Consider the following 57,671-nt stretch of genomic DNA (forward strand, 5'->3'; position numbering starts at 1 on the left):
CCTTGCGGTGGGTGCAGGTAGAACTGACCGTCGGAATGGACTGGTATACCCGCTGTATCACCGGGATTCGGCTGACTCCGGTGTCGACGAAATCGGTGGACGCCGCTGCGGTCCTATACCAGACCTATCGACCACGACCGGCTGGCAAGGACTGGCCTCCGCATGCCGTATGGCCCGAGCATGGTGTGCCGAGATCAGTTTTGATTGATGTGGAGGCGGTTGACGGACCGTTCCTCGGCGCAGCGGGCCCAGCGATCGTGCCGGAGACCATCGTGATCGATCACGGCAAGATCTACGTCTGCGTGCACATGACGAGTGTCTGTCAGCGACTGGGGATTTCGATCCAGCCGGCGCGTTTACGGACCGGCCGAGACAAAGGACCGGTGGAGAGATTCTTCCGCACGATTCGCGAAGACCTGCTGCAAATCCTGCCGGGATACAAGGGGCCAGATATTCATTCGCGCGGCCTCGACCCGGAATCTGAAGCGTTCTTCTACCTCGACGAGTTGGAAGCGATCATCCGAGACTGGGTGGCCATCGAGTATCACCACCGGCCGCACGACAGCCTGATCGATCCGCGGGTGCCGGGGTTGCGCATGTCACCGGCACAGATGTTTGAGCACGGCCTGGCCCGTGCCGGATACATCGAAGCGCCCCGGGATCGCGACCTGGCATACGAATTTCTCAAGACCGAATGGCGCACGATTCAGCATTATGGAGTCGAGTTGGACAAGCGCATCTACAATGGGCCAGCGCTGAACCCTTACCGCAACATGACCAGCCACTACACGGGAAAAGCCAAGGGCCGCTGGCCGATTCACTACGACCCCGACGACATCACACGCGCCTACTTCCGGGATCCGCAGACCCGCACGTGGCATGCGTTGGTGTGGGAGCATGCCCCATCAATCGACATGCCATTCAGTGAAGACGCCTTAGATTTCGCCCGCAAACTCGCCGCCGACAAATACACCTACCCCAACGACAAACTCGCTGTCGCTGACCTCTTTGAACGCTGGAACCTGGGGCTGGGAACCACGCTGGCCGAACGTCGAATGGCACTGCGCCTCTCCCGCGCGGCTCGGCTGATCGACGAACCTCCGCCTGGCGGCGGCGTCGCCGCGTTGCCCGCCGTCGCACAGGTTTTGGCGATCAGTGCGCCTGCGGCCGCGCCATGCACGGATGAGGTCAATCAGGACGCCGATCCCGAACTGGGCGATGACGACACCGACGACGACTTCGACGTCCCCGATGACAATTTCTACGCCGAGGCACTGGAGGACGCATGACCACGAAGACAGCGGCACGCCGTGACGCTGACGCCGCCCTGGACAATCTCACGGTCGCGCGTAAGGAGGGATGGCAACGATTCGTCAACACCGCCGCGAGGATCACGCCAGAAGCGTTGACCCGGAGCCAACTTGAACGACTCGGCGAGGCGGCATTCGAGGACTACAACCGGCAGCGCCGCGAGTGGCACGCCAACCTCGGCCCCATCAAGACTCCCCAATTGGCCGGACTGCAGGAAGACTTGTGGGACATCGTCGATAGCAACGTCCAAGACGGCGACAAAGCCAAAGGAGCAGTGGCCCTCGATGGCCCGGCAGGTCTCGGGAAGACCACTTTGGTGCTCGATTTCGCCAAGAAGTTCCATCGTCGCGAAATCGCGGAACACGGACTGCAAACCGAGGAAGGCCACGAACGGTGGCCGGTCTGCCGGGTCGGGCTGACCGGTAACACCGGCATGGTCGACTTCAACCGGGCGCTACTAGCGTTTTTCGCCCATCCGGGAAACGGTAAGGGCAAGGCCGCCGAGTTCGCTCATCGAGCCCTCGACTGTGTCCTCAGTTGCCAGACCAAGTTGTTGATCGTGGACGACCTGCACTTTCTGCAGTGGCGCAACACTGCGGGCGTGGCTATCAGTAACCACTTCAAGTACATCGCCAACGAATTTCCCGTCACGATGATCTTCATCGGCGTAGGATTGTCCGCGCGCGGTATTTTCTCCGAGGGTGCCTCGTACGAGGACGCCGTGATTGCTCAAACAGGACGCCGCACCACCAAACTCGACATCCGGGCCTTCGACATCGAAAGCGACGAGGGACGGCGCGAATGGCGCCAACTGCTTCTCGCGCTGGAGCAGCGGATCGTCCTCGCCGACAAGTACCCGGGGATGCTCGCCGACCAGCTGTCGGACTACCTCTTTGCCCGCAGCACCGGGCACATCGGATCGCTGATGACGTTGATCAACCGCGGCTGCCAACGCGCCGTCCGCACCGGTACCGAAGCCCTGACAGTCGAATTGCTGAACCGGATCAAGATCGATGAAGCCTCCGAACAGGCCCGCCCCGAGAAAGAGCTGGCGTTCGAGTCGGGCCGACTGACCACCAGCATCCGCAAAGCCGGCTAACCACACGTGCGCGCCCTCCCGATCCGCGTCCCGCCGATCTACGGCGAATCCCTCGAATCATGGTTGGAAGCATGGGCATACCGAAACCACACCTGTTTCGGCGACCTGCTGCGCGCCGTTGGCCTGCGCAACCCAGGCGCGCAGCAGCGCAGCAGCACCTGGAACATTCAGCTGGCCCCCCGCGACGCCGCGGCGGTCAGTACGGCGACCGGTATCGACCGATCGATGCTGGCAGCCATGACCCTCGACCACTACGCCGACCGGGCACTACGGATCAACACCGATACCGGCGCGATCAGCCGGGCATTTCCGTGGAGCCGCGCACAAGGATCACGCTTCTGCCCCGAATGTCTCGCCGACAGCGGAGGACGCTGGCAGCTGTCCTGGCGTCTCGGCTGGACATTCGCCTGCACCACCCACCACTGTCTGCTCGCCGATGCGTGCCCGCACTGCGGCGCGGTCCCGCGCCGGCGCCCCCACGTCGACGAACTCACTCCGCAACCCGGGTGTTGCGCTCATCCTGCGGTGAACAGCACCGGCCGTGGGTCTGCCCGATGTGGCGGGGCACTGGCCACCGCGACCGTCACGATGTTCGGACCCGATCACCCCGTCCTGCATGCCCAGCGGGCCATCAATACCATTATCGACTCCGCGCCAACGTCTTTCGGCATCTACCGCAACAGGCCGGTATCAAGGATCGCCGTACTGGCCGATATCCGGGCCATCGCCGGCCGCGCACTGGCGTACGCCACTTCAGCCGATCTCCAGAGGGCAATACCTGACGATCTGATTGCCGCACAACACGACATCCACGATCATGCGGCTCAACGGTCCGGGCCTGCACGTCCGGAAATCAAGCCCGGACTGGCGGCACCGGCACGGGCAGCCACCGCGGCACTCGGTGCGGTGTACGCGCTGCACGTGCTCGAACAGCCCGATACCGCCGCCGCGGGAAACGTATTGCGTCCGATCGTCACCTCGGCCAGAGACCGCGGTATTGCAGTGAGCGCCACCAACATTGGCTGGGGCAAAGGCATCTCACCGGTACTGGCCGGATCCCAACTCGCGGCGCTCGGGCCGCTCCTGAGCCCCACCGATCAGCTGCGCTACCGCATCGGCACACCCGTACCCTTCCGCCCGGCAGCAGGCGTGGACTGCGCCGCCGCGCTGGCCTCGCGGCTCCCGTCGATGCTGTGGCCGGGCTGGTCGCTACGGTTCGTCATTCCGACATGCCAGCACCGCCAGCTGCGCCATGCGCTATCGGTCGCCGTGCTCCTAGTCTCCGGCAGGCGCAATCTCCACAACGCCGCCGAACTGGTCCACAGCACCATCGACGCCCGCGCGGTCAGCCGAGTCTTGCAACAGCTCCGAAAACATCACAGCTGGACCGCTATTCGCGCAGGCATCATCGCCATGTACGACCACCTTAAAGACAGCCCGCCGCCGATCGACTACCAGCGCCGCCGCCGACTCGACTTCCGAAACCTGTTGCCCGACGCCACCTGGGAACAGGTTTGCTGTGATTCAGCAACACCGGGAGCACCGCCGCCACAGGCGGTTGCCGCCCGAGCATTCCTCTACGAACAACTCACCGGATCATCGGCGGCGACTATTTCTGACGAGCGCGCGAGAAGCACATCGCGCAATGACTCAGACGAGCTGGTGCAATATATGACTCCTGAATTAGCTTGTGCGCTCGATGAATACGCGCAAGCGTTTCTCGCCGACAAGGGCATCGCAGGCGAACCCGCTACCTGGCAACCGCCGATCGACCTGCTTGAAACCTTGCCCCTCCCCGGTATCGATCCCGGGACCATCGACCTCGCGGCACTACACGACGCCATGAGCATCCCCGGGACCACACCGAGGGCGGCCGCGCGCGTGCTCGGCACCACCACGGACATCGTGCGCTACTTGTTGGCCACGCGCCCGCCACTGCGAGCCGCCGCCCCGCCATCAACCTCGCGGGCCAGACACAACGACCGCTACGGACAAGCCAAAGCGGCCCTGCCGCGCGAGACATTCGTCGACCTTTACAACCACCAACGGATGCCGCTACGCGACATCGCCGCCAGCATCGGGGCCAGCCGCCAGATGGCGACGCGACTAGCCCACGACTACGACATCGCCGTGCGCGAACCGCACCGACCGACCCACACAATCGTCGAAAAGGATTGGCTGCATGAGCAATACATCATCAGGCGACGGGTCCTGCCGGACATTGCCAAGGAAGCCGGCATGAGCACCAGCACGATGGCGCGCTGGGCCACCCGTCACGGTATACCGCTGCGTGGACGCGGCGGACCGAGCCACCGAGCCGCTCTCGCAACCCAGAGTTCGTAGCAGTCGACCACCTGGCACGGGGGAAGTATTCGATGGTCGCGCCGCCGGCGTTGCGCACCCTCCCCATCCGCATCGCCCCTGCGCAGGGGGAGGCGCTCGATTCATGGTTGGAAGCCGCCGCTCACCGCATACAGGTGCCGTTCGGGGATCTGCTCGGTTCTATCGGCCTGCTCAACCGTACGGGCGCACGCCAAGGCTGGCCCGTGGACGTGCCCGCGGACACGCTGGCACGGATCGGACAGGTGATGTCGGTACCCGCGGACGTGTTGGCGGCCATGACGTTCGCCCGATACCGCGGCACCGTTCTGGACACGCCCGCACGGGCATGGCAGACCGGCATGTGGGGCCGGCGCCGCGGATCACGGTACTGCCCGGACTGTCTCGCCGACAGCGGCGGCCGCTGGCAGCTGCACTGGCGGCTCGGTTGGTTCTTCGCCTGCACCCGCCATCGCTGCCTGCTCGCCGACACCTGCCCGGACTGCGACCGAATCCAGCGCGGCCGCGTCCATCCGCACTTCTCGACACCACATCCCGGCCGGTGCGCCGGTGCCCGCCGCGGACCGGCTACGAGCGGACGTTTGCCTCGCTGCGGCGCACGACTGGCGCAGGCCCCGGTCACCCGACTTGCCCACGGCCACAGCCTCTTACGGCTACAACACATGATCGAGACGGTCATCGAGTCGTCGGCCGTGCCGTCGCCGCTGTACACCGACGTGCCCGATCCCGCCGGCAGTTACCTCTCCGATCTCAAAGCACTTGCCAACCGGGTGTTGTCCTGTGCGGTCGACAAGGATCTCGGCCCAGGGCTCCCATCCGACGTGATCGACACGTTCGAACTGGCCTGGGACACCACGGGTCGCTGCGTATCCCATGACATCGGACCCACCGACAGGCTCACTGCCGGCACATCCGCAGCACACGCCGCCGTCACGCTGTCGGCCGCACTTCGCATCCTTGACCACGACGACTTCCGCCAGGCCGGTGCAGCGATGCGATGGTTGATCGACGTCTCCCGCGACAACGGAGTGAAAGTGTCCGCGGTCACCGGCGCGAAATGGGGCGGGAAGCCCAGCCCAGCGGCCCAAGCGATCCAGTTAGCCGCACTCGGACCGGCCATGAAACCGACCGATCAGCTGCGCTACCGCGTCTTCGCCGCGCGACCACGCCTACCGGCAACGACAGGCAAGGGGATCGACGGGGCCGCCGCCCACCTGCCCTCCATGCTGTGGCCCGCGTTCACGCTGCCGTTCGCCTCGGACAACGCCGGCCAACTATCCCTGCGGCCCGCGCTGGCGGCGGCGGTGCTGCTGGTCGGCGCGCGCCTGTCGTCGGAAGGCGCCGCGATGTGGCTCGGATCGCTGACGACCTACACCGACGTCTCCCGAATAGTGAGTCTGCTGCAGGAGATTGGAATGTGGACGGCAGCCGGCACCGTGCTGACACGAATATCGGACTACATCGCAGACAACGGGGCACCGATCGACTACGACAGGCGACGACGCCTCGACTACAGCGACCTGCTGCCGGAGGCGACTTGGCACCACCTGTGTGTGCAGACCGATGAAGACCCCGGACAGGGGCCTAAGCACACGCTGGTGCGCCACGCAATGTTCGAAGAGCTCAGCGGACTCCCCTGCAGCAAGGCACCTTTCGCGGGCGAAAAACCCGCTGGGCGGCTGCAGATCGACCGGTTTCCCGCCGATCTCCACCCGCAACTGACCGCGCGTCTGGAAGAGCACGCCCACATGTTTCTCGCCGATCGTGGCGTTAACGGTGAGCCGCTGACATGGCAACCGCCATTGTCGTTGCTCGATGATCTGCAATTACCGAACGGCCGGATCGACCGCTCCACCGCCGCAGCACTGCGCTGGGCGCTGTACAACCCGCCAGAGCAGTCGGGCACGCCGAACGGCGGCTTCGGAACCACGCTGCACGCCATCTATGTGGCCGCCCGTGCCCGACACCCCGATCATCGGTGGGGACCATCCGATCAGGCCGGCACCACAATCCGTGGGCGCCGCAGTGCAGAACCTACCCACCACGACATCGCCAAAGCCGCCCTCACCCCCGAGGAACTCTACGACCTACACATCAACCAAAACCTGGGCCTCCAACACATAGCCGACAGCGTCGGGGTCGGCATCCACGCCATCTATCGATTAGCACACGAATACGCTGTGCCGCTGGGCACCGCCCGCCGGGCCCGGCAATCCGAGGACGACGCGCGCTGGCTCCATGAGCAGTACGTAGCCGGGAAAAGATCGATATCAGACATCGCTCGCGACCACGGCATCAAGAAACACACCCTGACCAAGGTCGCGGAACGGCACAGCATCCCGATGCGTGGCCGCGGAGCCCTCAGCCACCAAAAACACCTCGACGCACTCCGGGCCGCGCAGAGCGCACCCGAAGTTCTCCGTCCAGTCCTGGAAAGTTTCGGCGGCGCCGCCCGTCTACGACGCTTCGCCTTCGTTGCCAGCTACCCAACGATCACCGCCGCCGCCGAAGCCCTCGGCAGGAGCCCCAGTGCAATCACGAGCCAGATGCACCGACTCGACCGACAGCTGGGCGGCCGGCTACTAACCCGCGGCCAATATAACAAACCAATGACATTGACAGACTTAGGTTTACGGGTACTAGCCTCGATTTTTCGTGGTGATTGTTGTGGGCTCGGTCTGATGCCGAGTTGTGCTGTTGGGTAGTGGTTTTCGTGTGGTGGCGTGGTTGATCTGTCCCGTGTCGCCGGGTGGGCGGGCTTTCCCAGGGCCAGTAGGTCTTTCGTCGTCGGCGGGTCAGGTAGGCCGGCGGGTCAGCCGAAGGCGGTGCGGATGCGGTGCCAGGCGGCCGCGATCGCTGTGGCCCATCGCCAGGTGACGTCGATGCGTAGCTGGGTTTGGCGGGCGCTGCGGGTGATGCGGGCGGCCACGTGCAGGACCCGGTAGCGGAACGTCTGAACTTCGCAGCGGCCCAATTGAGGGTGGTCGGTGAATCCGATGAGCCGGGTCCAGGTGACCAGGTCGGTTGCGGCCAGGACGATTTCGAGCCAGGCGGCGTTGGCCCAAAAGGACTGGCAGGGCAGGTTGCGCAGGCCGGTGGCTTTGAGTTCGCGGATCCGGTCCTCGATGCGGGCGTGCTGGCGGTGCCGCAACTCCAGCCCGGCGACCTGCCCGGCGATGACACCAGCTCCGGTGTCGGTGATGAACGCGGTGACCCGCATGCCGTCGGCGTCGGTGAACCGCAGCTGGGCGCCGGGGTGGGGGCGTTCTTTGCGCAGGATGAGGCGGGTGCCGGTCGGCCAGGACGCGAGGTTGACCAGGTCGGTGGCCTCAGCGACCCAGGCGCCGTCGCGGATACCACCGTCGGTGTCGATCGCCGGATACCAGCAATCACCCAGGGTGAGGGTGTCGACTGCGTCTTGCACCCGCACATCGACCGGGTAGCCGAAGGAGAACCCCACCCCCGCGGCGCGGCACGCATCGGCGAATCTGTGGGTGGCTCCGGCGGTATCGGAGCGCACCAACACCTTCGGTGCCTGCCGATGATCGGGATGGTCGGGGTCGGGCCGCCACCGCGGCGGCAGGGACGCCAAGGCCTGGTGCAGGACGATGACGTGGTCGGAGGCGGTGTTGGAGCCGGCGTTACCGGCTCGCAGCAGCCCGGCCAGGGCTTCCCCGCCGGCAATCTCCGGGCGGTCCAGAAACGCCAGCAACGGATGCAGCCCGAACGTCTTCTTCCAGGTCGGGGCAGCCCCGGCTTTGTTGTCGGAATGGTCGATGACCAGGGTGGCGTCGATGTCGATATGCAGCCAGCCCTCGGTGGTGGGGGCGGCGCCAGCAGCCCAGGCCGCCGCCCGCGCCGCGGCCCGGGCAGCACGCACCCCAGGTAGGTGGGCGGCGTCGATCCGCTGATCGATCAGCCGCCACATCGTGGTCGTCGAGGCTTTCGCCCCGAGCACGTGTTCACGGTCACCGCACAGTTGACCGACTGCGTCGATGCAGTCCGCGCCGTCGGCGACTGCAGCCGCCAGATCAGCGAACACCTCTCCGGGCGCGTACACCCACGGGCCGCGGTAGGTGTCGGCCAACGCGGCGGTGACCTGCGCCGATAGGCCGGTCCGGTCGGCGAGCTCGCGCAGCATGCCCATCCCGGCATGCGACACGACCCCGTGACCGTCAGCTGACACTTTCACCCGTCGTGTAACCGCGATATTCTTCACCCGCGAAGTGCCTTCCCGCTGGAACGATTGAAACCTTAGACAAGTCCAATTATTCCTTGCAGGACAGGCACTTTCGCTTATCTACACCCCGAAACTCACAACTTTTCGTGAAAAATCCGGGCTAGAAGGTCTAAGGGATTTCGAAGGCAGTGCCGTTTCGCCGGATTGAGATTCCCGCGAAACCCGGTATCGGCCCATTGAGCGTGGCACGGTGGGTGATAAATCGCAGCATCCCGTCAGGTCGCGCGGAGGCATATCGTCCGCAACCGCCGGCGCCGGTCCGCGCGCGTTCTCGTAGCGCACACCTGGACGGGCCAGTCCAGCATCACATCAGCCACGAATGGCTCTACGCGCAATACATCCTCGAGAACCGGACGCCGGACGACCTCGCCGCGGAACTTGGTGCCCGCCCATCGAGCGTCGCGCGGTGGGCGAAAAGCTACGGCATCCCCATCAGATCACGCGGTGGGCCAAGCCGTAAGTCGGCACTCGCGACGAAAGGCGCCTGATGGCCTCGCGCGGTTGCGGGTAACGATGGGAGCTACGGCGTAGCGTCGCCACCAGGCGGCTCGAACACGCGTGGATAGGCTGGCCAAATGAACGACGAGGCCGCGCACTACGAGCCCTACGACCTCGCGGAACTGCTACGTGACAGCGACTTGTCCGCCGAGGATCGTCGGGTCGTGTTCGACGTTATCGTCAGTGGCGTGATCGAAGGCGACATCCCCAGCCGTGAATCCGTGCTGCGGCTTATCGAGTTGGCCGCCGGACGAATCACCGGCGCTCATTACAGGCAACAAGTCATGGGTGGTCGAGCTAAGTGATGCACGTTGGCGTCGTCGGCCCGAGATGATATGCGGTTTAGATAGACCGCAAGCGTCGACGGCCTAGTGAAGCCACCGCGCAGCGGTCTGACGCGCTAACTTCTCAACCGCTTTGACCCGCCCCGCCTTTAACGCCTCGTACGGACGTCGTCCACGCAGGTCCTCACTCGGCGTGGACAACCACAGCGCGACCTGCCATCGATCTTCGGTGCCTTCGACCATGATCTGCAACACCGTTCCTAAACCGGGAATGAGCTGCCCGTCGTCGTGGAACTGGAAGGCTGGAAAAACCTGCATGCCCTCGGATGTTCGGCACGCCAACAGCTCGTTACGTGCGACGTACTGCTCGATTGCCTTTTCTGAAAGGTTCAGGCGCCGGGCGACCCCGCTAATGTCGTGGACCGGGCCGATCACGGCAGGATACGGATCGTCGGCCCCGCTGGACACGAATTCATCTATGGCGTAACGCAATTCGTGGCCACCAACGGTGACGACCAACTCCGCCTCGGGGCCCGCGGCGCGGATATAGCGAGCAAGTGTCGACAGCAGAAGATCGTGCTGGCGTTCCAGTTTGGACACTGCCGATTGTCTCTTGCCGAGCCGGGTAGCCATATCTTCCTGGGTGAGCTGCGCGGCCTTCCGGATGCTCGCCAGGCGCCCGGCGTACGCCCGGTCCATCTCGCGCATAGCATTGCGAATCTCCGTGATGCGCTCAGCGTAGGCAGGATCAGCGACCCTGCGTAGCAGGCGCTGGCCACCCTTGTCCTCAATCTCCATGGACAGTCACTCCTGCCTGAATTGCCACGTCTGCGCGCGATGCCGCACCGAGGCAATGACCGTCTCTGGGAACTCGCTCGTGAAACCAGCGACGACACGGAAATATTACTTCAAACGACTAGTCCGCAAAAGCGTTATTACACACGGGGCGCCTGCGACGACCCCGACGAAGTCGTGTGATTGTCGCGGCGCTCGAAGATCGCCTTGAGAACCGGCACGTCACGTTCATCCCAGGTGCTTGACATCACTCAGCCACGTGCGTCGCGGACGATCTTGCGAACTTCGGACTCATTCGGGGTGATTCCCATGCTGGACATTTGGTCGAGGACGCTCTGAACGGCGGTTTCTTCGTCGCCATCGAGGGGCACCTGCAAGCCGGCAGCGAACTTTTCCTCTAGCTCTTGCTGGAGCTGCTGCATGCCGGCTTCGTTGATTTCGAAGTTGAAATCCACCACAAGAGCGTCCTTGTCGTTTGATTGTGAGAATCCTGTAGGCCAAATGCTAGACGGCGGTAGACGATCGTGAGCTCAGTCTTCGTGGGAGTTCGGAGTAACCCGGGCTGGTTGTCACGTGTCAATAGGAACCATTCGCGTATTGATGTGAACTACATACACGGGTTGACATCGGGTTGATGGCATGCGACAGTTTTACTATGCCAATCAAGGACACGGGCCGCCGCTCCCTGCAGAACGGTGCAGTTGGCCAGCGCCGCATGGTGCTGGTGGATATCGAAAACGTCGTTGGCGGGTCCGCCGAGGTAGGCGAACACATTGGATGGGCAAAGGCGACCGTGGGGCGCCTAGTTTCGGCACGCCCCGGCGACCATGTCGTGGTTGGCTGCGGTCCTTCCGGGCTCCTTGAGCTGGGCTGCACGTGGACCCACGTGCGATACGTCGTACGTTCGGGACCCGACGGCGCAGACTTGGCCCTCCTCGAGGTACTCGAGGAGAACATCGCCCGGAGATTCACGGAGCTCGTCCTTGTGTCCGGCGACGGAATCTTCGCCGATGCCATAGGCGGCTTAGCCGCACGAGGCATTCGCACCACGGTCGTTGCCCACCGAGACGGTCTATCGCGGGTGTTGGAGCTCGCCGCCCACACGGTGAATTTCCTACCGGATCGTCCAACACCGCGTCCCGGCTCAGCTGTGACACACAAGGAAGTCGCCTGATGAACGATTCGCCCAACGCGCTGCTCACGCCTAGCCAGATCGCCGACTTGGCTGGCGTGTCACGAAGTGCAGTCACCAATTGGCGGAAGCGACCAAGCAGTATCCCGTTCCCGGAGCCGGTTCCAGGCTCCGACGCCAAGCCGCTTTACGACCGGTCACAAGTCATTGCGTGGCTGGCGGCCACGAAGCCGGAAATTCAGATTCGGCAAGACCACGGACAAGCTGCACTCACCCATGCGTTGAACGCCATGCGAGTCAGTGTTCCCGCTTCCGAGGCGACCGAACTCGCTCTCGCATTGTGCTGCGCACGCAAGTTGTCCGCCGAGGGTGATGATTCGAATTGGCAGCGGATTCGAGCTTCTGACCCGCTCCAAATCGTGGAAGCATTCCGCGAGGTAGCTGATCAAGCAAGTGCTCAGGATGTGCGCTGGCGTGACATATCTGCCGTGGCCGACAAAATTGGCCACTGGGCACGCGCCAGGAGCGCGATTGATGCGATCAGCGCAGTCGTGAGGGTCGTCGACGCTATCGATCCCGAGTATCTGGCCGAAGCAGCCGACGAAGTACTCAGGCGCAGCGCCGCCGAACGTGGTCGCGCGGCCGGCTATGGGCTTGGAGAACACGGGCTCGTGGGGTCGCGAATCTCCGAACTCTTGTCGAACCTCGCGTCGCCCGCCAAGGGTCTCGTCTATGACCCCGCGTGCGGCATCGGCGAGGCACTCATCCAGACCTGGACAAAGAGCGCCGGCAAAGTGCAGACCGTCGGTCATGAAATCAATGAGCAGGCTTTGAGCATTGCCCGGATGCGTAGTTCACTCCACGGAATCGATACGAAGTACGCGCTTCAAGACGTGCTGGACGGCGACCCGGACCCAGGCCTTCGCGCTGATGTTGTTATCGCCGAACCGCCCTTCGGGTTGGACTGGTCGCGGTCGCAAAACATTGCCGATCCGCGTTGGGCCTTCGGCGTACCGCCGACGAACAACTCCGAATTGGCATGGATCCAACATGCAATTGCCCATCTGAAGCCGGGTGGATGCGCCTATGTCGTAACGTCGGTCAGCTCGCTGTTTGCGCGGCACCGCAGCGCCGCGATTCGGGCTGAGCTGTTGCGGTCGGGGTGGATAGAAGCGGTAGTTCTATTGCCACCAAAAATGCTGCCTCACACCGGCATTCAACTGGCATTGTGGGTGTTGCGCCAGGCGGATCACCCGTCCGGCACAGTTCCTGTTTTGTTGGTTGATGGGTCAGACGCAGTGACTCCAGAAACCCGCGTAGCGTCTTGGTTAACTCTCGGCGAGGGTTGCCCCGTCGATGACGCGCCGCCCTATGCGCCAGTACAGACGATGGACCTACTCGCCGACGACGCTCAGCTCGATCCCCGTCGCTGGGTGCAAACGCCCGGTTCAGACCCGGAAGATGTAGCGGCCCGTTTCAGGAATTCACACGAAGCATTGGGAGAGGCTCTCGCCGTATTGTTGGATCATGCGGTAGTGCCGGTAACTCATGGACCGAACGCGACACCACGCGTACTGACCGTGAAAGAACTCGTCCAGCTCGGCGTGGCATCGATCCAGAACGGGCGGGCAAAGCTCGACGATCTCGACAACGAAGATGGCACTCTGCTGGTGAAGCCCAGCGATGTGCGCGACGGATTACCGTTCCTGGCGGCGGCGGCCGTCGAGCGTATCGCCCCAATGGACGAACCTGACGACCGAACCCGTGCAGGTGACGTACTAGTTACGACTTTGAACACCGTGCGGGCTGCAGTCGACGAGCTAGGCGGACGAATCCTTGGGAATGGTGTGCATCGGCTCCGCGTCGATCAAAAGCAGTGCAGCCCAAGTTTCGTGGCGCACTGCCTCGGCGGCTCCTGGAACGAACGTTTCAACAAGGGCTCGACTATTCAGCGAGTTGACCTGCGTGACTTAGAGATTCCGATGCTCCCGCTTTGGGAGCAGGAGCAGCTTGCTAACGCAGTGCGTGAGGTCGAGCAGTTAGCTCGGCACGCCCAGGCGGTAGCCGAGGCGGCAACATCCGCCGCCGCGGCCATTCTTGACGCGGTGCGCTACGACGCTCCGATTGGCGGAGACAAGTGATCCGGCCCAACGCCCGAATTAGGGTGTCAGACTCGTGCGACCCGTACGTTGAGCACAGTTTCAGGAGGACAGTCCGTTGAGCAAGCTGGGCAACTTTGTGTGGGGCATCGCAGACCAGCTCCGCGGCGTGTACAAGCCGCACCAGTACGGCGGTGTGATCCTGCCGTTCACGATCCTGCGGCGCCTGGACTGCATCCTCGAACCAACCCGCGCCGACGTGCGGGTACTGGCTGAGAAGTACTCCGGCGGCGCCCTGGACGTGCAGGTGAAGCGTAAAACCGGCCTCGCGTTCTACAACACCAGCGCCTTCGACTTCAAGCTGCTGCTGGAGGATCCGGAGGGCCTGCGGGCGAATCTGATGGACTACATCACCGGGTTCTCCGCGAACATCGACGTGTTCGAGCGGTTCAAGTTCGAGAACGAGCTCGCCACCCTGGACGAGAAGAACCGGCTGTACCTGGTGGCGTCGCAGTTCGCCGAGGTCGACCTGCACCCCGACGTGGTGTCCAACGCCGAGATGGGTGACCTGTTCGAGCACCTGATCTACAAGTTCGCGGAGGCCTCCAACGAGGAGGCCGGCGAGCATTACACCCCGCGTGACGCGATCCGGCTGATGGTGGACCTGCTGTTCGCCGAGGACAACGTCGGACTCCTCGAACCCGGGACGGTGCGGACGATCTACGACCCCACGGCAGGGACCGGCGGCATGCTGTCCGTCGCGGAGGAACGACTGCTGGAACGGAACCCGGACGCACGGCTGCGGCTGTACGGGCAGGAGATCAACGACCAGTCGTATGCGATCTGCAAGTCCGACATGATCGCCAAGGGCCAGGACGCCGGGAACATCAAGCTTGGCGACACCTTGGCCGATGACCTGTTCTTCGACCGGACCTTCGACTTCTGCATGTCCAACCCGCCGTACGGCGTGGACTGGAAGGCCTCCCAGGAGTCGGTGAAGAAAGAGTCGCTCGCGCCGAATTCCCGGTTCTCGCATGGGCTTCCGGCGATCGGCGACGGCCAGATGCTGTTCCTGTCCCACCTAGCCAGCAAGATGCGGCCCGCGCATGACGGGGGCGGCCGCGCCGGCATCGTCCTCAACGGCTCGCCGCTGTTCAGCGGCGCCGCGGAGTCGGGTCCGTCGCAGATTCGGCAGTGGCTCCTCGAATCCGACCTGGTCGAGGCGATCGTCGCGCTGCCGACGAACATGTTCTTCAACACCGGCATCGCCACGTACATCTGGATCCTGGACAACACGAAGCGCCCAGAACGCCTCGGCAAGGTGCAGCTGATCGACGCCACCTCGTTCTGGACGAAGATGCGCAAGAGCCTGGGCGCGAAGAACCGGGAGGTCGACGCCGCGGCCCGGGACCGGATCCTGGCGCTGTACGACGCGTTCGACGAGGCCGACCCGGACTACTCGAAGGTGTTCATCGCCAACGATTTTGCGTACTGGACCGTTACCGTGGAGCGGCCGCTGCTGACCGAGACGGGGAAGGTGTCGAAGGACCGGAAGGGCAACCCGAAGCCGGATACGAAGAAGCGCGACACCGAGAACGTTCCTTTCACGTATGGCGGGAACACCGACGGCGACCTCGGCCGCGATGCGACGATCATGCAGTACTTCGAGGCCGAGGTCCTGCCGCACGTCCCCGACGCGTGGATCGAGGAGACGAAAACCAAGGTCGGCTACGAGATCCCGTTCACCCGGCACTTCTACAAGTACATCCCGCCCCGGCCCCTCGCCGAGATCGACGCCGACTTGGAGAAGCAGGTCGCGAAGATCATGAACCTGCTGCGGGAAGTCGAGGGATGAAGCGGTATGCCGCGTATGTGCCAACTTCAGAGCCATCGATGCCGTTGGTTCCGAAGCACTGGCAGGTGCTACGCGTTAAGAACGTGGGCAAGGCGCTAATTGGCCTTACGTACGATCCCGGCGATGTTGTCGATGACTCCGACGGAGCCACATTGGTTCTCCGTGCCGGAAATATCCACGAAGGGCGTCTTCATCTGAACGACAACGTTTACGTGGCGAAAGATGTACCGGACGACCTGCGTCTGCGATCCGGCGACATAGTGATATGTGCACGGAACGGAAGCGCGCGCCTCGTTGGAAAGAACGCAGTGGCAACCCCTGAGGTGGTGGGACAAACTTGGGGCGCCTTCATGGCCGTCCTGCGGTCCGAGCGCAACGACTACCTTCGCTGGGTCCTGAACTCGCAGATATTCGCCGCTCAGACGGGCTTGTTCTCGACTGCAACCATCAACCAGCTCACATCCGGAACACTCCTTAATCTGAGATTTGCTATGCCGCCCCTTGACGAGCAGTGCGCCATCGCCGACTTCCTAGACCGGGAGACGGACCGGATCGACACGCTCATTGAGGAGCAGCAGCAGCTCATCGACCTGCTGCGTGAGCGGCGTCAGTCGGTGATTACCCGCGGCGCGATTGAAGGTATCGACCAGGCGCCCCTCGTCGACAGCGGCAATGTCTACCTTGGCGCTGTCCCAGGACACTGGACAGTTGGGCGTTTTAGCCGCGACGTCGCTATTAACGGAGGTCAGGTCGATCCCCGTGAAGATCCGTGGACTGACATGGTTCTCGTCGCGCCGAACCACGTCAAGGGTGGTACGGGACAGATTGTGGAGCGACAAACCGCTCGCGAGCAGGGGGCGGACAGTGGAAAGTACGTCGCAACGGCGGGACAGGTGCTGTATTCCAAGATTCGCCCGGCACTCAATAAGGTGGCCGTCGCAGACGAGGACTGCTTGACGAGCGCGGATATGTATGCGATGTCTAGTCGTAAGGGCGACGAACACCGGTACCTGCTGTATTACATGCTTGCTCGTCCCTTCCATACGTTCGCGACTCTGATGTCCCAGCGGGTGAAGATGCCCAAGATCAACCGGGAGGAGCTCGGCGAAGCGCCGTGGCTTCGCCCGCCCCTCGACGAGCAGCGCCGCATAGTCGCTTACCTGGATGAACAATCCGCCAAGATCGACACCCTGATCGCTGAGACCGAGAGGTTCATCGAGCTATCCCGTGAGCGCCGCGCCGCTCTGATCACCGCCGCGGTTACCGGGCAGATCGACGTGCGAGCGGAGGTGGCCTGAAACATGGCCCAGCACAACGAGATCGAGTTCGAGAAAGAGATCGCCGAGTACCTCGGCGGCCACGGCTGGCTGTACTCGCCGAACGACACTGGCTACGACAAGGAACGGGCGCTGTTCCCCGAGGACATCCTCGGATGGCTCGCCGACACCCAGCCCGACCAGCTGGAGAAGGTAGTCAAGTCCGGCTCCAAGGACATCGACAAGCAGCAGGCGCAGCTGCTCGACCGGATCGTCAAGGTGCTCGACCTGCCGCTGGAGAACGGCGGAGGCACCCTGAACCTGCTCCGGAAGGGGTTCTCGCACCTCGCGGCGAAGTTCCAGATGTGCGTGTTCAAGCCGGAGTCCACGCTCAATGCCAAGCGCAACGCCGACTACGCCGCGGTGCGGCTGCGGGTGATGCGGCAGGTGCACTTCTCCACCGCCGACAACCGGTCCGTGGACCTGGTGTTCTTCGTCAACGGCCTCCCGGTGGCCACAGTGGAGCTCAAGACCGACTTAACCCAGACCGTGGCGGACGCGATCACCCAGTACCGGACCACGCGGTTACCGAAGGACCCCGCAACTGGGAAAATGCAGCCGCTGTTCGTCTCCGGTGCGCGGGCACTGGTGCATTTCGCGGTGTCCAACGACGAGGTGTGGATGACGACCCGCCTTGCCGGGGAGAAGACGCACTTCCTGCCGTTCAACCGCGGCACCGAGACCGGCGGAGCCGGAAACCCGCTGAACCCCAACGGATCACGGACGGCGTACCTGTGGGAGCGGGTGCTGCAGCGCGATGCGTGGCTGAACATCCTCGGCCGGCTGATGTACATCAAGCACGAGACCTCGACAGACCCGATCAGCGGCAAGACCAGCAAGTCGTCGACGCTGCGGTTCCCCCGCTTCCACCAGTGGGAGGCCGTCGCGAATCTCACCGCCGCGGTGACCGCCGAGGGTGTCGGGCACCGGTACCTGATCCAGCACTCGGCGGGGTCGGGGAAGACGGACTCGATCGCGTGGACCGCGCACCGGATGGCGCGGCTGCAGGTCGACAACGAGAAGGTCTTCGACTCGGTCATCGTGGTCACCGACCGCAACGTTCTCGACGCGCAGTTGCAGGACGCGATCACGCAGATCGACAATGACCAGGGCATCGTCGTGGCGATCGACCGGGACGCCGCGGCGAAGGCCGGCGGATCCAAGTCCGGGCTGCTGGCGAAGGCGCTCACGGACGGCAAGCTGGTCATCGTCGTCACCATCCAGACGTTCCCGTTCGCGATGGACGAGATCCGAAAGAACATGGGGCTCAAGGGCAAGAAGTTCGCGGTCATCGCCGACGAGGCCCACTCCTCGCAGTCCGGGCAGGTCGCCGGCAAGCTCAAGGCCGTCCTTACCGCTGAGGAGATCGACGAGATCGCAAACGGTGGCGACATCGACGTCGAGGCGATCCTCGCCGCGGAGGCCACCGAGCGGGCGGCGTCGGAGAACATCTCCTACTTCGCGTTCACCGCCACCCCGAAGGGCAAGACGCTGGAGTTGTTCGGCCGCGAGCCGGGTCGGGGTGAGAACCCGGTGCCGTTCCACGTCTACACGATGAAGCAGGCTATCGAAGAGGGCTACATCCTCGACGTCCTGACGGGCTACCACTCGTTCAAGCTGGCATTCCAGATCGGCCAGAACGCCAGCGGCGGTCACGAGGTCGACCAGAACGAAGCCACCAAGGCCGTGATGAAGTGGGTCAAGCTGAACCCGCAGACCATCGAGCAGAAGTCGGCCATCATCGTCGAGCACTTCCGGGAGAGGGTCGCGCCACTGCTGGACGGGCATGCAAAAGCGATGGTGGTCACCGACTCCCGCAAGGCCGCGGTCCGCTACAAGCTGGCGATCGACGACTACATCGCGAAGAAAGACTACGGCTACGGGACGCTGGTCGCGTTCTCCGGAGCGGTGCAGGACCCCGAGTCCGGATCGGAGGACTTCACCGAGGCGTCCATGAACCCGGGCGTGCACGACCTGCGGACGGCGTTCCGCGGCGACCAGTACAAGATCATGATCGTCGCCAACAAGTTCCAGACCGGGTTCGATCAGCCGCTGCTGTGCGCGATGTACGTCGACCGGATCCTCTCCGGTGTGACTGCGGTGCAGACCCTTTCGCGGCTCAACCGCACGTACCGCACCCCTTCCGGTATCTCGAAGAGCGCGGCAGAGACGCAGGTGGTGGACTTCGTCAACGAGCCCCAGGCGATCCGGGAGGCGTTCGAGCCGTACTTCACCGACGCGTTCCTCGAGACCGCGACCGATCCGAACCTGGTGCACGACCTCGCCGCGAAGCTCGACACCGCGGCGATCTACACCCAGGCCGAGATCGACCGATGCGCCGAGGCGTACGTGAAGGGCAAGGGCAACAGCGCACTCGTCGCGACCGTCGGGCCGGGGCAGAAGCGGTTCGCCGACCGGTACACCGCGGCGCTGATCCACAACGGTGGAGAGGGCGACAAGGCCGCACTCGCCGAGCTGGACATGTTCCGCAAGGACGTCGGCTCCTTCGTCCGGCTCTACGACTTCATGTCCCAGATCATCGACTACGGCGACCCAGAGCTGGCGAAGAAGCAGATCTACCTTCGGCACCTCGAACGGGTCATCCAGCCGGAGAACTACACCGCACCCATCGACCTGTCCGATGTTGTTTTGAAGCAGGTCAAGCAGATCGACCGGGGTCGGGTCGACATCGGACTTGGTACGCGGGTCGGGTTGTCCGGGGTGACCGCTGCCGGGTCGGGTGAGAAACGTGACCCGAAAATGGTTGCCTTCCAACAGGTACTTGACCGGCTCAACGATCTGTTCGGGTCCGAGGACTTCACTCAGTCGCAGAAAGTGTCGTTCCTGGAAGCGTTGCTGCGCACGCTCCTTGAAGACCATGCCCTTGTACAGCAGGCAAAGGTCAACTCCGCCAAGCAGTTTGTCGAGTCGCCTGACTTCGATGATGCGGTCACTGGCGCGGTTGCTGACAACCAAGGTGCGCACGAGAAGATGAGCGACTACTTCTTCACCAACGCTCCCGGGCGTACCCACTTAATCTCCGATATCGCCAAGTGGTTCTATCAGGTCGTCTCTTCAGAGGATGAGCAGACTGATGTGGCGGTCACCGGTGCTGGGCAGGTTGTCGGGGGCCCGAAGTAACTTCGGGTATGACGCGTTCGCCGCAAGATTGGCGGGCTCATGCGATGGATGAGGTGAGGGCCTAAACAGTGGCTGGCAAGGCACGGGTACATGAGCTGGCTAAAGAGCTCGGTATCACAAGCAGGGAGGTCTTGGCGCGGCTCGCCGCCAACGGCGCGTTCGTCAAGTCCGCATCCTCGACTGTCGAGGCACCTGTTGCTCGACGGTTGCGTGAAGCGTATGGGGTCCCACATCCGGGTCCGAGAGCAGCTGGCGCCAAGGATCAGCGACGAGCAGCAGGCACTATCCCCACCCCGCTGGATGTGGCCGGCGGCAAGGCCCAGCGACAACGAACAGTGGCCATTGCCGCCCAACCGAAAGTAGCCGGTGGCAAGCGCCCATCCTCGCTGCTTACCTCCGCCGATGCCGTCGACATATACAGGAGCCATCGACTCGCCACTGTTTCGGAGAACCCGAGCCATGCAGTCAATGAGCTATTTCAGGAATGCCAAGTCAGGTACGGGATTTCGAGGTCAGCACTGCGCCAGTTGGTTTCCAGCGATAAGTTGCGCAGGCTGGCCGACGGTGAACCGCGAGTTGTATCGGCCAAGGACGGTGCTGAGCGGAGTCCTCGGGTTGCCAAACCCGGCGTTGCAACGCAAGCGCGAAAGCCGAAGTCACATCCTGCCGGTGCTGAGCAGCGCGCAGTGGGCACCACCCCTACCCAGCCGAAACCCGGCAACGACAAGGGAAAGCGCCGATACGACCCGGTCACGCCGTCGGTGGCCATCGACATCTGCGAGCGCTACCAGCGTGCCTGCCAGTCGGAGAATCCGAGTCAGGCGAAGGACGCGTTGGCTCGGGAATGCGAGGCCAAATACGGCCTTACACAACGAGGTCTGCGAAGGATCATAGCCAGCCGTAAGCCACCTGTTCCGGCGAAGGAGTTGACTCCTCGGAACCGTCGCAACGCCAAATCAATTGTTCGAAATCAACGGAAGTCGGAGACACCACGGCGAGCAGCCGGCAAGCAACAGCTGACCACGCAGTACTGCGTGGGCTGCAAGACACGGACGTCGATGAAGGGCTTCAGCATTGCGAAGGGGCTGTGCGCGGAATGCCTACGCGGTCGCAGCCAGGTGCGTGCGAAGGCAGCAGCAAGCAACGGGCGCAGGAAGCCGCCACCGGCGCTCGGGCCGAAGTCGTGGAAGTGTCCGAACTGCTTGAAACGAATCGATGTCGACAGCGCGCGTGTCGAGCTGGTTCGTCACCTCAACGCACGGGGCGACCGATGCGCTGGTTCCGGGTATCGACTCCCGCAAAGAAGTACGGATGCGATGGATTACCGAGTGGCCGGGAGCTTCGAGGGCGGTCGCGGTTAGCAGCGCTGTGATTGTGGGACGTTGTCACACCAGTCTCCGACGGTCGGAATCAGCGACAGATAGGTTGGGGCAACACCTGAGCAATGATCAATACCTGTGGATGAGGCCCGAGGAGGTGGCCTGAAAGTGGGCGCACCTTCCCGAGGATGATCATCACGGAATCAGGTATTCGATCAAGACCGGCGTTGGCGCGCTGGTTGGGAAGGTACGCCCATGCTCACCGTAGTTCACGATGCCGAGGAGGCCAACGGCGGCGAGGCCGGCCGGTCGTTGTTGGACGAGATCGTCCGCGACGGAGCCCGGCAGATGTTGGCCGCTGCCCTGCAGGCCGAGGTCGCCGCGTACGTGGCCGCATTCGCTGATCAGCGTGACGAGAACGGTCACCGACTGGTGGTCCGCAACGGCTATCACCAGCCGCGTGAGGTGCTGACCGCGGCCGGTGCCGTGCAGGTGAAGGCGCCGCGGGTCAACGATCGCCGTGTCGACCCCGATTCTGGTGAGCGGCAGCGGTTTTCCTCGGCGATCCTGCCGGCCTGGGCACGCAAGTCCCCGCAGATGAGTGAGGTGCTGCCGCTGCTGTATCTGCACGGCCTATCGACCAGCGACTTCGGGCCCGCACTCGAGCAGTTCCTCGGCTCGGGTGCCGGGTTGTCGGCCACCACGATCACCCGTCTGACCGCGCAGTGGCAAGACGAAGCCCGTACGTTCGCTGCCCGGGACCTGTCCGGCAGCGACTACGTCTACCTGTGGGTCGACGGCATTCACCTCAAGGTCCGCCTGGACCAGGAGAAGCTGTGCCTGCTGGTGATGCTCGGCGTGCGCGCTGACGGCCGCAAAGAGCTCGTGGCGATCACCGACGGCTATCGGGAGTCATGCGAGTCGTGGGCGGATCTGCTGCGCGACTGCAAACGACGCGGCATGACCGCCCCAGTGCTGGCCGTCGGCGATGGCGCGCTCGGGTTCTGGAAGGCGGTGCGGGAGGTATTCCCGAAGACCCGAGAGCAGCGCTGCTGGTTCCACAAGCAGGCCAACGTCCTTTCCGCACTGCCGAAGTCAGCGCATCCGGCCGCGCTGGCGGCCATCAAGGACATCTACAACGCCGAAGACATCGACAAAGCTCAGGTCGCGGTCAAGGCCTTCGCGGTTGCCTTCGGCGCGAAGTACCCGAAAGTGGTCGCCAAGATCGTCGACGACCTCGATGTCCTGCTGGAGTTCTACAAGTACCCCGCCGAGCACTGGATCCATCTGCGTACCACGAATCCGATCGAATCCACCTTCGCCACAGTGCGTTTGAGAACGAAGGTCACCAAGGGTCCGGGATCGCGGGCCGCTGGATTGGCCATGGCCTACAAGCTGATCGACGCCGCCCAAGCCCGTTGGCGGGCCGTCAACGCCCCACATCTGGTCGCCCTCGTCCGCGCCGGAGCGGTCTTCCACAAAGGCAAACTGCTCGAACGGCCCACCGACATCACCCCACCGACACCACCGTCAGACGGCGATCAGCACACCGAAACGGAGGTCGCCTGAAACACCCCGATCCACAGGTATTGACAATTGCTCGGCAACACCCTGGGGTGCCGACGTTCGCCGCGAAATCGACCCCTTTGGTGGGCGTTTCGCTATCCATGCGGTGCTGGCAAGGGATACTTCGCCTGCGGATTCTGAATGATCTCTGAAGACGAGCCGTATACGTCTCGACCGTCCTCTTGCTGTAGCACCGTGGAATCCAGCCGAACTTGCGAAATCCTCGTGTTGTTTCGCAAAATGGCGCAGATATCATCGCGAAGATGCCCCATGGATGCGCCCTGGATATTGTGGACGGTTTCAGAAATATCGACGGAGATGATCGCCGGGTAGCGGCCCGAAAACTGGCCCACTGCAGATTTTACTGACTTCAGTATACCTTTAACACGATCCTGTCGGATGTCGCAACCAATTGCCATATTGATAAATCGACCGAGTGCAGGTCCAGTCGGCCCGTTGGCGTCAACAACGATGCCTTCGATGGATCGTTGATCAAATTTTGATTGTCCAGACTCGCGCGGCAGTATTAGACCGTCGGGGCCGTGACCCCGCGCGAATGTCTGATACTTTGCTGAATATTCTCCGTCGACGCTTTCGGTAAATACTTTTGGCCGCGTGTCGTGTAGGGCATTGCGGGAGGTCGTGATGATCTTCTCAATCTGTGCGCGTACGGGTTCAGCATGAAACATGACTTCCAAATCTAGAGCCGAGTGTGGTACTCGGTCGTGGAAGGCTGATCGGAGGCGACGCGACAGTATTCCGTATAGCTCGTATCTTTGCTTGTCTTGTCGGCTAACGCTGCATTTATGTTTACACTCGACTTCGACCTGGTCGTCGATCAGCATGTCTGGGGTGCGAGTTCCGGCTTCGGGTATAAAGAAGACTCGCCTACCTTCAAGCGTGTAGTGAGCCGCTACCCGAATTTCATGGATCGCGCTTGAAACTCGCTCGAAGTCATCAAGACGCAGATCGTTCATTCGCGTCTCTAAGTTTTGAACGCCGGCGTTCTCTAGTGCTCGGATATTTGACATAAGTTCGCCGATTTGCAGGAGCTGCTGCGATTGGTGCAGAGTTTCGGGCGTCGCATTGCGATAGCCCAGTATCCACGATGCGATAATGTGCACAGGCCGATGGGGTTGAGGTGCGTGAGCACTGAGCCATTCCTCGCCCATAAGTCGCACTAGCGATTCTGCCCAGTCGATGTACTCATCAAGCGTGTAGTAATTGGTCCGTGGTGTTCGGTCAACGTCCATTAGTTCGAATCTCGCTCCTGTGTATTGCCCCGCTCAGGATAACTACCAGCGCGTTGATCGCTAAACCGTTAGTGGGCGATCTGAATCGCCCCGGTGAGTCCGGAGACTTCATCTCTTGTGAAGGATGGAGTCATGGCAGGTTCGAGGAAGTACCCGGCCGAGCTGCGTGAGCGTGCAGTGCGGATGGTCGCCGAGGTGCGCGATCAGTATTCGTCGGAGTGGGCGGCGATCGAGTCGGTGGCGGCCAAGCTGGGGATTGGGACGCCGCAGACCTTGTTGACCTGGGTGCGCCGCGATCAGATCGATTCCGGCACGCGCCCGGGAGTGAGCAGCGACATGGCCGAGGAGCTCCGGCGGTTGCGGGCTGAGAACCGAGAGCTCAAGCGCGCCAACGAGATTCTGAAATCTGCATCGACTTTCTTCGCGGCGGAGCTGTGCGCCACGAGGCGCTGGGTATATCGAGAGGCGGTGAGAGACCGTCTCCTTCGGGTCGTCGCAGCGGCCTGAGGAAGCATCGGGGCAGCCGATCGCCGGGAACGACGGTGATCGGTGGCAAGCGGTCCCGAGAAGGCAAGCCGTGCCGGCACTGCCAGACGGTGCGGGCTTGTCGAGCAAGGTCAGAAGGTGCAGCGTAAGCGAACCAGTGTCAGACGCTCCGTAACCGCGAAGCCGGCTCCAATCTGGTGGATATGGGCCGGTGTGCAGTGCACGAACCCGAGCGGGTGGGGTTTGACTCCGAAGCCGTTTAGTTCCAGCGGTGGGGAGGCCACGGTGAAGGCCTGCGGCGTAGCCGTGGCGATGCTGCCGGAGTAGAGCTGGGCGCCTCCCTGACCAATCGATGACCTGGTGAACGTGGGAACCACCCTGCGGGACCGCTCATTTCGTTTCCGGCAGCCAGTCGGGGCGGGTGTGACGACTCGGGTTCGGAGTCAAGGAACCGCATTTCAGGGTGGGGCGGAGGCCTCGTAGTAGTCGCGGGCGGTGACGTGCCCGTCGTGGAGACCGAGAAAGGCGGTCACAGGGCGAAGGGGGCCAGCAAGACATGCAGTGCGGAAACTGGAAGGTCAGGAGAGGAAGTTATGTCGCCGGTGAATACCGACGAGCTGGAGTTGGCGCTGATGCTGGCGCGGCAACGGGTACTGAAGATCCAGACCAAGCTGCACCGTTGGGCACGCGATGATCTTGATCGCCGGTTCGACGATCTGTTCAACCTCGTCGCCGATCCCGCGTTCGTGTTGGTGGCGTGGGATCGGGTCAGCGGGAATAAGGGTGCCGCCACGGCCGGGGTGGATCGGCGCACCGCGTCGTCCATCACTGCCGGGCAGGGCATCGAGGTGTTCCTCGATGAACTGCGGTCGCAGTTGAAGGACCGCAGTTTCCGCCCGTTGCCGGTGCGCGAGCGGATGATCCCCAAGACCGGTGGTGCGTTGCGCCGCTTGGGGATTCCCACCGTGGCCGATCGGGTGGTCCAGGCATCGTTGAAGTTGGTGTTGGAGCCGATCTTTGAGGCGGATTTCCTGCCGTGTTCCTACGGTTTCCGTCCGAAGCGCCGCGCTCATGATGCGGTGGCCGAAGTGCGTTATCTCGCAACACGTCCCCGGTGTTATGACTGGGTTGTTGAGGGAGACATCAAGGCCTGTTTCGATGAGATCGACCACACCGCTCTGATGGGGCGGGTGCGTCGACGCGTCGGTGACAACCGTGTCTTGGGGTTGGTGAAGGCGTTCCTCAAGGCGGGCATCCTCACCGAGGACGGCCTGCTGGCGGACAGCACCGCCGGAACTCCGCAGGGTGGGATTCTTTCGCCGCTGTTGGCCAATGTGGCGTTGTCGGTGCTCGATGAACACATTGCCGGGTTGCCGGGTGGTCCGGCTACCGGCTCGGTTGAGCGCGCTCGACGACTTCGTCACGGGCAGCCGAACTTTCGGCTGGTCCGCTATGCCGACGACTGGTGTCTGATGGTGCGGGGCACCAGAGCCCACGCCGAAGCACTACAGGAGGACATCGCCGCCGTGTTGGCGACGATGGGGTTGCGTCTGGCACCGGACAAGACCCTGATCACCCATATCGACGAGGGGCTGGACTTCCTCGGGTGGCGCATCCAGCGTCGCCGCAAGCGGGGCACCAGCTGCAGCTACGTCTATGTTCATCCGTCCACGAAGGCCGTGTTGGCGGTCAAACGGAAGATCAAGACGCTGCGCCGAACAGTTGAACTCAACCAGCCGCTCGATGACCTGCTGCGCCGCATCAACGCGACGCTGCAGGGATGGGCGGGCTATTTCCGGGCCGGGGTGTCCTCGGCGACCTTCTCCTACCTCAGTCACTACACGTGGCAGACGGTGTGGCGCTGGCTCCGACGAAAACACCGCAAGTCGACCTGGAAAGACCTGCGCCGCCAATATTGCGGCGGCGGCTGGTGGCCAGCCACCGAGGACCGTGTGCTGATCGATCTGGAGAAGATCGGCACGACCCGCTACCGCTACCGCGGTGCGGTCATTCCCTCGCCCTGGCCGACCGACGAGGAGGACACCACAGCAGCCTGACCGGGTCTTGTGGAGAGCCCGGTGCATTGAAAGGTGCACGCCGGGTTCGGGAAGCGGCCCGGGAAAACGGAACAGCCCCAACGGTTGTCACCGCGTCCCGGGCCGACTTTCACCGACCGCCGCAATCGGTGATCGTCGAGTACATCGACACCCACAAACAGGAGTACGGCGTCGAGCCGATCTGCCGTGTGCTGTCCGCGCATGGTTGCAAGATCGCGCCGTCCACCTACTACGACGCGTGCGTCCGGCGCAGCCAGCCGTCCAAGCGGCAGGTGCGTGATGCCGAACTCAAGGTCGAGATCACCCGTGTGCACCGCGAGAACTATGCGGCCTACGGGGCGCGCAAGGTCTGGCTGCAATGTCGCCGCGAGGGCATCGAGGTGGCCCGCTGCACGGTGGAACGGTTGATGGGTGAACTCGGCCTGCAGGGGGCGCGCCGCGGGAAGGTCAAGCGGACCACGATCGCCGACCCACAGGCCGCCCGGCCCGCTGATCTGGTAGGCCGACGGTTCAGCCCGAATGCACCAAATATGTTGTGGGTAGCCGACTTTACTTACGTGTCGACGTGGTCGGGATGGGTGTACGTGGCGTTCGTGATCGATGCCTACGCCCGTCGGATCGTGGGGTGGCGCACGGCGACCACCATGACCTCACAACTGGTGCTCGACGCCATCGAGCATGCGATCTGGACCCGTCAGCGCGACGGCATCGAGGATCTGACCGGGCTGATCCACCACAACGATCGCGGCAGTCAGTACACCTCGATCGCGTTCACCGACCGGCTTCTCGACGCCAGCATCGACGCATCGATCGGAGCGACCGGCAATTCGTATGACAATGCGCTCGCCGAGACGATCAACGGCCTATACAAGACCGAACTGATCAAGGCCCAAGGACCGTGGCGCACTGTTGACCAGGTCGAAGTCGCCACCTTGGAATGGGTCGACTGGTTCAACCACCGCCGACTCTACGAGTACTGCGGGGACATGCCGCCGGCCGAGCAATGATCAATACCTGTGGATGAGGCCCGAGGAGGCGGCCTGAAAGTGGGCGCACCTTCCCGAGGATGATCATCACGGAATCAGGTATTCGATCAAGACCGGCGTTGGCGCGCTGGTTGGGAAGGTACGCCCATGCTCACCGTAGTTCACGATGCCGAGGAGGCCAACGGCGGCGAGGCCGGCCGGTCGTTGTTGGACGAGATCGTCCGCGACGGAGCCCGGCAGATGTTGGCCGCTGCCCTGCAGGCCGAGGTCGCCGCGTACGTGGCCGCATTCGCTGATCAGCTCGACGAGAACGGTCACCGACTGGTGGTCCGCAACGGCTATCACCAGCCGCGTGAGGTGCTGACCGCGGCCGGTGCCGTGCAGGTGAAGGCGCCGCGGGTCAACGATCGCCGTGTCGACCCCGATTCTGGTGAGCGGCAGCGGTTTTCCTCGGCGATCCTGCCGGCCTGGGCACGCAAGTCCCCGCAGATGAGTGAGGTGCTGCCGCTGCTGTATCTGCACGGCCTATCGACCAGCGACTTCGGGCCCGCACTCGAGCAGTTCCTCGGCTCGGGTGCCGGGTTGTCGGCCACCACGATCACCCGTCTGACCGCGCAGTGGCAAGACGAAGCCCGTACGTTCGCTGCCCGGGACCTGTCCGGCAGCGACTACGTCTACCTGTGGGTCGACGGCATTCACCTCAAGGTCCGCCTGGACCAGGAGAAGCTGTGCCTGCTGGTGATGCTCGGCGTGCGCGCTGACGGCCGCAAAGAGCTCGTGGCGATCACCGACGGCTATCGGGAGTCATGCGAGTCGTGGGCGGATCTGCTGCGCGACTGCAAACGACGCGGCATGACCGCCCCAGTGCTGGTGGCGAGTCCCCGATTCTGAGTCCACCCGGAATTAGAGTCGGGTTTGTTGATCCAGATTCAGTTGATTTCGCAGGCCATCGGGGTGTGACTGCACGTACAGACGGCAGCGTACTCGGCGGGTGTTCGGTAGCCCAGCGCCGAGTGCCGGTGCCGCAGGTTGTGGTCAGCCTTGAAGTCCCCGATCACCACTCGGGCCTCCATCAGGGTGTTCCAGTGATTGCGGTTGAGGCACTCCTTGCGTAGTCGGTTGTTGAACGATTCGATGTAGCCGTTGTTCCACGGCGTGCCCGGCGGGATGTAGGACAACCCGACCTTGCCGTCGCAAAACTGTTGCAGCGCAGCCGAAATGAACTCAGGGCCGTTGTCCATCCGCAACACCATCGGCGGCCCGCCGGCCGCGGCGAACACCTTCTCCAACTCGGCCACCAGTCGCTGCGCGGTGATCGACCGCTCGACGATGTTCAGCAGCGACTCACGGGTGTGCTCGTCAAGCATCGACGCGATCTTGATGGCCTTGCCGTCGACGGTGGAGTCGAACTGAAAATCGATGGCCCACACCACCTTCGGCGCATCCGCGATGACCTCCGGTGGGCACGATGACACCCCCGACCGCTTGCGCGGCGAGGTGACCTTCACCTGCAGACCTTCCTCGCGCCAAAGCCGGTGGATCTTCTTCTTGTTCACCTCACGGCGCTCGTCGTACCGCAACGCCGCCCAGGCACGCCGGAACCCATGACACGGGTGTTTGGTGGCGTACGAGCGCAACCAAACCCGCATATCGGCGTCCGGATCGGACGGGGTCAGCGCCATCGGCAGGTTTCTGTAAGTGGAGCGGGCCAGCCCAACGGCCTTGCACGCCAACCGTTCCGACATGCTCAAGGTGTCCTTGAGCATGTCCACGGCGCGGCGCTTGGCAGCTGGGCTCAGAATTTTCCCTTCGCAACCTCCCGCAACGCGTCCTTCTCCAGCTCAGCCTCGGCCAACAGCCGCTTGAGGCGGGCGTTCTGCTCGCGCAGCTCGCGGGCGGCGTCGGTGTCCATCCCGCCGTAGGCGCGGCGCCAGTTGTACAACGTCGCCGGCGATACGCCCAGCTCGGCGGCGATCTCCTCGCCAGTCTTGCCCTCGGCAGCCAACTCGTCCGCGCGGCGCAACTTGCGCACGATGTCCTCCGCGGAATGCCGCTTGCGTCCAGCCATGTATCTCATCGTCCCTTCTCGGCCCGAAACCGGGCCACGGGACTCTAAAACACGCTGGACTCATTCACAGGGAACACGCCACTGGCCGTCGGCGATGGCGCGCTCGGGTTCTGGAAGGCGGTGCGGGAGGTATTCCCGAAGACCCGAGAGCAGCGCTGCTGGTTCCACAAGCAGGCCAACGTCCTTTCCGCACTGCCGAAGTCAGCGCATCCGGCCGCGCTGGCGGCCATCAAGGACATCTACAACGCCGAAGACATCGACAAAGCTCAGGTCGCGGTCAAGGCCTTCGCGGTTGCCTTCGGCGCGAAGTACCCGAAAGTGGTCGCCAAGATCGTCGACGACCTCGATGTCCTGCTGGAGTTCTACCACTACCCCGCCGAGCACTGGATCCATCTGCGTACCACGAATCCGATCGAATCCACCTTCGCCACAGTGCGTTTGAGAACGAAGGTCACCAAGGGTCCGGGATCGCGGGCCGCTGGATTGGCCATGGCCTACAAGCTGATCGACGCCGCCCAAGCCCGTTGGCGGGCCGTCAACGCCCCACATCTGGTCGCCCTCGTCCGCGCCGGAGCGGTCTTCCACAAAGGCAAACTGCTCGAACGGCCCACCGACATCACCCCACCGACACCACCGTCAGACGGCGATCAACACACCGAAACGGAGGTCGCCTGAAACACCCCGATCCACAGGTATTGACAATTGCTCCCGCCGGCCGAGTGCGAGGCCCTGTACTACCGTCACCACCGAACTCAGCGGCCCGCCGAGTTCTCAAACCAGTAAGTCTCCGGACATGCCGGGGCGATTCAATCGTCGACCAACAAGATGGAGAACGGGCAGCAGAACGTTTACAGTTTGGCGCTGGATCCCCACAGGTCGATCTAGCTAGTCGCCAGCGTCGCCGAACAGGAAACTGACCGCGGTTACTCTTCGGTTTCCGGATGGGTGCGACGGAACCGGCCCCAGGCACGGCGCCACCAGGCCGTGGGTACTGGCGGAGTGGGCTGTTGGGTGTGCGCCGCTCGGTCTCGGGTGGCGGCGTGCCGAGTAGCCGCCTTCGAGATCGGCGGGAGCCAGTCGACGCGGCCATTGCGAATGTAGTAATGAGACCTGCAGGGCTGCTGTCCATTACCGATTGAGGGGCGCAGCGATACGGCGCCGTCGAAAGTGATTACCCAGTCATCAGGGCCGAAGGGCGTGACGACTTTGGTGGCGCAGCCGCAGGCACAGAGGTGGACCGCGGTCTCGTACCGCATAGAGATGTAGAGGTTCCCGGGTTCGAGAATCGCGGGGATGGACTCGGCAAACACGGGATTCAAGGACCTAGCCTTCATGCGGCGGCGTCCTTACCCTCGCCGCGCCGGTCGTCGCTGGTGCCATACCGGTGGTGGAGCTCTCCGCTGTCGACGACGTACACGGTGTGGCGCTCGTCCTCGGCGTCGGCGTAGAAGCCCACGAGTTTCTTGTAGCGGACAATGGCGAGGTTGGCGGTGATGGCGTTGAGTTCGTCGACTTGGAGGTTGGTGTCGTATTCGGCGTCCTCGCCGACGAAGTAGGAGATCAGGCCGTCCTTTGCAATGTGCTCGCTCCGTCCGGGGGTGGACGTGGTGATGCGGAGCTGGCCGTTGATCCCGCCTGGGTCCTTACTCAGGCCGACGCCGGTGTCGATGAAGGGAATGCCGTTGGCAGTGAGGGTCTGCACGATGGTGCTCTTATGCGGTCCTGTGTCCATCGCGAGGAACACGAAGGTCGCATCGAGAACCTCGTTGACGTTCTCAGCGGTGACTTCGACGGGGTGCGGGACGATACCGCGGCGCATGGCGGAGTACTTCGCGGTGTAGTAGTCCACTTTCGTCATTCCGGCGGCGAGGTCGTCGATGCTCGCGGCGCCGGGGGCGCGGAAAGCGTTGTGGGACCGGAAGAAGTCGCCATCATAGAGGTGGATGGTTAGGGCTGGGGTCTTAACGAGGGCGTCGAGAAGGTGCGCGCCTGTGCCACCGACACCGACGATGACTACCTTCTCGAGGGCGAGCCGGCGGTTCAACTCGGTGATGCCCGCGCGGCTGGAGAAGGTATCGACGTAGAGGAATACTCCGTCGTCCTCGTCTGTCTGCAACGGCTTGCAGGTGTACGGGGTGGCGTCCGGGTCGATGGACTGGGCGGGCCCGGTGATTATTGCGGCGTAGTAGGTCACCTTCTCGTAGAAGTCGGCATAGCCGCCGGGCTGCTGCGAGAAGGCGGGCTTTTGGGAGAAGCCGCAGGTGCCGGTGAGCTCGGCACTGGCGACCCATTTCTCGACGCCGTCGTTGACCAGGCCGTCTATGACCTGGCCGTTCTTGTCGCGTGGGACGCCACCGACGAAGCACATGACGTGGGTACTGGGTGCGGTGGTGGTGGTGCCGCTCAAGTCCAGTGGGCAGAGGAGCGAACCTCGCTGGACCTGAGCGGCATCATCGACGAAGGGGATGTCGTCGACGACCAGGAACCCATTGACCACACGGACAGTGAAGCCGTCCTGGATCAGCCGGGTCAGATCAGGGCTGTTACGAACGAGTCGTGAGCCGGACATTGAATTCCGTACCCTTCTTCTTCACCGTCACCGACTCACCGGCCACGAGCGTGCCGCTGGCCCTGCCGCCGTGGGACGGATCTGCATGCCGGTAGCTGACGGTGAACATAGCCGCCGGGTCGTGGCCCGGGAAGGCAAGCTCTCCCAGCTGTTCGTAGGTGATCGCGTCGTGGTCCAAGGCCGTCTCAGTGCCGTTGATCACGACCTCGAACTCCTTGTCCTGCTTCTTGCTCAGCGCTTGGGCGTCCGCCGTCATGGCAGTTCTCCGTCCATTGTGGGCACTCGCGTGGCGAGTGTTATTAGTTTAATAGTAGCATGGACATCACCGATACGGTGATGACGACATGGCGAGTAGGCGACGGCGCGTGTCGGTCATTGCATGTGCCGACCGCGCGGTACTGTGCGCGTGATGGCGATGCGAAGTCATCAGCCGATGGGTGATGGAGAGCAGACGCGTGGAGCGGGAGTATCTGGACGGGGACCTACGGCGCCTCGCCGCTGATCCCGACTTCCGGCCGGCGGGCTGGAGCGACCGGGAGGTTCGGGAGTTCCACCGTCTTGTTCAGTGCGTACGTGCCGCACACGTTGAAAGTGATTTGCGGAACTTGCGCGTACTGCGGATCGTGCCTGACAACTCCGGCGACTCCACGAGGGCCCGGGCCACGTTGGGCTCGGCCCGCGTTATTGAGCTGACGTTCAAGAATTCCGGGAGCCACAGCGCTGTGGTCTTCGGGATCCTTTGATTTGCAGAGATGGAAGCCCAGCGATGACCAACACCACACACGACCCGCTACCGATCGACCAGACACCAGTCGGTGAACTTCTGGGTGACGAATTAGAGGCCCGAGGTTGGTCTCAGGCTGACTTCGCTGCCGTGATCGATCGTCCTACCCAATTTGTGTCCGAGATCGTGACGGGCAAGAAGGAAATCACCCGAGAGTCGGCCGCCCAAATCGGCGCGGCCCTATCGCTCTCGCCGGAATTCTGGTTGAAACTCCAGGACCAGTATCTCCTTGCCGAGCAGGCAAGGAACTCAGCGACGCAGGCCAAACTCGAAGACGTACGCCGCCGCGCACGATTGAACCAGCTCGCCCCAATTCAACTTCTGCAGAAGCGAAAGATCCTCTCGGGTTCGACGCTGGATGAGCTAGAGGCTGAAGTAATGGAACTCCTCGAACTCGATTCGATTGACAGCCAGCCCGGGTTCGCAACAGCCGCCAAACGCACTAACCACGGCGAAGACATGAGCATGCTCCAGCAAGCCTGGGTCGCCTGCGTTCGCAAACGTGCCAGGAAGCTACCTCCGGTCGGTGAGTATTCGTCTAAGAAGCTCGCCGCACTCGCCTCATTACTACCGCGGTCAGTCAGAACAGCTGAGGACTTTGCAATGCTCCCGGACCAATTTAGGGGTGCCGGTGTCCAGCTCGTCTACGTCGAAGCGCTACCAGGCGCCAAGATCGACGGATGCGCCATGTTCGTAGATGGACACCCGATCATCGGGCTATCTGGACGCGGTAAACGGCTCGACAAAGTTCTGTTCACCCTGCTCCACGAGATTGCGCACATCCTCGGTGGGCACGTGGACACCGAACTCATCGTCGAAGAATTGGATGACGGTCATGCGCAGGAATCGGTACGTGAGAGGGAGGCGAACGACGGTGCCGCCGGGTGGATCTTCCCGAACGGGTACCCATCAGTCCCCTCGCGGATCAGCGCGCCCTGGGTAGATCAGACTGCAGCCGAACTTGGCCTTGCGCGCATCATGTTGGTTGGCCAATTGCAGAAGCGGGGTCGCTTGGATTGGCGGACCACACTGGCCAAGAATGCACCCTCGGTAAGCGAAGTTCTTCCGCATTGGCGGTAGCGGACTGACCGGAAGGGCTGTGCACATCGATGCAGACGATCATCCGATGCGCACCCCGCTGTATGGGGATTGGTCAGGCGGTGACTGAAATGAGCGAATTCCCTGGTTTGTGCATGCGATACCATGAAGGTGCCCCGGACTAGCAGACACCGGGGCACCAAGCTTCTTCTCTCGGCAAACGCGTTCGTTGCGTGTGGTCCTGGTCTGGCGCTCCGTTCAATTCGGTGCTACAGGTCGTATCCGTCTGCAGTGTTCTTGGTTCCGCAGTAGTGGTCCCCGTGCTGGAGACAGTCATTAGCGACCTAGGTAATCGCAACATGTCCAGCAACGAAGGCAACTCGAAGGGGGCCCGCATGGTTCGTAAATTTTGGTTTGCGATAAAGAACATCTGGTACGGCCTTACAGGGTCGCTCCTGGCCATGACCAGACGCAACGAACCCACCGTAGACGCATAGGGCTGACTTAGCAGCCGACGTTCGCGAATCGCGCCGTCACGTGACGCAAGTGGGGTCCTCGCACGAGATTGCCTGCTGGCTCAAGCGGCTCGGCTCCCTTAAGGCCCAAAATGCCTGTTGAAGAAATGCCAAAATTCCGAGACACGACCGCGATGACACGACGTGAGACAACTTGCATAACCGCAGTTCAGGGCATCGGCAGATGTCACGGAATTTGAGACCCTACAACTTGTGGGAGCTGAACGTGAGAACCTACAAGAGAGTCGACGCTGCCTGAGCCACGCAATCGGACCAACGCTGCCCGCTGAGCGCATGAACTCCCACGGCGTTCGGGGTGGCGCTGGATATCACGACGTCGGGTTCCAGCGTCGCCAATAGATCGAGGGTTGCCGCGAACTCGGTTGGGTCGCTGAACCCTTCGAAGAAGCCGGCGGCCCAGTCACCCGATGCATTGCGGAACAGTGTGTCTCCGGTGAACAGATATGTGCCCTGCGTGCCGTTGACCAGGTAACACTTGCTCCCGGGTGAATGTCCGGGCGTCGGAATGATTTCGACGCCGTTGGCATCCACATGGCGGCTAGTCAGCGGCACATCGATGTGGGCGTGCTGGCCGATCTCCAACAGTTCTGCCGCCGGCGCGTGCAGTCGCGTGCTGAACCGCTGTGCGATCTGCGTGAGCGCGGGACCGGCCTCGTCGCGGTGCGAGAGGTATTGGTCGGAGACGCCGCCGAGCGCGGCGATCTCGTCGAGGTCGGTGTTCCCGGGCATCGAGTAGAACAGCGCATTGTGTTGCGGAGCGGCGGCCCAGAGGTACGCGTGCGTGCTGTATGCGGGTGATGGTGAATGCGTCCTGGTTTCCCACAGGTCGTCATGAACTTTGCGCATGATTCGATGGTTCATCCTCAACCAAGGTTGAGATCAAGGCCTGCGCTCAGTTGCGGTCGTTGACGGACGTCACGACGCATCGTACTCAACCAAAGGGTTGACAACGGTCGCAGCGAGCGCGCACACTCGTACTCAACCAAATAGTTGAGGAAGGCGATGACGGATCAGCTCTCGAAAGTATTTGCGGCACTGAGCGATCCGCTCCGTCGGGACATCGTGACCCGGTTGACGACGGCTGACGCCACGGTCAGCGAACTCGCCGAACCGTACGACGTCAGCATGCAGGCGGTCTCCAAGCACCTCAAAGTGCTCGAGGATGCGGGGCTGGTCAGCCGCGGCCGCGCGGCGCAGACGCGGCCGGTGCACTTGGAAGCGCAGGTGTTCGACCTGATGACGAAATGGATCGAGCGCTACCAACGGCAGGCCGAACAGCGGTATCAGCGCCTGGATGCGGTGCTGGCAGAGATGAATGACACCGAAGCGAAACCACGACGAAAGGGCAGAGCATCATGAACACAGCGCAGGCCGTCATCGAGGCCGACAAGGATGTTCCGCTCATCCGCATCACCCGTGATTTCCGTGCTACCCCAGCACAATTGATGAAGGCGCACACCGACCCGGAGTTGTTCGCCCGTTGGGTCGGGCCTGACGGGATGGACACCCGGATTCTGGAGTGGGACGCCCGAGACGGGGGTAGTTGGCGCTATGTCGCGGCCCGCGACGGCCAGGAGTACGGGTTCCGCGGTTGCTTCCACACCGTGGCCGAGGACAAGATCGTGCAGACCTTCACCTTCGAGGGCATGCCCGACGATGTCTCCCTCGAGACGTTGTGGTTCGAGGATTTGGGTGATGGCCGCACCCGGCTGCACGCACAGTCATTGGTGGACAGCTTCGTGGGACGCGACGCCTGGCTGGCCTCCGGGATGGAGACGGGGGTCGACCAGGGCTACGCGAAACTCGACGCACTGATCGGCGAACTCTGATCGCCATGGTTGCCCTGAACAAGCTCACGCCCGCCGACCGGCACCGCGCCATTGCCGCTGGGTTCACTGAACATGCTGCCGCAGTAGAGGATTGGACAGTTCCGACGCCGGTGACGGACTGGACCGCGGGCGACGTCGTCGAGCATCTGATCGGGTGGTTCAGCGGATTCCTCAGCGCGGGCGGCGTCGCATTGCCTGTTGGCCCGCCCGTCGCTGACGATCCGCTCGCGGCATGGATCGGACATACCGCGGCCGTGCAGACGCTGCTCGACAGCGAAACAGCCGACGGTGACTTCAGCCATCCGATGGCCGGTACCCACCGGCTTGCCGACGCTATCGACCGGTTCTATACCGCCGACGTGTACATGCACACCTGGGATCTGGCCTCCTCCATCGGCCGGAACTCCGGGCTGGACCCCGAATTCGCCGAGCAGATGCTCGCCGGCATGGTTGAAATAGAGGACCTGCTGCGCTCATCGGGGCAGTACGGACCGCCCGTCCCGGTGGCGGACGATGGCGACCCGGTGACCCGGCTGATGGGGTTCATCGGTCGGGACCCGGCCTGGTTGAGCACGCGATGACGTGCGATCCGGCTGTGTCGGCCTGACAGATCATCGGTCTCTCGGTTGGACAGGCCAGGCGCCCCTTTTGTAGCCTCCTCGACAACGAAGGCACATGGACAGTCGGCTCGACGGAGCAGACGTCGCCAGCGTCAAAGGATGCGCAGTCTTGAAGGTTCACTCACCGCTTGTGGCGAATAACGCCGCTCACAAGCCGGTGGTCGGCGCCCTCGCCGGACTGGTGGCCCTGAGCGTGGTGTGGGGTGGCGTCGCGCACGCCGACCCGCCCCAGGACGGCTTAGCGCAGCTCAATGAGCTGTCCCGTCAGGCCGAACAGCTGTCGGAGACCATCCGCAACGCGCAGCCCGATCTCGACGCGAAGCTCAAGTCGCTGAGCCAGGCGGACAAGAAGCACGCCGACGATCTCGCCGGTGTCGAGGCGACCAAAGCCCAGCTGAACACCTACCAGCAGGACGTTGACCAGTATGCCGCCGCGGCCTACATGGGCGGGCGAACCGACGGCGTCAGTGCCATCTTGACCGCGTCGTCGCCCTCGAACCTGATCGACACCCTGGCAGTCCAGCGGGTGGTGGGTACCGAGATCTCCGAGCAGATGCGGGGCTTCCGCCAGGCATACCAGGAGGCGCAGGCCGTCGAGGAGGCCTCGGCAAAGTCCGCGGCTGACGCGAAGGCGGCCGTCGACGCGGCCGCTGCGGTGCGAGCGGACCTGCAGAACATGCGGGCCCGGCTGCGGAAGCAGATGGCCGCTGTCACCGCGACCTACGCCGCGTTGTCCCCGGACCAGCAGGCGGGGCTGGTTCTCCCGACAGCCGCCGTCACGGCGGCGTTGGGTCCGATCGCGCCGATCCCCACGGTCGGGATGAGCGGTCTGGTACCCAATGCAAGGGTGATCGTGGACTACATCATGGCCACCTACCCCGGCGTGAAGTCGATTGGTGGCGTCCGCGCGGATCGGCTTCCCGACCACCCGAGCGGGCATGCGGTGGACATCATGATCGGCTCGGACATGTCTCTCGGGGACGAGATAAGGGCCGACCTCGAGAGTCAGGCGGGACGCTTCGGCATCTCCTACACGATGTGGCGGGTGGCTGCCCACTTCGACCACGTCCACGTCACCGTCTCCTGATTTCACGAGTATGGCGCGCTAGTGGTGTGTCTCGTAAATAAGTAGTCGTATGTTTGTTATTCTGTCCGGGTGAGTGCATCACCAGCAGCGGCCTTGCCAATGACGCCGGCCGAGCGTGAAACGTTGGAGAAGCTGGAACGGTCGCACACTGCGCCGCATCAGCAGGTGCTGCGGGCGAAGGTGCTGCTGATGGCCGCCGACGGTGAGGCCAATACCCGGATCGCCGAGGAAGTTGGGGTGACACCGGTGACGGTGCGCAGCTGGCGTGAGCGGTTCAGTCAGGACGGGCTTGCCGGGCTGGGCAAGATCCGGGTCGGGCGCGGCCGCAAGCCGTCGATTTCGGAGGAGACGATCGCCGAGATTGTGCGGTTGACCACGACGACAACTCCCGATGGTGCCACGCATTGGTCATGTCGCACGATGGCCAAGCGAGTCGGGGTCAGTTCGGCTACGGTGCAACGGATTTGGTCCGACTTAGGTCTCAAGCCCCATCGGGTGGACACGTTCAAGGTGTCAGGGGATCCCAAGTTTGAGGACAAACTCATCGATGTGGTCGGGTTGTATCTGAATCCGCCCGAGCAGGCCATCGTGTTGTGCATGGATGAGAAGTCCCAGATCCAGGCGTTGGACCGCACCCAGGCGTCACTGCCGATGGTCAAGGGGCGGGCCGCCACCATGACCCATGACTACAAACGAAACGGCACCACTACGCTGTTCGCCGCACTGGACGTGCTGACCGGCACGGTGATCGGCCAATGCCTGCCCCGACACCGCCACACCGAGTTCATCAAATTCCTCAACACAATCGACCGCGAAGTTCCCCAGGGGTTACAGGTCCACCTGATCTTGGACAATTACGCAACCCACAAGCACGTCGAGGTCACGAACTGGATGAAGCGGCACAAGCGGTTTCATTTCCATTTCACCCCGACCTCATCGTCATGGCTCAACCAGGTCGAACGGTGGTTCCGCGACCTGACCGACAAGAACCTACGCCGCGGTATCTTCGGCAGTGTGCCCGAGTTGATCGCCAGCATCGAGTCATACCTCAACGCCCACAACGCCGATCCCAAGCCCTACGTGTGGACGGCCACCGCCGAATCCATCCTCGCCAAAGTTCGCCGCGCACGCACCAAACTCCAACAAGTAGTCAACCAAAACTGAGACACACCACTAGGACACGCCCAGCTCACGAATCTGCCTGTCGCGCACCGTCCGAACATCGGCGCTGCCGCAGTCGATGCGTGTGGTGCTGAAGGACGCGATGCAGAGATTGCAGTACCCGCACACGGGATGCTCCTTGCTTGGCGCAGCGACCACATTGCGGTAGAGGAGGGGGTCGGCGATGAAGGCGCGGGCGGCGGACACTGCGTCGACTTTGCCGCTGCTGATGGCGCGCTCGATCCCTTCTTTCGTGTGGAATCCGCCGACGCAGATCACCGGGATCGACACCGCGTCGGTGAATTGGGTGGCGAACTCGAGGTTGAAACCCTCAGCGGGCGGCCGCAATTGGCCGGCGATGCGTTCGGCGACCGGTGCTGCCGCAAGCATTGCTGCCTTGCGAAGACGAGAGACCGATGCCAGTGGGCCGCGTGTCACGGGGTTGTAGACGAAGCCGCGGTAGTTGCCCTGGACCATTCCGGGCCAGGATTCGTAGTGGCCGCGCGAGATCTCGATCGCGTCGGCGCCGCTGTCCTGGAGCCAGCGTGCGACCTGTACGAGTTCGGCGGTTGCGCAGGCCCGCCGGAACGGCAGGTCGTCAGTTCCGTTCATTTTCACCAGGATTGGGAACGCGTCTCCCACTTCTGCGCGAACAGCTTTCAGCACGTCGAGCAATAGACGGGCCCGGTTTTCCAGCGAGCCGCCGTACTCGTCGGTTCGCCTGTTGGTGTGCGGGGTGAGGAACTGGCTGAGTAGGTAACCGTGCGCAGCATGGATCTGGAGTCCGTCCATCCCCGCCTGGACCGCGCGGCCCGCGGCCCGCACGAACGAGTCCACGATGCCCGGCAGTTCGTCGCCGCGCAGCGGGGTGGGTTTGCAGCCGTACATCGGCTCGCGGATATTCGAGGCGGAAACGATGCGCTCGCGGGGCTGGGCCTTGGCCATCTGGCGGCCGCCGTGGTTGAGCTGCGCGATTAGTTTCGTGCCGCCACTGTGAGCGAGATCTGCCCATTGCGCTAGTCCGTCGATCTTGTCGTCGGTGTCGATGCCTGCCTGTCGTCCTGCGGACTGGCCCTGGCGGGACACATAGAGGTTGCCGGTCACGATGAGGGGCGTTCCGGCGGCGACCATCGGTCGATAGAAGTCGAGCAGGTCGCTCGTGACGTAGCCGTCGTCGCTGGCGCGGGTTTCGCTGGTCGCCGATTTGTACAGCCGCCCTGGCACATTCATGGTGCCGATTTGCAGTGGGGTGGCGGGGGTGATCACCGGGATTCCTCGAAGGTTCGGGCGAGAGGGGAGGCAACCGACGGGTCGTAGCAGGCGATCGGAAGTCCACCGGCGACACCGATGCACCGATTGCAGTAGGTGCAGGCGGGAATGTCGCTGCGAGGTTCGTCGAGGTCTCGGTAGAGGTACGGGTTCGCAATGAGGCCCCGCGCGCACGAAACCGCATCGGTCGCACCGGAACTGATGGCATGGGCCATCGCCGCTGGTGTCTGGAATCCGCCGACGGTGATCACCGGAATGTCGAGGGCCTTCGAAAACTGTTGTGCCTGAGGCAGGTTGTAGCCCTCGCGGTAGGGGAACGCACGCTCCAGGCCGAATTCGAGGACCGGCGCCAGCGCCCGCATGGCGAGCCGTCGCTGCAACGAGGCTTCCTGCATCGCTCCCTTGGTCGCCTGTGCCGTGACGTATCCCTTGAAGTGCCCGGAGGTGGTGCTGGGGAAGGACGAGAAGTGGCCGCGGGTGATCTCGACGCCGTCGAGTCCTTCGTCTTGGAGCCGGACGGCGAGCTCTATCTGGTCGGCGAGGCGCACACCTCCGATGGGGATGGTGTCGGTGCCGTTCAGCTTGACGATGATGGGGAATTCGGGGCCGACCCGTCGACGCACTGCTCGATAGATCTCCAGCGGAAGTTGCATGCGCTTGTTCGCGTTGCCGCCGTAGGCATCCGATCGCCGGTTGGATTCCGGGCTGAGGAACTGGCTGAGCAAGTAGCCGTGTGACATCTGAATCTGGACGCCGTCCATGCCGGCTTCCTGAGCGCGTGCTGCCGCAGCCGCGAAAGATTCGATGAGCGTGGGAAATTCGTCGAGTCGCAACGGTCGTGGCAGGGTTCCCTGTGCCTTCTCCCGGCGCGCCGAGGCCGAGACGGAGTCGGGAACCCCCGGTGCCGGTCGGACCATTTGCCGCCCGCCGTGGTTGAGCTGAGCGAACAGCTTTGACCCTCCGGAATGAGTGAGTTGCGCCCACTCTTTGAGCCCGGGAAGCATCTCGTCGCAGTGGATGCCGGCCTGCCGGTGAGCCGACTTGCCCTGCCACGACACGAACATGTTGCCAGTGATGATCAGGGGAGTGCCGGCTTCCACCATGGGGCGATAGAAGTCGAGCAATTCATCGGTGACGGCGCCGTCGACCGTTGCGCGTGTCTCGTGCGTGGCCGACTTGAAGAGACGGCCTGCGACATCGAGTTGGCCAATGCGCAGCGGAGTACGCAGCGGTGAGGTGTTCATGGGCTGTCCTGGTTCCTTGGGTAAGTGAAAAAGGTTGTGGCAGAAGTTTTTTCGGATCGAATTGAGCGTCGGGGCGGGTAGCCGTGCCGGAGGTCCGCAACCCCGCAGTTTTCTGCTGTCTCGATAATTCCGTGCTGTGCCTGCCCGACGGAAGGGGCAAATGCACCAATTCGGTGGTCTGAGCGTCCAGATCGCACCATCGATCTAGAGTCTGTCCATGGAACCGAGCAAGCTCCGGCCCGCCGTGCAGGATCTGATCCGGCGGGCAGCCGAAGTGGCGTCCGCGGGGTCGGCGAGCTGGATCGGAGAGGTCGACGAGGCGGCGCACTCGGCCACGGACATGCAGTCGTTCGCCACCGATCCGGAGGTTCGCGCGCTCTTCCTGCGTGACATCCACGCCCATGTGCAGCATTGGGCGGCGGCCAATGTGGCGCATCCTGGACGGCGCGTCGCGGCGTTCGTCGACGACGTCGAGACAGTCGCCAGAACGCTCGTATATCGAGGGCACGCCGAGGCCAGTGTCGATGCCTACCGTCTCGCTCAGAACGTCGCGTGGCGGCGGTGGATGAACATCGCGTTCGAGCTGACGACGGACGTCGACGACCTACGGGACATGCTGGACATCACCGCGGAGTCGATAGCCACCTTCCTCGATGAGTCCATTACCGCATTGACTGCCCGGATCGCTGTGGAGCGCGAACAACTGCTCCGTGGGCGGGACGCAATCAGATTGGAAGCGGTGTCGCTGGTCCTCGCCGGCGGCAGGACGAATGTGGCGGCCACTGAGCGCGCTCTCGGGTATCGGCTCAATCAAGCGCACACGGCGATCGTGGTGTGGACCACCGATGCGTCGCCGTCGCTTTCGGAGTTGGAGCGGGCGGTCGATGACATCGCACGTCATCTGGGAGCGACAAGCATGGTGCGGACGGTAGCCAGCGCGGGCACGGTGTGGGCGTGGCTCGGCGGGATCGACACGGGCCGGCTGAGTTCGGTTGAGAGCGTGGTCGATTCACGATCCCTTCACCAGATCGCCATCGGGTCGACCGGTGCCGGGGTCGACGGATTTCGGACCTCACACCTTGATGCCGTCAGCACGCAGCGGATGATGGCGCGTCTGAACACCAGTCGCGCTGTCGCGTCGTTCGGTGACGTCGAGGGTGTCCTGCTGCTCACGGCGTCGCCTGATCTTGCCGATCGTTTTGTCGCGGCCACACTGGGGCCGTTGGACAACGACCATGCGGAACTACGGGAATCGTTGCATGTCTTCTTGAGGGAAGTCTGCAACGTGTCCAGCGCAGCTGACCGCCTTTTCACACACCGGAACACCATGCTCCGGCGCATCAAACGCGCGAATGAGTTGCTGCCCCGCCCTCTCGAGGACAACGTGATCAACATCGGGATGGCACTCGAAATCCGCCAGTGGCGGGGTGGCCCCAGCACCTCTGCGACGTAACGGCCCAACCCGCGCGCTGGCGCAATTGCACCGTCGGAGCTGGATCTGCTGCCGTCGACGGCCGGCGTCGCTCACTCGAGGGTCTGCGGCGCCTGATGCTCGGGCAGGACCGCGACGTCTTCGTCCTCTGCCACCAGGCAGGCGCGGCAGAAGTCGATGCCGAACGGCGTGAGGTGGATCGACCGGCGGACGACCTTGTGCGCACGCACCGAGTGCATCGCGGCCAGCACGTCCGGTTGTGCCTCGACAACCTGGTATTCCAGCGGGTCGCGCAGTTGCTCCTGCGAGAACCAGATCAGGCCCAGCCGGAACAGGTTGTTGAGGTAGGCGGGCACGTTGTCGAGGTAACGGAGCCCCGCCCGCGGCCCGATCATGTTGAGGCCCGGAGCCACCAGGCGCGAGGACACCATGCCGATCGGGCCGCCCGTGCGGACGTCGACGGCCGGCTGTGGCCCGCCGCGCAGGAGCAACAACAGGATGCGCGCCTCGTCGGGCGCCATCTCCTCGAGGATGCGGGCGTACGCGGGGTGGCCGCGCTCGGTGTTCCACACGTCGCGCGAGCGGGTCAGCAGCGCCTGCCCTTGAGCGCGCAACGACTGCTCCATCTTGCGCTGGCGCTCTTCTTCCTCCTGCTGATGCGACACGTCGTGCGTCGTCGTCACGGTGTCACTGAGCGAGGCACTGACCTGGACCACGGCCTGCGACACCGATACACCGTTGGAGACGGCCTTCGCCAGGTCGCCGAAAACCGCGCCGGCCTGGGCGACGCCGGAGATCAGCTCGCGTGCGGAGTCGGCCGCGGATGTCGGATCAGCGACGATCTCGAGCGCGCGGCGACCCGTTTTGAGCCCCGCCACCAAGGTCCATTCGGCGGTACGCACCCAGGCCGTCGCGGCCAGGCGGACCAGACCGGGCAGCGCTTCGCCGATTTCGGCGCTCCTGGGTAGCAGTGACGAGGTCGGCTCCGCTGGCGGAGAAAACGTGGCGCTGAGCGGTCCCCACTGGGCGTGGCGTCGTCGGGGGCCCGGACGTTGGTCGTCACTCATGCCACACCGATTCCCAAGAAGATCGCATAGTGGAGGAAGCCACCGGCCGCGCCCATGATTGCGCCGTGTGCGTAGAGCATCCACTCATCTTCCCTGATGGCGGAACGCAGCATCTCGACGAAGTCGGTCGGTGCAAGTTCTTTGGTGCGCTGCGCGATCAGCGTGCGGATTTTCCCTGATTGCGCCTTCGAGAACTCTTCGTCCTTGAAGGGTGTCAGCGTCCGGCCGACGGCCTCGGCGGCGAAGCCGGCCTTGATGGAGTCGTAGGCCTGGGCGCCAAGCGCCACGCGCGCCGCGCCCCGGATGGGGCCGGCGGCCCGGTCGATGGCCGGGCCCAGTGCGGCGGCCATCATCTGGCGGGTGCGGTCGCCGCTCGGGCCGTCGATCAGGAAGTCGCCGATGCGTTCCAGCGTGATGACGTCGTCGGCGATGATCCCGGCGTACACCTCGGCGGCCTGCTCTTGCCGCTGGAGGAACAGGCCCTGGAACTTGATGCCGAAATAGCGGGTCGGCTCGGTCGGTTCGAAGATGAGCCACATACCGAGCGCATTGGTGATCCAGCCGACGATGACGCCGAGCGTCGGCAGCATCCACCAGGTGTGGAACCAGTGGTCGATGAACGCGACCGGGATGCCCAACAGGAACCCGAAGATGAAGCCGAAGTTGACCATCAGGTTCAGCTCGCGCTGGCCGATGTCCTTGAAGACGCGGATGACCAGGTCGGGGTTCTTGCGAAAGTGCTCGATCACCATGATCTTGGGGTCGAGCAGCTGATCGATGTGGATGCCGATCTCGGTGGTGATCGACTGCACGACCTCCGGCAGCTGCGACTGGACCCGCGCGACGAGCGCGCGTTTGCCGACGGTGGGCAGGTCGCGCCAGAACTGTGGGTCGTTGGCGATCATCACCTCATCGACGAGGCTCGCGATCTCGGGCTGGAAGAGCCTGACGATGTGCTCGGCGATCTTGTCAGGCTCGAGCTGCTGATAGAACTCGGCGGGCGTACCGAGCTTGGCGATGGCCTTGTCGGACGCGATCGAGCCCATCTTGGCCGCGCGGGCCGGCACGATGCCCTGCCAGCCGACGCCGCCCTGCAGGATGCCGGGGATCTCCTGCAGCTTGTGTGGCAACAGCCGGGCCAGCTCGGCCATCCCCGGGATTCTGAATCCGTGGAAGTTGACGGGATAGAACAGCATGATCAGGCCGGTCCAGTTGATGAGCCAGCCGATCACCGCGGTGAACAACGGAATGCTCAGGAATGCGAACCACGCCATGGGGGTGTCGATCTGGCTCAACGTCCAGTCGCGATTGACCAACCAACTCCAGAATTCGCCGAGCGTCGTCCTCACCGCCTTTCGTCCGAGCAAAGGTGATTCGCCGACGAGAATCGCTGTCCACCTGTGCGAATGCACATTAGCGGGTGAAGCGATGCCAGACCGCGACTTGACCGGGCATGAGGGTTAGAGACAGGTCACAGTCGGCCGATCTCTAGAGCGACCTACCCACCATTGCAGCCAGATCGGCGATGCGGTTGGAGTAGCCCCATTCGTTGTCGTACCACGAGACGACCTTGGCCTGGTTGGCGATGACCTTGGTCAGTCCCGCATCGAACAGCGAACTGTGCGGGTCGGTGACGATATCGGACGACACAATGGGCGCGTCGTAGTACTTGAGAATCCCCTTGAGCGGCCCCTCGGCGGCGGCCTGCATCGCCGCGTTGATCTCCTCGGCCGTCACCGACTTACCCAGCTCGGCCGTCAGATCGGTCACCGACCCGGTGGGCACCGGCACCCGCAACGCATACCCGTCGAGCTTGCCCTTGAGCTCGGGCAGCACCAGACCGATGGCCTTGGCCGCACCCGTGGACGTCGGCACGATGTTGATGGCCGCCGCGCGCGCCCGCCGCAGATCCTTGTGCGGCCCGTCCTGCAGATTCTGATCCTGCGTATAGGCGTGGATGGTCGTCATCAACCCACGCACGATGCCGAATTCGTCGTTGAGCACCTTGGCAATCGGACCCAGACAGTTCGTGGTGCACGAGGCGTTGGAGATGATGTTCTGGCTGCCGTCGTACTTGTCGTCGTTGACGCCCATCACGATGGTGATGTCCTCACCGGTCGCCGGTGCGGAGATGATGACCTTCTTGGCCCCGGCCTCCAAATGTCCCCGCGCTTTGGCGGCGTCGGTGAAGATGCCCGTCGACTCCACCACGATGTCCACACCGAGGTCGCCCCACGGCAGCGCGGCCGGACCTGCTTTGACAGCCAGCGCGGTGATCTTGGCGTCGCCCACCACCAACGTGTCGCCGTCGGCGCGGACCTCATGGGGCAGCCGGCCCAGGATCGAATCGAACTTCAACAGATGCGCTAGCGCATCGGTGGAGGTCAGGTCGTTGACCGCCACAATTTCCAGATCGGTGTTGATGCCCGCCGCCTGCTGCGCATCGAGCGCCCGGAAGAAGTTACGCCCGATGCGCCCGAAGCCGTTGACGCCGATCCGAATGGTCACTGCTGATCTCCTTAGATCTGGGTGGTGTTGCACCAAGTGAATCTTTTGTCGCGCAACAACTTTGGATGCGCAGTGGATATGTCGCCGGCGTTCATGTGGCGGAACCCGGTGCAAATCAAGGCCCTCAGGGGAGCTTGATCGTTCCAGTAGGGACCCTACACCAGTTACGACTTTTTGCAAGATACTTATGTACTGTAAATACCTAACTGGTCGGACCTTACGTTTGCTCAGGTCGGTCTCGCCTTGCTTGAATGGGAGCCATGGTGCAGAGCGGCACGTCGGTGACACCCACGGTCGGTGAGGTGTTCGCCGTGATCAGGGCCCACCGTGCCATCACCCGCAGCGAGATCGGCCGGATCACCGGACTGTCCCGGACGGCGGTGACGGCGCGCATCGCTGCGCTGCAAGCCCACGGCCTGGTGGTCGAACCCGACCACGCTGCGTCGACCGGTGGCCGCCCGGCCAGCCAACTCACGTTCAATGTCGACGCGGGAATCGTTCTCGCGGTGGCGATCGGGCGCAGCCGCACCCAGTTGGCGTTGTGCAATCTCGTCGGCGACATCCTCGCCACCACCGACATCAATCAAGAGCCCGGCATGGGTCCGGACGATCTGATGCCTGACCTGGTCAAGCACCTCGACGCCCTGCTCGACGACTCCGGGCACCGGGGCGACCGCGTTTTCGGGATCGGACTGAGCTTGCCGGGCACTGTCGACCAGCAGCGCGGAGCGAGTCTGGACTCTCCGAACATGAGCGGGTGGGACGGGGTGCCGTTGGCGCCGTACTTTCGGGGGCTCACCGACGCGCCGGTGGTTATGGACAACGACGCCAACGTCATTGCGCTTGCCGAACGGCGCGCAGGTCTCGCCGACGCCGACGACATGCTCGTGGTGAAGGCATCGACGGGGCTGGGCGCGGGAATCATCATGGGCGGTCGACTCCAGCGGGGCGCCGTGCAGGCCGCAGGGGACTTCGGTCATAGCAAGATCGCGGCGGCAGCAGGCATTCCGTGCCGTTGCGGTGACACGGGATGCGTCGAGGCTATTGCCGGTGGCTGGGCGATCGTGCGCGCGTTGCGCGACGATGGTTACCAGGTCAGTCACCTGCGTGACGTGGTGGCGCTGGCGCTCGGGGGTGATGCCAAGGCGCGCAGCATGATTCGTGAAAGCGGACGCCACGTTGGTGAGGTTCTCGCCGCCGCGGTGAACCTGATGAACCCCGCCGTCCTCGTTGTGGCCGGCGACATGGTGGGCGCCTACGACGTGTTCGTGGCGGGGCTGCGAGAAACGCTGTACGGCAACGCCAGCACGTTGTCGACCCGGACTCTGCAGATTGTGCCGTCGGTGCATCGAGAACGATCCGGCATTGTTGGCTGCGCAACGACGGTGCTCGATCACATCTTGAGCCCCAGCGTGATTGATGCATCGTTGGAGTCGGGTACTCGTGGGCGCTAACACCGTCCGCGTTGTGGCCGATAACAGTGGCATGACTTCATTACGTGCGGCCGGATTGACGCTTGTCGCGCTGTCGGTGCCCTGGTTGTCGGTGGCGACGGCGGGCGCCGATGCCGCCGCGCAACTCGGTGAAGTTCCGGTCGTGGCCTCGCCGACGTGTGGCGGCACGGTCAGTGCCGACGCCCAGGCGGCGCCCGTGCAGGCCGGCGATCAATTGGGCCACGGCGTCCGCGTCGCGATCCACTACGACGCCGGCATCTACGACGGATCGTGCACATTCACCGATGTTGCGACGTGGACCAATCTCGATACCGGCGCCTCAGGGCGCGGTGACATCACGGCGGTCTCCACGATCGACGGGCACTACGGATTCATCGGCTACGCCAACGCGTCATTCCCTACGGGCAGCGGCACCGTCGTCGTCACATTGAGTTCTCACCCGGGTGCCGAGCTGCGGATCACGGCGTAGTCGCCGGGGGCGCGCAGCGGTCGCCGTGACGTCGGGACCAGAGTGCTCAGCGTCTGTACTTCGTGGAACACGTCGACGCGTTGGAGTGCGGCTCCGTTCTCGGCGAGACGTGCGGTCAGCGTGGTGTCGAGTTCTCCGGACTGCAGCCAATGCAGATCACCGATGCTGTGTAGGGCATCAGTGTGGCCCGAAGCGGCGAGCCACGCATCTTCGCCGGCCCAGCGGGTAGCGGCGATCAGCCGACAGGAATCAGCGCTGGCCATCAGGGTGCACGTGAGGAAACCCAAACGCCCGCTGAGGTTTTCGGCGATCGCATCGGCGAGGACGTTGGCAAGCGATGCGGCGGTCTCGGGGTGTTGCAGCGAGAACTCCGCCACCACTGTCACCGGGCCGTCTTCGGTGTGCCAGCGCCCGTGTTTGCGCACCATGCCGCTACCTCCCGTCGGGAGTCTTCTGGATTCCCAGGGTGATCTGCACTATTTCGCTGATTGCGGGAATGGCACCGGATTCTTCGTCGTCGGCGAGTGCCTTCATTGCCTCGGCGGCCAGTCGGGCAGCCTCGGCGGTTCGGGCTGTCTGTGCCGCGACCAGGTCAGTTACGTCCGCGTCTTGTGCTGGGGCGCTTGGTTTCTCGACTGCTTCCATGGGCGTGCCCTTGCTGCCGAAGGAGGTGACTCGACGACGATTCGGTGTGACAACGTTGACGTGATGGTGGCGGGCCGCCCGCCACGGGATATGTTGCCTAGATTGGGCTTTGGCGCACCTCGGCTGCCCACGTCGGGGAACTCGGCGTCCAGTGTGTGGCCCTGTGGCGGGTCGGCCCGGCCGCTTGTGCGGTGATGCCATCACCTCGCTTCCACTGGGAATCGTCAACAGTGCTCTGGGGTCACGTCGAGGCGCTGCGGAGGGCTGCGTTGCATCGGGTCGACGCGGTCCGCGGGTGCATTCCGCGGTCGCGGCATGTGCATATTCCACGACCGACCAGCGCACCGGGGCTCGCGGAGAGCGCACCCGACCGCCGGTGGCGCCGGGGGCCGGCGCAGGGCGGAAGCAGCTTCGCAGAGTATGGCGTCGACTTCGGCGAACAGCGCGAGGTCCGGCGTTGGGTCGTTGGTGACCACGGGCGCGACCAACAGTTGGACGGATTCGCCGGCGCTCGGCGGTACCGGCGCCGCCATCACGGTGCTCTGTGTCATGGCTACCTCCTTTCCTGTGTCGGCATCGACCGGCCAATCAGGTCTGTATTCGTCTGTGCACCAATGGATTTACCGCCATTGGCGGAGGGGACACCCTGCGGCGGTGACGGGCCTGGCCAGGCACCACGTCGCTGGACAATGCGCCGGTGATGCGCCACGCGCGTCTTGATCACCAGTCACCACACCAGTGGGGCGCGCCGACGGCCTGCGCGTTCGGGCTTTGGAGGTCGGCCGTCGCGAGGGGATGCGCCCCGGGCGCGTGGTGGCCAGACCCGTCATCACCGCAGGGTGTCCTACGGGGGTCTAGACCCCGACGGGTTCTTTCGCCGCTGCCGGTTTGGCCACCGGATCACCGTCTTCGGTGATCACCTTGTTGTCGTCGGTGATCGCCTTGGCGCCCTCGGGACGGCCGACGGTGATCTTGCGGGGCTTGGCCTTCTCGGCGACTGGGATCACCAGACGCAGGACCCCGGCGTCGTAGTCGGCGGTGATGCGTGCGGTGTCGAGATTGTTGCCCAGGACCAGCTGGCGGGAGAACACCCCACGCGGCCGCTCGGCGGCGAGCATCTCGCGGCCGGGGTCGAGGGGTGCTCGCTCGGCACGCACGGTCACCACATTGTTCTCGATGTCCAGGTCCAGCGAATCGGTGCTGATCCCCGGCAGGTCGAATTCGACGATGAACTCGTCACCGTCACGCCAGGCATCCATCGGCATCCCCGCGGGCCTCGCGGCGGTCCCCAGAATCTGCTGGGTGAACCGGTCCAACTCCCGGAACGGGTCGGTACGCATCAGCATGGTTGCCACCTCCAGTGCTTCCTTTCTTCTCTCCACTCTGTGCGTCTACCGGTTGGTTATCTGTTCCAACTGGTATAGATTTTTATATAGCACCAGACAGAGATTAGATGCAAGCACCAAGAGCAGGAAAATTTGTGAGCACCACGAACAGGGGTTCCGACCCACGCGACCTGGGGGTCACCAGCAGGATTCCCGCCTCCGGTCACGGGGTGTACGGCATCACGGTCGCCGCTGAATTATCGGGCGCACCAACGCAATCGCTGCGGACGTGGGAGCGCCGCGGCCTGCTGACGCCGGCCCGCACCGACGGCGGCACCCGCCGCTACAGCGCCGACGACCTCACGCGCATCGAACGCATCGTCACCTTGCTCGCCGCCGGGGTGAACATCGCCGGCGTCGGCCGGATCCTGGACCTCGAAGACGCCAACGCCGCCCTGCGGGACGCCGCCGGCGACAACACTCCGCCGGAGTAGCCGTCCGCGGGTAGGTGCGACGATTGGGGCATGACCGCGACGCTCGTCACGACCAATCTGGCCGGCGGATTCGCCCACCGCACGCTGTTCGAACGGCTCGACGTGACGGTGGCGCCCGGCGATGTGATCGGTGTGGTCGGCTCCAACGGTGCCGGTAAGAGCACGCTGTTGCGGATCCTGGCGGGCGAACTCGCACCGCTCGATGGGGTGGTCAGTCTCGCGCCGGCCGACGCATTCGTCGGCTGGCTGCCGCAGGAGCACGAGCGGGTGCCGGGGGAGACGGTCGCCGCGTACGTCGCGCGCCGCACGGGATGTGCTGCGGCGACACAGGCCATGGACGCCGCGGCTGAGGCCCTGGCAGATCCGGCGGCGGACGCCGACGCCTATGCCACTGCGCTGGATCATTGGCTCGCGACCGGCGCGGCGGACCTCGACGAGCGGGTGCCGGCGGTGCTGGCCGATCTGGGGCTCGACTCCGACGCAGTGCGGCCGGAATCGACTCTGATGACCGCCTTGTCGGGTGGCCAGGCCGCGCGGGTGGGGCTGGCGGCACTGATGCTGTCCCGATTCGACATCGTCCTGCTCGATGAGCCGACCAACGACCTCGATCTTGACGGACTTGCCCGGCTCGAAGAAATCGTCGGAAACCTGCGCGGCGGCGTCGTCCTGGTCAGCCATGATCGAGAGTTCCTGGCCCGCACCGTAACCCGCGTTCTCGAACTCGATCTGGCGCAGAACCGGACCACCGTCTACGGCGGCGGCTACGAGAGCTATCTGGAAGAGCGTGAGGTCGCTCGTCGGCACCGTCGGGAGCAGTACGACGAATTCGCCGAGAAGAAGGCCGATCTGGTCGCGCGTGCCCGCACGCAGCGGGAGTGGTCGAGTCAGGGTGTGCGCAACGCGATGCGCAAAGCACCCGACAACGACAAGAACCGGCGCAGCGCACAAACCGAGTCCAGTGAGAAACAGGCGCAGAAGGTCCGGCAGATGGAGAGCCGCATCGCCCGCCTCGAGGAAGTCGAGGAGCCGCGTAAGGAGTGGACGCTCCAGTTCACCATCGGGGCGGCGCCGCGGTCCAGTTCGGTTGTCGCGACGCTCGACAATGCCATTGTGCGGCAAGGTGATTTCGTGCTGGGACCGGTGTCGCTACAGGTCGACGCCGGAGAGCGGATCGGCATCACTGGCCCCAACGGGGCGGGGAAATCCACCCTGCTGCGCCTGTTGCTCGGTCGGCAGCAGCCCGACGAGGGTCGGGCCAGTTTGGGCGCCAATGTGGCCATCGGTGAAATCGACCAGGCGCGTGCGGATTTCACCGGTGCCAGTCGACTCGTCGACCGCTTCGAGCACCATGTGCCGTCATGGACAACCGCAGATGTGCGGACTCTGCTCGCGAAGTTCGGGCTACGTGCGGACCACGTGGAACGCACGGTCGACGAGCTGTCGCCCGGCGAGCGCACCCGCGCCGGGCTGGCGCTGCTGCAGGCGCGCGGGACGAATGTGTTGGTTCTCGATGAGCCGACCAACCACCTCGACCTGCCGGCCATCGAGCAACTCGAGCAGGCGCTCGAGACCTATGACGGCGCACTGCTGTTGGTGACCCATGATCGCCGCATGTTGGAGAACGTCCGGTTGGATCGTTCGTGGCTGGTGGACGGCGGGCGCGTCACCGAGCTGTAGACCTGCCGACGTCACGACGTGGCTGCGTCGGAGACCACTGCCGCGGCGGGCGTGCCGGCCTGGCGGAACGAAGCAGCGCGCTCGTGTTCGCGGCGGCGGACCGCGCTCTGAATCTGCTCGAGGTTGTTGCGCAGCAGGTCGGAGACGAACTCGTCCATCCGGGGGTCGGCGAGCATCGCGATCAGGACGTGCATGACGGATTCGCTCGCCTGGCCGACGACCTTGTCGTACCCGGGGATTCGGCTGATGACGGGTATGCCCGAGTCGCTGCGGATCTTTTCGGCCGCAAGAGCTTTCAGTTCGTCGTGGTTTTCTTCGATGGCGTTGGAGATGTTGCGGGTGTAGTGGCCCGTCTTGATGACGTCGATGACCTCATCAAGCACCATGATGGTGATCGGCCGCTTCACCAGCTGGACCGCCCGGACGCTGATCCGGTTGAGCAGCCGTAGCCCGGCCGGCGTCTTGAGTCCGCGGCGCACCAGCAGGGGCGTGATCACCAGCGAGCCGATCATGATCACCAGCACGCCGCCGACGATCAAGCCGATGTCGCGCCAGCTGTGGATCGCGAACGCCGAGGTCACGCCGGCATCCTCACGGATGCAAGTTCCACTGCCCGACGTCGGAGGCCAGCGCGTCGCTGACATCGACTTCCAGCCCGCCGACGACGGGGCCGGGATTCGATGCGGTGCTCACGATGCGTTGGTACATCACGGCACCCGGGTAGATCTTGCCGCCGGACCACGACCGGGTCTGCCAGGCCCACACCCGGCCGGGTGTGGTCGAGCGCCCGATGACGCCGTCGGCCGCCGCCCACTGACAGGTGTTGATGCCGCCGTACACGCCGGTGCGCTGCGCGCCGAGCACCGAGTTGATGCCCCGGAACCAGGGCAGCGCAACGTTGTTCCATGTTTCGCGGTTGATGTCGTCGTCGACGGAGAAGAAGATCGGCGCGCTCTGGCCGCCACCCGCGGCGCTGTGCAGCTGCCAGGCGGTGCGGGCATCGGCGACGCCGCCGGCGTATCCGCGCGTGAAGTCCGACGGCGCCGTCCCACCGGGCTTGCCGTACTGGTAGTTGCTGACGATCGCCAGCCCGGCCGCGGCCAGCGAGCGGGCGTAGGGCAGGGTGATCGGCTTGGCGCCCATGCTCGAGCCCGGACGCGAGGTCGAGACGTAGTTGACGACGCCGGCGTGGCCGGCGGCCCGGATGTCCTGCGCCGGAATCTGCTTCATGGCGAAATCGATCAATGTGGGTGCGGCGGCCGACGCCATGGGAATGCCGGCACCTGCGGCTGCCGCACCGAGCCCGGCCAGCGCTGACGCGGCGCCGACGTAGCGCAGCGCGTCACGCCGCGAGAACGGGCGCCGAAGGCCTGTGGTCTCCGGGTAGTCCTGCATCTCGCGATGTTAACAATGCGACAGAAGTGAAAGTTGTTGCCGACGCCGGTCGATTTCAGATCGTGACCTGCGACGAGCGGGTAGCCGGCTATGCAGCCGCCACCGACAACTCGGGCGCAGGTTTCGGTGCCCGTCCCCGCCGGAGGCGCGGCAGGCGCTTCGTCGCGAATCGGTTGGGCAGGGAGAGCCGGAAGACCTTCATCCATGCGGACGCAACCTGTTTCGGCAGCGGGCCACTGACATAGGTCAGCCCGTAGCGCTCGAAGAGTTCAGCGACCTTCGGCGCAATCTCCTGATAGCGGTTACTGGGCAGATCCGGGAACAGGTGGTGCTCGATCTGGAAGGACAGGTTGCCGGTCATGAAATGCATCCAGCGTCCGCCGGAGATGTTGGCCGAGCCGAGCATCTGCCGCAGGTACCACTGGCCGCGGGTCTCGCCGTCGATCGACGTCTTCTCGTAGGTTTCAACGCCTTCCGGGAAGTGCCCGCACATGATCACCGAGTGGGTCCACAGATTGCGGATCAGGTTGGCGGTCAGATTCGCCGTGAGCGTGGTGAGCGCCGAGGGTCCCGACAGAAGTGGGTGCAGGACATAGTCTTTCAGCGCCTGCCGGCCGGTCTTGGCGAGCACCTTCTTGCCCTGGCGGCGGAACTCTTCCTTGTCGGTCTTGCCCTTGAGGTAGCGGCCGATCTGCAAATCGTATGCGGCGATGCCGTATTGGAAGAAGCAGGCGTTGATGAAGTTTGTCAGCGGCTGCATCAGATAGAACGGAGTCCACCGCTGGTCCTCGTCGACCCGCATGATGCCGTAGCCCAGGTCCTGGTCCTTGCCGAGCACGTTGGTGTAGGTGTGGTGCAGCTCGTTGTGAGAGTGCTTCCACATGTCAGCGGGTGAAGCGCTGTCCCATTCCCATGTTGTGGAGTGGATTTTCGGGTCGCGCATCCAGTCCCACTGGCCGTGCATCACGTTGTGGCCGATTTCCATGTTGTCGACGATCTTCGACACGGCCAGTCCTGCGGTGCCGACGAGCCACGCCGGCGGGAAGAGCGAGAACAGCAGCACGGCGCGGCTGGCCAGCTCGAGCTTGCGTTGGCCGGCAATGACTTTGCGAATGTATGCCGCGTCGCGCTCGCCACGGCTGGCGATCACCTCGGCGCGGATCGCGTCGAGTTCGATGCCGATGTTCTCGATGTCGGCCTCGGAGAGGTGCGCTACGGGGTTCTTGAGTTTGCGTTGCATGGCGGTCATGGCGTAACTCCTTGAGTCAAGGGCAGATTGGTTAGATGCCTCATATGTCTAGGGCACAGGCGCCCGCGGCTGCGCTGATGCACGTTTGGATGGCGACCCCGTCGCCTTCGGCCGCGGTGGTGACGTCGCCGGTGCGGACGTCGCGCACGGTTCCCCGGCGCAGGGGGACGACGCAGCCGAAGCACACGCCCATGCGGCAGCCCGAGGGCATCAGGACACCGGCGGCCTCGCCGGTGTCGAGCAGTGTCTGATCACCGGCGGCCTCGGTGGTCGTGCCGCTCCGGGTGAACGTCACGGTGCCACCGTCGCCGGTGGTGAGGATCTCGGCGCGGAAGCGCTCGGTGTGCAACTGGTCGGCGACACCGTGCTCGGTCCAGTGCTCGTGCAGCGCGTCGAGTAGTCCGGCGGGTCCGCATGCCCAGGTGTGCCGCGCGGTGAGGTCACCGACCAGTTCGTGCAGGCGCGTCATGTCGAGCCGGCCGTCGGTGGCGGTGTGGACCTCGATCAGCCGGATCCGGCCCTGCGCGGCGAGTTGGCGCAGCTCGCCGGCGAAGATCATGTCGTCGGGTGTCGGCGCGCAGTGGACGACGACGGTGTCGATGCCCGTCCCGTCGGCGAGGTTGCGCAAGATGCCCATGATCGGCGTGATGCCGCTGCCGGCGGCGACGAACAGCAGCTTGTCCGGTGCCGGGGCGGGAAGGACGAAGTCGCCGGCGGCCTGATCGAGCTGGACCAGCGTGCCGACGGTGGCCCGGTGCACCAGATGGTTGCTGACCGTGCCGTCCGTGATGGCTTTGACGGTGATCGCGATGTGCCCGTCGGGGCGGTCGGTGTGCGAGGTCAGCGAGTAGGTGCGCCACTGCCGGACGCCGTCGACGTCGATGCCGATGCGGACGTACTGGCCCGGGATGTGTGACTGCCAGCCGCTACCCGGCTTGATCATCACGGTGACGCAATCGCGCGTCTCGGGGTGTACGGCGGTGATCCGTCCGCGCAGGGGAGCGCCGGACCGCAGGGGTGCGACGAGGTCGAGGTAGTCGCCGGGCAGCAGCGGCGTGGTGATCCGCTCGGCCAGCTCCAGCACGCGACGGCGCAATCCCGCGGCCTTGGGGCGAACTGTTGTCGTCGTCATGTTTCTAGGGTCCATGAACCGCTGGTACAAAGTCCTATGCTGAAGAGGTGAGAAATCCGCAGGATTTTGTTCGGAAAGAACAGTTGTGAGCGATCCTGCTGCCCGATTCAGCGGTCTGGACCTCGACGAGGAGATGGTCCAGGCCCTGGAAGGTGTGTTGCCGCAGATGGCCGAACGGACCGTCGCGGCGGTCACGGCCGAGGTGCCGAGCTACACCGACGCGTTCAGCGGCCCCATGGGGCAGACCATCGAGAGCGCGGTCCAGTTGGCGCTGGGAGTGTTCCTGCGTCTGACCACCCGCTCGCAGGGCACCGACCCGGGGCCGCGGCTGTCTCCGGCCCTCGATGGCGCCTACGACCTGGGCCGGGGAGAGGCCCGCACGGGCCGTTCGATCGATGCCCTGCTCTCGGCCTATCGGGTCGGTGCTCGGGTGGCATGGCGGGAGCTTTCCGAAACCGCGGTCGCGGCTGGCCTCTCTGCGGCCACGACGGCGAGGTTCGCCGAAATGGTGTTCGCGTTCATCGATGAGCTGTCGGCGGCGAGCGTCGCGGGTCACGCCGATGAACTCGCGGCCGCCGGCCGGGTGCGGCAACGCCACCTGGACCGACTCGCCGTGGAACTGTTGGCGGGCGCACCCTTGAATCAGTTGCTCGCCAGCGCCGAGCAGGCCAACTGGAAGCCGCCGACGACCCTGAGCGCCGTGCTGCTGCCCGAGTCTGAAATCCGTAGGCTGACAGCACTTTTCACTCAGGAAGTACTCCAGGCAAGCCTTGACACGCCCGAGGTGGACGCCGGTGAATCGCTGGCCGTCGTGCTGGTACCCGATGCCGAGGGCCGCCAAC

46 protein-coding genes and 7 pseudogenes (2 of these 53 cut by a window edge) are annotated in these 57,671 nt (G+C 63.9%); 31 read left to right on the forward strand and 22 right to left on the reverse strand.

Annotation, left to right across the window (positions count from 1 at the left end; translation table 11 throughout):
• The 6 genes and pseudogenes from G6N46_RS18335 to G6N46_RS18350 form a co-directional block, all read left to right on the forward strand.
• A protein-coding gene (locus G6N46_RS18335) for a TnsB C-terminal domain-containing protein (protein ID WP_407665195.1) crosses the window boundary here: on the forward strand, positions 1–1,289 show its 3' portion. 700 nt of this gene lie to the left of the window's left edge; 1,289 of the gene's 1,989 nt are visible here — the last part of the coding sequence; the start codon falls outside the window, past its left edge; it ends in the stop codon at positions 1,287–1,289.
• Complete coding sequence (locus tag G6N46_RS18340; protein WP_138251298.1) at positions 1,286–2,410, forward strand: AAA family ATPase; 1,125 nt, start codon at positions 1,286–1,288, stop codon at positions 2,408–2,410. Before G6N46_RS18335 ends, G6N46_RS18340 begins: the two co-directional genes overlap by 4 nt.
• Positions 2,411–2,416: 6 nt before the next feature.
• Positions 2,417–2,830 (forward strand): annotated as a pseudogene (locus G6N46_RS29080) (TniQ family protein); the annotation flags it as partial.
• Between the two features lie 168 nt (positions 2,831–2,998).
• Entirely contained in the window at positions 2,999–4,753 is a 1,755-nt protein-coding gene (locus tag G6N46_RS18345) for a hypothetical protein (protein WP_234880830.1), read from the forward strand.
• A gap of 32 nt (positions 4,754–4,785) precedes the next feature.
• Positions 4,786–5,202: pseudogene (locus tag G6N46_RS29085) on the forward strand (TniQ family protein); the annotation flags it as partial.
• 264 nt (positions 5,203–5,466) lie between these two features.
• Positions 5,467–7,455 carry a helix-turn-helix domain-containing protein gene (locus tag G6N46_RS18350; RefSeq protein ID WP_235688650.1) on the forward strand — a complete coding sequence of 663 codons (1,989 nt, stop codon included), beginning with the start codon at positions 5,467–5,469 and terminating at the stop codon, positions 7,453–7,455.
• 107 nt (positions 7,456–7,562) lie between these two features.
• On the opposite strand, the gene G6N46_RS18355 is transcribed toward G6N46_RS18350, so the two are convergent.
• Positions 7,563–8,969, reverse strand: coding sequence for an IS1380 family transposase (locus tag G6N46_RS18355; RefSeq protein ID WP_061003426.1), 1,407 nt, complete (start codon positions 8,967–8,969; stop codon positions 7,563–7,565).
• A gap of 596 nt (positions 8,970–9,565) precedes the next feature.
• Here G6N46_RS18355 and G6N46_RS18360 point away from each other — a divergent pair.
• Positions 9,566–9,793: a hypothetical protein gene (locus G6N46_RS18360; RefSeq protein ID WP_138251295.1), complete on the forward strand. Its 228-nt coding sequence runs from the start codon at positions 9,566–9,568 to the stop codon at positions 9,791–9,793.
• A 63-nt stretch (positions 9,794–9,856) separates the two neighbouring features.
• Here the strand turns inward: G6N46_RS18360 and G6N46_RS18365 are convergent, their stop codons facing one another.
• Together G6N46_RS18365 and G6N46_RS18370 are read right to left on the reverse strand one after the other, a co-directional pair.
• A complete protein-coding gene (locus G6N46_RS18365) occupies positions 9,857–10,570 on the reverse strand; it encodes a type II toxin-antitoxin system RelB family anti-toxin (protein ID WP_138251294.1) in 714 nt (237 codons plus the stop codon).
• Between the two features lie 248 nt (positions 10,571–10,818).
• Complete coding sequence (locus G6N46_RS18370) at positions 10,819–11,025, reverse strand: hypothetical protein (RefSeq protein ID WP_138251293.1); 207 nt, start codon at positions 11,023–11,025, stop codon at positions 10,819–10,821.
• A gap of 197 nt (positions 11,026–11,222) precedes the next feature.
• Between G6N46_RS18370 and G6N46_RS18375 the strand changes: the two genes are divergently transcribed.
• The 7 genes and pseudogenes from G6N46_RS18375 (at position 11,223) to G6N46_RS18405 (ending at position 22,998) form a co-directional block, all read left to right on the forward strand.
• Entirely contained in the window at positions 11,223–11,741 is a 519-nt protein-coding gene (locus G6N46_RS18375; protein ID WP_163692864.1) for a PIN domain-containing protein, read from the forward strand.
• Complete coding sequence (locus G6N46_RS18380; RefSeq protein WP_138251291.1) at positions 11,741–13,840, forward strand: N-6 DNA methylase; 2,100 nt, start codon at positions 11,741–11,743, stop codon at positions 13,838–13,840. Before G6N46_RS18375 ends, G6N46_RS18380 begins: the two co-directional genes overlap by 1 nt.
• A gap of 76 nt (positions 13,841–13,916) precedes the next feature.
• Positions 13,917–15,653: a type I restriction-modification system subunit M gene (locus G6N46_RS18385; protein WP_138251290.1), complete on the forward strand. Its 1,737-nt coding sequence runs from the start codon at positions 13,917–13,919 to the stop codon at positions 15,651–15,653.
• Positions 15,650–16,951 (forward strand): restriction endonuclease subunit S, encoded by a 1,302-nt coding sequence (locus G6N46_RS18390; RefSeq protein ID WP_138251289.1) that lies wholly within the window; start codon positions 15,650–15,652, stop codon positions 16,949–16,951. The genes G6N46_RS18385 and G6N46_RS18390 overlap by 4 nt, the downstream gene beginning before the upstream one ends.
• Before the next feature lie 3 nt (positions 16,952–16,954).
• Positions 16,955–20,110 carry a type I restriction endonuclease subunit R gene (locus G6N46_RS18395; RefSeq protein ID WP_138251288.1) on the forward strand — a complete coding sequence of 1,052 codons (3,156 nt, stop codon included), beginning with the start codon at positions 16,955–16,957 and terminating at the stop codon, positions 20,108–20,110.
• A 68-nt stretch (positions 20,111–20,178) separates the two neighbouring features.
• Positions 20,179–20,335: pseudogene (locus tag G6N46_RS18400) on the forward strand (translation initiation factor IF-2 N-terminal domain-containing protein); the annotation flags it as partial.
• Between the two features lie 1,349 nt (positions 20,336–21,684).
• Positions 21,685–22,998: an IS256 family transposase gene (locus G6N46_RS18405; protein ID WP_163692866.1), complete on the forward strand. Its 1,314-nt coding sequence runs from the start codon at positions 21,685–21,687 to the stop codon at positions 22,996–22,998.
• A 92-nt stretch (positions 22,999–23,090) separates the two neighbouring features.
• Here the strand turns inward: G6N46_RS18405 and G6N46_RS18410 are convergent, their stop codons facing one another.
• Complete coding sequence (locus G6N46_RS18410) at positions 23,091–24,248, reverse strand: hypothetical protein (RefSeq protein ID WP_138251361.1); 1,158 nt, start codon at positions 24,246–24,248, stop codon at positions 23,091–23,093.
• Positions 24,249–24,380: 132 nt separating this feature from the next.
• On the opposite strand from G6N46_RS18410, the pseudogene G6N46_RS18415 reads away from it, so the two are divergent.
• From G6N46_RS18415 to G6N46_RS18430, 4 genes and pseudogenes are all read left to right on the forward strand, one after another.
• Positions 24,381–24,710 (forward strand): annotated as a pseudogene (locus tag G6N46_RS18415) (transposase); the annotation flags it as partial.
• Positions 24,711–25,327: 617 nt separating this feature from the next.
• Positions 25,328–26,791: a group II intron reverse transcriptase/maturase gene (gene ltrA / locus G6N46_RS18420; RefSeq protein ID WP_456093944.1), complete on the forward strand. Its 1,464-nt coding sequence runs from the start codon at positions 25,328–25,330 to the stop codon at positions 26,789–26,791.
• Positions 26,792–26,805: 14 nt separating this feature from the next.
• Positions 26,806–27,798, forward strand: a pseudogene (locus tag G6N46_RS18425) (IS3 family transposase); the annotation flags it as partial.
• Positions 27,799–27,924: 126 nt separating this feature from the next.
• Positions 27,925–28,647, forward strand: a pseudogene (locus G6N46_RS18430) (transposase); the annotation flags it as partial.
• Positions 28,648–28,706: 59 nt separating this feature from the next.
• On the opposite strand, the gene G6N46_RS18435 reads toward G6N46_RS18430, so the two are convergent.
• Positions 28,707–29,845, reverse strand: a protein-coding gene (locus tag G6N46_RS18435) for an IS3 family transposase (protein WP_163692872.1) whose coding sequence is annotated in 2 segments (ribosomal slippage) — positions 28,707–29,587 and positions 29,587–29,845 — 1,140 coding nt in all. Because the reading frame shifts where the segments join, the coding sequence is not laid out codon by codon here.
• A gap of 81 nt (positions 29,846–29,926) precedes the next feature.
• Here G6N46_RS18435 and G6N46_RS18440 point away from each other — a divergent pair.
• Positions 29,927–30,520: pseudogene (locus G6N46_RS18440) on the forward strand (transposase); the annotation flags it as partial.
• A 248-nt stretch (positions 30,521–30,768) separates the two neighbouring features.
• Here G6N46_RS18440 and G6N46_RS29090 read toward each other — a convergent pair.
• From G6N46_RS29090 to G6N46_RS18450, 3 genes are read right to left on the reverse strand one after another with little or no spacing between them, the layout of a single operon-like run.
• Complete coding sequence (locus G6N46_RS29090) at positions 30,769–31,179, reverse strand: ubiquitination-like system serine protease family protein (protein ID WP_220098077.1); 411 nt, start codon at positions 31,177–31,179, stop codon at positions 30,769–30,771.
• Entirely contained in the window at positions 31,176–32,414 is a 1,239-nt protein-coding gene (locus G6N46_RS18445) for a ThiF family adenylyltransferase (RefSeq protein WP_138251287.1), read from the reverse strand. Before G6N46_RS18445 ends, G6N46_RS29090 begins: the two co-directional genes overlap by 4 nt.
• The gene (locus G6N46_RS18450) at positions 32,389–32,670 is read right to left on the reverse strand and encodes a multiubiquitin domain-containing protein (RefSeq protein WP_138251286.1); all 282 of its coding nucleotides are present in this window, start codon (positions 32,668–32,670) and stop codon (positions 32,389–32,391) included. The genes G6N46_RS18445 and G6N46_RS18450 overlap by 26 nt, the downstream gene beginning before the upstream one ends.
• Before the next feature lie 510 nt (positions 32,671–33,180).
• Here G6N46_RS18450 and G6N46_RS18455 point away from each other — a divergent pair.
• A complete protein-coding gene (locus G6N46_RS18455) occupies positions 33,181–34,278 on the forward strand; it encodes a transcriptional regulator (RefSeq protein ID WP_138251285.1) in 1,098 nt (365 codons plus the stop codon).
• A gap of 707 nt (positions 34,279–34,985) precedes the next feature.
• On the opposite strand, the gene G6N46_RS18460 is transcribed toward G6N46_RS18455, so the two are convergent.
• Entirely contained in the window at positions 34,986–35,618 is a 633-nt protein-coding gene (locus G6N46_RS18460; protein WP_138251284.1) for an MBL fold metallo-hydrolase, read from the reverse strand.
• Between the two features lie 156 nt (positions 35,619–35,774).
• Here G6N46_RS18460 and G6N46_RS18465 point away from each other — a divergent pair, with 156 nt between their 5' ends.
• The 5 genes from G6N46_RS18465 (at position 35,775) to G6N46_RS18485 (ending at position 39,472) form a co-directional block, all read left to right on the forward strand.
• A complete protein-coding gene (locus tag G6N46_RS18465; RefSeq protein WP_138251283.1) occupies positions 35,775–36,131 on the forward strand; it encodes an ArsR/SmtB family transcription factor in 357 nt (118 codons plus the stop codon).
• Positions 36,128–36,601, forward strand: coding sequence for an SRPBCC family protein (locus G6N46_RS18470; RefSeq protein WP_138251282.1), 474 nt, complete (start codon positions 36,128–36,130; stop codon positions 36,599–36,601). Before G6N46_RS18465 ends, G6N46_RS18470 begins: the two co-directional genes overlap by 4 nt.
• 5 nt (positions 36,602–36,606) lie before the next feature.
• Positions 36,607–37,182, forward strand: a complete 576-nt coding sequence (locus G6N46_RS18475; RefSeq protein WP_138251281.1) for a maleylpyruvate isomerase family mycothiol-dependent enzyme — start codon at positions 36,607–36,609, stop codon at positions 37,180–37,182.
• Positions 37,183–37,351: 169 nt separating this feature from the next.
• Positions 37,352–38,308, forward strand: coding sequence for a VldE C-terminal domain-containing protein (locus G6N46_RS18480; protein WP_138251280.1), 957 nt, complete (start codon positions 37,352–37,354; stop codon positions 38,306–38,308).
• Positions 38,309–38,407: 99 nt separating this feature from the next.
• Positions 38,408–39,472, forward strand: a complete 1,065-nt coding sequence (locus G6N46_RS18485) for an IS630 family transposase (protein ID WP_163693180.1) — start codon at positions 38,408–38,410, stop codon at positions 39,470–39,472.
• 9 nt (positions 39,473–39,481) lie between these two features.
• On the opposite strand, the gene G6N46_RS18490 is transcribed toward G6N46_RS18485, so the two are convergent.
• Both G6N46_RS18490 and G6N46_RS18495 read right to left on the reverse strand, forming a co-directional pair.
• A complete protein-coding gene (locus G6N46_RS18490; protein ID WP_197746727.1) occupies positions 39,482–40,735 on the reverse strand; it encodes an NADH:flavin oxidoreductase in 1,254 nt (417 codons plus the stop codon).
• Positions 40,732–41,982 carry an oxidoreductase gene (locus G6N46_RS18495; RefSeq protein WP_138251271.1) on the reverse strand — a complete coding sequence of 417 codons (1,251 nt, stop codon included), beginning with the start codon at positions 41,980–41,982 and terminating at the stop codon, positions 40,732–40,734. Before G6N46_RS18495 ends, G6N46_RS18490 begins: the two co-directional genes overlap by 4 nt.
• 217 nt (positions 41,983–42,199) lie before the next feature.
• Here G6N46_RS18495 and G6N46_RS18500 point away from each other — a divergent pair, with 217 nt between their 5' ends.
• Positions 42,200–43,435: a PucR family transcriptional regulator gene (locus G6N46_RS18500; RefSeq protein WP_138251270.1), complete on the forward strand. Its 1,236-nt coding sequence runs from the start codon at positions 42,200–42,202 to the stop codon at positions 43,433–43,435.
• A 71-nt stretch (positions 43,436–43,506) separates the two neighbouring features.
• On the opposite strand, the gene G6N46_RS18505 is transcribed toward G6N46_RS18500, so the two are convergent.
• The 3 genes from G6N46_RS18505 to gap all read right to left on the reverse strand — a co-directional run bounded on the left by G6N46_RS18505 (position 43,507) and on the right by gap (position 46,989).
• Complete coding sequence (locus G6N46_RS18505) at positions 43,507–44,481, reverse strand: Abi-alpha family protein (protein WP_138251269.1); 975 nt, start codon at positions 44,479–44,481, stop codon at positions 43,507–43,509.
• Positions 44,478–45,830: a DUF445 domain-containing protein gene (locus G6N46_RS18510; RefSeq protein ID WP_138251268.1), complete on the reverse strand. Its 1,353-nt coding sequence runs from the start codon at positions 45,828–45,830 to the stop codon at positions 44,478–44,480. Before G6N46_RS18510 ends, G6N46_RS18505 begins: the two co-directional genes overlap by 4 nt.
• A 139-nt stretch (positions 45,831–45,969) precedes the next feature.
• Positions 45,970–46,989 carry a type I glyceraldehyde-3-phosphate dehydrogenase gene (gene gap / locus G6N46_RS18515; RefSeq protein WP_138251267.1) on the reverse strand — a complete coding sequence of 340 codons (1,020 nt, stop codon included), beginning with the start codon at positions 46,987–46,989 and terminating at the stop codon, positions 45,970–45,972.
• 251 nt (positions 46,990–47,240) lie between these two features.
• Between gap and G6N46_RS18520 the strand changes: the two genes are divergently transcribed.
• The gene (locus G6N46_RS18520) at positions 47,241–48,443 is read left to right on the forward strand and encodes an ROK family transcriptional regulator (RefSeq protein WP_138251266.1); all 1,203 of its coding nucleotides are present in this window, start codon (positions 47,241–47,243) and stop codon (positions 48,441–48,443) included.
• A gap of 31 nt (positions 48,444–48,474) precedes the next feature.
• Positions 48,475–48,912: a hypothetical protein gene (locus G6N46_RS18525; RefSeq protein WP_138251265.1), complete on the forward strand. Its 438-nt coding sequence runs from the start codon at positions 48,475–48,477 to the stop codon at positions 48,910–48,912.
• On the opposite strand, the gene G6N46_RS18530 is transcribed toward G6N46_RS18525, so the two are convergent.
• The 4 genes from G6N46_RS18530 to G6N46_RS18545 form a co-directional block, all read right to left on the reverse strand.
• Positions 48,879–49,340: a hypothetical protein gene (locus tag G6N46_RS18530; protein ID WP_138251264.1), complete on the reverse strand. Its 462-nt coding sequence runs from the start codon at positions 49,338–49,340 to the stop codon at positions 48,879–48,881. The genes G6N46_RS18525 and G6N46_RS18530 overlap by 34 nt on opposite strands.
• 4 nt (positions 49,341–49,344) lie before the next feature.
• A complete protein-coding gene (locus G6N46_RS18535) occupies positions 49,345–49,557 on the reverse strand; it encodes a hypothetical protein (RefSeq protein WP_138251263.1) in 213 nt (70 codons plus the stop codon).
• 224 nt (positions 49,558–49,781) lie between these two features.
• The gene (locus G6N46_RS18540; RefSeq protein ID WP_138251262.1) at positions 49,782–50,108 is read right to left on the reverse strand and encodes a hypothetical protein; all 327 of its coding nucleotides are present in this window, start codon (positions 50,106–50,108) and stop codon (positions 49,782–49,784) included.
• A gap of 303 nt (positions 50,109–50,411) precedes the next feature.
• The gene (locus tag G6N46_RS18545; protein WP_138251261.1) at positions 50,412–50,903 is read right to left on the reverse strand and encodes an Hsp20/alpha crystallin family protein; all 492 of its coding nucleotides are present in this window, start codon (positions 50,901–50,903) and stop codon (positions 50,412–50,414) included.
• Positions 50,904–51,091: 188 nt separating this feature from the next.
• Here G6N46_RS18545 and G6N46_RS18550 point away from each other — a divergent pair, with 188 nt between their 5' ends.
• The gene (locus G6N46_RS18550; protein WP_226522308.1) at positions 51,092–51,376 is read left to right on the forward strand and encodes a MerR family transcriptional regulator; all 285 of its coding nucleotides are present in this window, start codon (positions 51,092–51,094) and stop codon (positions 51,374–51,376) included.
• A 30-nt stretch (positions 51,377–51,406) separates the two neighbouring features.
• Positions 51,407–53,053 carry a ribosomal protection-like ABC-F family protein gene (gene abc-f, locus G6N46_RS18555; protein WP_138251259.1) on the forward strand — a complete coding sequence of 549 codons (1,647 nt, stop codon included), beginning with the start codon at positions 51,407–51,409 and terminating at the stop codon, positions 53,051–53,053.
• Between the two features lie 11 nt (positions 53,054–53,064).
• Here the strand turns inward: abc-f and G6N46_RS18560 are convergent, their stop codons facing one another.
• The 4 genes from G6N46_RS18560 to G6N46_RS18575 all read right to left on the reverse strand — a co-directional run bounded on the left by G6N46_RS18560 (position 53,065) and on the right by G6N46_RS18575 (position 56,829).
• Positions 53,065–53,634, reverse strand: coding sequence for a hypothetical protein (locus G6N46_RS18560; protein WP_138251258.1), 570 nt, complete (start codon positions 53,632–53,634; stop codon positions 53,065–53,067).
• Positions 53,635–53,644: 10 nt separating this feature from the next.
• Complete coding sequence (locus G6N46_RS18565) at positions 53,645–54,448, reverse strand: DUF1906 domain-containing protein (protein WP_138251257.1); 804 nt, start codon at positions 54,446–54,448, stop codon at positions 53,645–53,647.
• A gap of 88 nt (positions 54,449–54,536) precedes the next feature.
• A complete protein-coding gene (locus G6N46_RS18570) occupies positions 54,537–55,697 on the reverse strand; it encodes a fatty acid desaturase family protein (RefSeq protein WP_138251256.1) in 1,161 nt (386 codons plus the stop codon).
• A 40-nt stretch (positions 55,698–55,737) separates the two neighbouring features.
• The gene (locus G6N46_RS18575; protein WP_138251255.1) at positions 55,738–56,829 is read right to left on the reverse strand and encodes a ferredoxin reductase; all 1,092 of its coding nucleotides are present in this window, start codon (positions 56,827–56,829) and stop codon (positions 55,738–55,740) included.
• Between the two features lie 85 nt (positions 56,830–56,914).
• On the opposite strand from G6N46_RS18575, the gene G6N46_RS18580 reads away from it, so the two are divergent.
• Positions 56,915–57,671 carry the 5' portion of a PucR family transcriptional regulator gene (locus G6N46_RS18580; RefSeq protein WP_197746728.1) on the forward strand. Its footprint extends 452 nt past the window's final position, so the window shows 757 of its 1,209 coding nt (coding positions 1–757); the start codon lies at positions 56,915–56,917; its stop codon lies off the right edge, out of view.

Source organism: Mycolicibacterium phocaicum (genome assembly GCF_010731115.1).
Classification (GTDB): Bacteria; Actinomycetota; Actinomycetes; order Mycobacteriales; family Mycobacteriaceae; genus Mycobacterium; species Mycobacterium phocaicum.

Bases quoted from the DNA above. Each gene is read 5' to 3' on its own strand.
- G6N46_RS18340 (WP_138251298.1), top strand. From the start codon at position 1,286: ATGACCACGAAGACAGCGGCACGCCGTGACGCTGACGCCGCCCTGGAC.
- G6N46_RS18345 (WP_234880830.1), top strand. From the start codon at position 2,999: ATGTTCGGACCCGATCACCCCGTCCTGCATGCCCAGCGGGCCATCAAT.
- G6N46_RS18360 (WP_138251295.1), top strand. From the start codon at position 9,566: ATGAACGACGAGGCCGCGCACTACGAGCCCTACGACCTCGCGGAACTG.
- G6N46_RS18365 (WP_138251294.1), bottom strand. From the start codon at position 10,570: ATGGAGATTGAGGACAAGGGTGGCCAGCGCCTGCTACGCAGGGTCGCT.
- G6N46_RS18375 (WP_163692864.1), top strand. From the start codon at position 11,223: ATGCCAATCAAGGACACGGGCCGCCGCTCCCTGCAGAACGGTGCAGTT.
- G6N46_RS18380 (WP_138251291.1), top strand. From the start codon at position 11,741: ATGAACGATTCGCCCAACGCGCTGCTCACGCCTAGCCAGATCGCCGAC.
- G6N46_RS18390 (WP_138251289.1), top strand. From the start codon at position 15,650: ATGAAGCGGTATGCCGCGTATGTGCCAACTTCAGAGCCATCGATGCCG.
- G6N46_RS18395 (WP_138251288.1), top strand. From the start codon at position 16,955: ATGGCCCAGCACAACGAGATCGAGTTCGAGAAAGAGATCGCCGAGTAC.
- G6N46_RS18405 (WP_163692866.1), top strand. From the start codon at position 21,685: ATGCTCACCGTAGTTCACGATGCCGAGGAGGCCAACGGCGGCGAGGCC.
- G6N46_RS18410 (WP_138251361.1), bottom strand. From the start codon at position 24,248: ATGGACGTTGACCGAACACCACGGACCAATTACTACACGCTTGATGAG.
- ltrA (WP_456093944.1), top strand. From the start codon at position 25,328: ATGTCGCCGGTGAATACCGACGAGCTGGAGTTGGCGCTGATGCTGGCG.
- G6N46_RS29090 (WP_220098077.1), bottom strand. From the start codon at position 31,179: ATGAAGGCTAGGTCCTTGAATCCCGTGTTTGCCGAGTCCATCCCCGCG.
- G6N46_RS18445 (WP_138251287.1), bottom strand. From the start codon at position 32,414: ATGTCCGGCTCACGACTCGTTCGTAACAGCCCTGATCTGACCCGGCTG.
- G6N46_RS18450 (WP_138251286.1), bottom strand. From the start codon at position 32,670: ATGACGGCGGACGCCCAAGCGCTGAGCAAGAAGCAGGACAAGGAGTTC.
- G6N46_RS18455 (WP_138251285.1), top strand. From the start codon at position 33,181: ATGACCAACACCACACACGACCCGCTACCGATCGACCAGACACCAGTC.
- G6N46_RS18460 (WP_138251284.1), bottom strand. From the start codon at position 35,618: ATGCGCAAAGTTCATGACGACCTGTGGGAAACCAGGACGCATTCACCA.
- G6N46_RS18465 (WP_138251283.1), top strand. From the start codon at position 35,775: ATGACGGATCAGCTCTCGAAAGTATTTGCGGCACTGAGCGATCCGCTC.
- G6N46_RS18470 (WP_138251282.1), top strand. From the start codon at position 36,128: ATGAACACAGCGCAGGCCGTCATCGAGGCCGACAAGGATGTTCCGCTC.
- G6N46_RS18475 (WP_138251281.1), top strand. From the start codon at position 36,607: ATGGTTGCCCTGAACAAGCTCACGCCCGCCGACCGGCACCGCGCCATT.
- G6N46_RS18485 (WP_163693180.1), top strand. From the start codon at position 38,408: ATGACGCCGGCCGAGCGTGAAACGTTGGAGAAGCTGGAACGGTCGCAC.
- G6N46_RS18495 (WP_138251271.1), bottom strand. From the start codon at position 41,982: ATGAACACCTCACCGCTGCGTACTCCGCTGCGCATTGGCCAACTCGAT.
- G6N46_RS18500 (WP_138251270.1), top strand. From the start codon at position 42,200: ATGGAACCGAGCAAGCTCCGGCCCGCCGTGCAGGATCTGATCCGGCGG.
- G6N46_RS18505 (WP_138251269.1), bottom strand. From the start codon at position 44,481: ATGAGTGACGACCAACGTCCGGGCCCCCGACGACGCCACGCCCAGTGG.
- G6N46_RS18520 (WP_138251266.1), top strand. From the start codon at position 47,241: ATGGGAGCCATGGTGCAGAGCGGCACGTCGGTGACACCCACGGTCGGT.
- G6N46_RS18525 (WP_138251265.1), top strand. From the start codon at position 48,475: ATGACTTCATTACGTGCGGCCGGATTGACGCTTGTCGCGCTGTCGGTG.
- G6N46_RS18530 (WP_138251264.1), bottom strand. From the start codon at position 49,340: ATGGTGCGCAAACACGGGCGCTGGCACACCGAAGACGGCCCGGTGACA.
- G6N46_RS18535 (WP_138251263.1), bottom strand. From the start codon at position 49,557: ATGGAAGCAGTCGAGAAACCAAGCGCCCCAGCACAAGACGCGGACGTA.
- G6N46_RS18540 (WP_138251262.1), bottom strand. From the start codon at position 50,108: ATGACACAGAGCACCGTGATGGCGGCGCCGGTACCGCCGAGCGCCGGC.
- G6N46_RS18545 (WP_138251261.1), bottom strand. From the start codon at position 50,903: ATGCTGATGCGTACCGACCCGTTCCGGGAGTTGGACCGGTTCACCCAG.
- abc-f (WP_138251259.1), top strand. From the start codon at position 51,407: ATGACCGCGACGCTCGTCACGACCAATCTGGCCGGCGGATTCGCCCAC.
- G6N46_RS18565 (WP_138251257.1), bottom strand. From the start codon at position 54,448: ATGCAGGACTACCCGGAGACCACAGGCCTTCGGCGCCCGTTCTCGCGG.
- G6N46_RS18570 (WP_138251256.1), bottom strand. From the start codon at position 55,697: ATGACCGCCATGCAACGCAAACTCAAGAACCCCGTAGCGCACCTCTCC.
- G6N46_RS18575 (WP_138251255.1), bottom strand. From the start codon at position 56,829: ATGACGACGACAACAGTTCGCCCCAAGGCCGCGGGATTGCGCCGTCGC.